This window comes from Caballeronia sp. A2-2 (assembly GCF_057612605.2).
This window is the reverse complement of record NZ_CM172588.1, coordinates 853,534-910,019: the sequence shown is the minus strand read 5'-3', so window position 1 is coordinate 910,019 and position 56,486 is coordinate 853,534. Positions and strand designations below refer to the sequence as shown.

Here is a 56,486-nt window from a genome sequence, read left to right as displayed (position 1 = left end):
CAAGTCTCTATCAGCACTACGGACCCGACGCGGGCGGCGCGATCCTCAAGGGCGTGCGCAAGACCAACGCCGAACTGGTCGCGTCGATGGGCGTGATGACCACCAAGCTGCAAACCGGCGAACGTCCGCTCGATTTCTTCACCAACACGACGGCCGCGACGGGACTCATCACGCAGGGCGTTCCGGTTGAAGTGAAGGTGCCTGCATCGGGCGCGGTGGCGCAGTTCAACGCGGTGGCAATCAGCAAGACCGCGCCGCATCCGAATGCATCGAAGCTGTTCGTGGACTATGCATTAAGCGCGGAGACGCAGACGCGCCTTGCCGCGGCCGGCGCATATCCGGTGCGCAAGGATGTGGCCGCGCCAAAGGGCTTGCCTGCGCTCACGAACGTGAAGCTGCTCAAGCTCGATCTGCCGCAGGCGCTCAAGGATCGCGAGACGATCCTCAAGTGGTGGTCGGCGAGCACCGGTTTCAATACGCGTTGAGGAGCCACCATGATCGATGAAGTGAATCTGCGCGATGTGTCCGTGGCGAATCTGACGGTGGCGGGCGGTGCGCCCGTCGAACTGATCGAGGCTGCGGCAGCGGCGGGTTTGGGCAAGGCCGGTCTGCTGCTGCGCACGGCGACGCCCAAGCCGCTCGCGCATGAAATCATCGGCAAGCCGGAGGTCGTGCGTGAGATCAAGGCCGCGTGCAGCGCCAACGCGGTGAGCGTGTTCGATGTCGAAGCGTTCATCCTTTCGCCCGCCGCCGATATCGATGCCTATCGCGAAGCGCTCGCGACCGGCGCGGAACTCGGCGCGACGCATATCTCGGCGGTCGGCACGGAATTGCTCACCAACGATACCTTTCTCGGCGCGCAGGAACGCGTCGACCTGTTCGGCAAGCTGTGCGATGCAGCGGCGGAATACGGCCTGCATGTGGGCGTCGAATTCATGCTGTATCGCGATGTGCGCACGCTCGGCGAAACGCTGGCGCTCTTGAAGGCGGCCGGACGCTCGAATGCGGGCGTGATTCTCGATGTGCTGCATTTTCATCGCAGCGGCGCGAAGCCGGAGGAACTCGATAGCGTGCCTGCGGAGCGCATCGCTTATGTGCAGTTGTGCGATGCCATCGAACACAGTCCGCCGCTCGATGGTTTGGCCAACGAAGCAAGGACCGCACGTTTGCATCTTGGCGATGGCGTGATTCCGCTCGATGCGATTCTCGACCGTTTGCCTTCCCAAGTTCAGCTCGTTATCGAAACGCCGGTCAAGGCCGATGCCGGTCTCACCGATAAAGAGAAAGTGGCGCGCTCGGCCTCGGCCGCACAGCGCTTTTTCGAACGACGTTCGCGCAAATAGAAAACCAACATGACCACTCGACCCTCATTCGAACGACGCGTCGCCCTCGTCACGGGCGCGGCATCGGGCATCGGATATGCCTGCACGGAACGGCTGATGTCGGAAGGCGCGACGGTCGTGCTGTGGGACATCGACCAGAAACGGCTCATGGCATGTCAGGAGCGCTTGGGCGAGCGTGCCATCGCGCAGCGTGTCGATGTGACGAACGAGAACGAAGTACGCGCCGCGTTGGAAACGGCGGTGGCCCGCGCGGGCAAGCTCGATATCGTGGTGAATAGCGCGGGCATCGTCGGGTCGAGTGCTTCGGTGTGGGACATGCCGCTCGATGACTGGAACAAGGTGATCTTGCTGAATCTCACGGCGACGTTCCTTGTCTGCAAGGCGGCGGTGCCTTACCTGCTGGCGAATGGTTACGGGCGTATCGTGAACATGGCGTCGATTGCGGGAAAAGAAGGCAACGCGAACCAGTCGGCGTATTCTGCTTCGAAGGCCGGTGTGATCGGACTGACGAAATCGCTCGGCAAGGAACTGGCGCAGCGCAATATCACCGTGAATGCGATTGCACCTGCATCCGTGCAAAGCGAATTGCTTGCGCAAATGCCGCCCGAACAAATGAAGATGCTGCAAGCCAAAATCCCGATGGGCCGCCCCGGCACCGTGCTGGAAATCGCCGCGCTGATCCGCTGGCTATGCAGCGAAGAAAGCTCGTTCTCCACGGGCGCGGTGTTCGATGCATCGGGCGGACGCGCGACTTATTGACGTTATCGACTCCATGACAATTCCGACTCAACTCGATTGCGATTTGCTGGTCATCGGCTCGGGCGCGGCGGGGCTTTCTGCCGCCGTGACCGCTGCGTGGCATGGACTGAAGGTGGTCGTCGTCGAGAAAGACGCCGTGTTCGGCGGCGCGACCGCGTGGTCGGGCGGCTGGATGTGGGCGCCGGGCAATCCGCTGGCAAAACGCGCGGGCATTATCGAAGATCCGCAGCAACCGCGCACGTATCTGAAGAACGAACTCGGGCATCGTTACGATCCCGAACGTGTCGATGCGTTTCTCGATAACTGCGGGCACATGGTCGGTTTTTTCCACGAGAACACGGCACTCAAGTTCGTCGATGGCAATCAGATTCCCGATGTGCACGGGCATGTAGAAGGTGCGGCGACGCAAGGGCATCAGGTGATCGCCGCGCCTTATGATGCGCGCGACATCGGCCCGCTCAATCGACGCCTGCGCAAGACCATGCGCGAAACCTCGTTCATGGGCATGCCGATCATGGCGGGCGCGGATTTGATGGCATTCCTGAGCATGACGCGCTCGTTCAAGTCGTTCCTGCATGTGACGAAGCGCTTGGCGCTGCATCTGCGCGATCTGGCGTTTCATGGCCGCGCGATGCATCTGGTGAACGGCGTCGCGCTCGTCGGACGGCTGGCGAAGTCCGCGCAGGATCTCGGCGTGACGCTGATGGAATCCGCGCCCGCGAAGCGTCTGATTATCGAGGATGGCGTGGTGCGCGGCGCGGTCGTGATGACAGTCGTCGGCGAAGTGCCGATTCGCGCGGCGAAAGGCGTGGTGCTGGCTGCGGGCGGTTTTCCGAACGACATGGCGCGTCGCAAGCAACACTTTCCGCGCACGCCGACAGGACGTGAGCATCTCGCGCTGCCGCCTTTAAGCTGTTCGGGCGATGGCATCGGGCTCGGTGAATCGGCGGGCGGTGTGCTCGTGACGGATCTCGCTTCGCCTGCCGCGTGGGCGCCGGTGTCGCGCGTGACGCACTCCGATGGCAGCGTGGGGCATTTTCCGCACATCATCGACCGGGGCAAGCCGGGCGTGATCGGCGTGCTGTCCACGGGCAAGCGCTTCGTCAACGAGGCCGATGGTTATTACGATTACACCGCCGCGATGGTGGCGGGCGCGCCGGACGGCGAGGAAGTGGCGTCGTGGTTGATCTGCGATCACCGCTTTTTGCGGCGTTACGGTTTGGGTTATGTGCGGCCGTTTCCGGTGCCGATCGGGCGCTCGCTGCGCACGGGTTATCTGGTGCGTGGATTTTCGCTGGAAGAACTGGCGGCGCGATGTGGGATTGATGCGACTGCGCTTGTTTTGACGGTCAAGGCATTCAACGAAGGCGCGAGACGCGGCGAAGATCCTGAGTTCGGGCGCGGTTCGACGCCGTATAACCGAAAGATGGGCGATCCGTTGCATCGGGGGCCGAATCCTTGCGTTGCGCCTATTGAGCAAGGGCCGTTTTATGCGGTGAAGGTGTTTCCGGGTAGTTTCGGCACGTTTGCTGGGCTTAAGACGAATGGTTCCGCGCAAGTGCTCGATTGTGAGGGTCGAACGATTGCAGGGTTGTACGCGGCTGGCACCGACATGGCTAGTGTGATGGGTGGGTTTTATCCTTCGGGTGGGATCAATTTGGGTCCGGCGATGACCTTCGGTTATATCGCGGCGCGGCATGTGGCGAATGTGCAGCAGTATGAGGACGCGGCGCAGGCTGGTCTGGCTTTGCCGTCGTTGGATTTGAAATTGGTGTCGTTGGCGAGGTGATTTTTTTGTGCAAAGGGCTGCTGTTGTTTGTGTCTTTATTGCAGTAGCCGCCTCCCCGGCGGGGGGGTAACTTTCTTTGCTGCTGCAAAGAAAGTCACCAAAGAAAGCAGCTTTTACCCCTCCGCACGCTGGCTGGAAAGGGTTGGTCTGGATTAAGCGATGCAGTGGCCGCAATAGGGCTTGCCACGCTTAACGAGCCGCTTAGGCAACCTAGCGATTGCGCGCTCGAATTCTTTAGCGTTAGTGGACCGCGTTCATTCATTCGGCCATGCGCTGCGCGCGCCGAGAGCTTTAGAACGGAATCCCGCAGCGTATCAGCGCCCAGTTACATCACACCGTATCGCACCTCTCCCATTCGGCCGTACCTTGGTAAGCACTTTTGGGCGAAGCGCGCACACCAACGCGCGTCACCTTTTAGTCGGAGCACTAACCAAGGTAGGGCCGAATAGCAATCTTGCGGGGAAGCATGATGTGGCTGGGCGCTGATAGGCTGCGGGATTCCGTTCTTACGTTCTCGGCGCGCGAAGCGCATGGCCGAAAGCATGAGCGCGGTCCACTAAGCGTTGGTGATTCGAGTGCGAAATCGCTAGGTTGCCTAAGCGTTTGTTATGCGTGGCAAGTCCTATTGCGGCCACTGTATGGTTAAACCAGACCACCCTTTCCCGCCATCGTGCATGGGGTAAAAAGCTGCTTTCTTTGGTGACTTTCTTTGCAGCAGCAAAGAAAGTTACCCCCCCGCCGGGGAGGCGGCTACTGAATAAACAACACAAACAAGACAAGCCCCTTGCACGACAAACCGGCAACACATCACCCAACGCACGAAAAACAAACCTCAAACCCTAACCCGAACCTCCCGAATACCAACAACAAACTCCGAATCAACAACCGCATCCACGCGCGCAGCAAACTTCGCAATACGCCAACCAAACACAATCGCCGGCCCGAGCGTAGTCCCCGGCCCCGGATACGTCCCACGAAAGATCGACGCAAGATCGTTCCCGCACGCGAACAGGCCGGGAATCGGCAGGCCTGCGCCGTCAAGCACTTGACCATCGGCATTGCCGGCAAGACCTGCGCTGCAAGCAAGATCGGCAGGCCAGACGGTCACCGCGTAATACGGTCCTGCGCCAATGGGCCGAACGCATGGATTCGGCTTCTGCAAGGCGTCGCCGTTGAAGCGGTTCATCGGGCTGGCACCGCGATGAAACTGCGGATCTTCGCCGCGCACCGCATCGCGGTTATACGTGGCGACGGTGCGTTCGAGGCCATCGGCATCGACCTTGAGCTTGCGCGCGAGTTCGGCCAGCGTATCGCCCTTGATGAGATAGCCCGCCTTCTCGAAACTCGCGATACGCGCACTCGAACGTGACCGCATCACGAGGCCAAGACCGTAGTCGCGAAGGAACGCTGCATCCACGATCAAATGCGCGGGCACGCTCGCGGGATCACGCAACATGCCCATCACGAAATCATGATACGAGTCCGATTCATTGACGAAGCGCTCGCCGCGTGCATTCACCGCGATCAAACCCGGCTTCGCGCGATCGAGCAGGATATGCGGCCACAGGCCATCGGGCTTGCCGTTTCGGCGCAGGATGGAGCAGGGCATCCACAGCCCGGGGCTTTCGCAACCGTTATCGAGCTTTGCGTTGAGTTCGACGGCGCTTTTCACGCCATCGCCGGTATGCGTGTCGGGCGAGAGCGACAAAGGTTGCGCGCCCGCCGGAAACAGCTTCTCGCGCAGCACCGGATTGCGCGTGATGCCGCCCGTCGCCAGCACCACGCCACGCCGCGCACCAATGCGCTTCTTGCCCGTCGATGCCTGCACCACCGCGCCCGTCACCTTACCGTTTTCGCGCACGAGTTCGACGAGCGGCGTCTCGAATCGCACTTCGATGTTCTTCTTCCGCAAGCTATAGAACAAACGCGCAGCCAGCGCATTGCCCATGACAAGCTGCGTGCCGCGCCGGTAACGCATGCGGTCGAGCGCATAGCGACCGACCACGGACACCGTGCGCGTGAAATTTTTCTTCGATGCAAACGGTTCGAGCAAGGCATCGAGGTCCGTGCGCGCGACCATCATGCCGCCCAGACCCATGAACTCGGGACGCGGCGGCCGCACGCGCGCGAAGTCGTTGCCGAGCAGGCGTCCGTCGAACGCGACGGGCGCGAGTGCGCGGCCACCGAACGCCGCGCCCGGTCCGCTCACATAGTCGGGATGCGCCGCCGCCGCGACGAATCGCACGTCGCTGATACGCTCCAGTTCGTCGATGGCTTCTGGCCCGCTCGACAGAAACGCTTCGCGCGATTCATCGCCGCCACGGTCGCCGACCACCGATGCGAGGAAGCGGCGCGCATCGTCGATACTGTCCGGCACGCCCGCGCGCACGCTGTGGCTCGTGCCGGGCACCCACGTCGTGCCGCCCGATGTCGACGTGATGCCGCCGACCGCCGCCGTCTTTTCGCAGACGAGCACCTTCAACCCTTCGTGATGCGCGACGAGTGCCGCCGTCATGCCGCCCGCGCCCGCGCCGAACACGAGCAGATCGACTTCTTCATCCCATGGCGATTGATTGAGGTCGAGTGCGTTCATGCCTTCGTCGTCTCCGATGCAGAAGTATCCAGCGCGACCGGCGCTTTGGATGCCGCCGCACGATGCACGGCAAACGTGGTCGCGAGCGTGCGCGTGGCGTCCTCGCCGGAACACACGGGTTCTTCCTTGCCCGCGATCACAGCCGCGAAATGCCGCAACTGTTCGTGATACGGGTCCGCGCGATGCGGCGTGCTTTGCTCCACCGTCAGCGGATCGTGCCAGCCTTTGCCGCTGCGGTATTCCCAGACATCGAGCAATGGCAAGGTGAGCGAAGCATCCGTGCCGCTCAGAAAATGCGTGTTGACGTGCTGACGCGGATAATGCGCCGCCTCGCCCGCCGCCAGATCCCAGTTCCAGGGCGATGCCGCGCAATCCGAGACCGTCAGCGTGCCGAGCGCGCCGTTCGCGAAACGCAGCAACACGGCGGCCGTGTCTTCCACTTCGAAACCGCGCACCGCGTTCGATGTCACCGCTTGCACCTCGGTCACTTCGCCGAGCAGGAAACGCATGATGTCGATATCGTGGATCAGGTTGATGAGCACCGGACCGCCGCCTTTCTCGCGCCGCCACGCCATGTCGAAATAGCCGTCGGGCTTGTAGAAGGTGGCGAGCGCCGTCGCCGCGACCGGCTTGCCAAGCCTTCCCGAATTCACGATTTCGCGAGCACGCCTGAGGATCGGATTGTGCCGCCGATGATGCCCGACCATGAGCGGCACCTTCGCGTTCTTCGCCGCGCGCGTAAGTTGCTCGGCCTGCTCGACGGTATCGGCAATCGGCTTTTCCATCAGTACGGCCACGCCGCGTTCGATGCACGCCAGCCCGACCTGAAGATGCGTCGCGTTCGGCGTGGCGACGATCGCGCCTTGCGGCTTGGTTTCATCGAGCATGGCGGTGTAGTCGGCGAACCAGCGCAGACCTTCCGCACGCGCGAAGGCTTCCGCTGCCGGCGATGGATCGGCCACCGCCACGATCTGGCAATCGGGATGCAACCGCGCCCGCTCGACATGCATGCGCCCGATCGCGCCCGCACCGATGAGGCCAAGTGTCGTCCTGCTCATTCCTTTGTCTCCTTTTCTCTTACTCGCTATGCTCGAATGCGTTTTCGGAATAGTATTCCAATATCAAAGTTTGTTCCAGAGAAAAGAGAAACGGTGATGTGGAGCGATGCTGTCCGCGCTACCATCGAAAAGAGGAGACAACGATGATCGTCAGCAATCAGCAGGAAGTGACCGACGCCGTGCTCGCCGAACTGAGCCGCGCGCCCGATGCGCGTTTCCGCGAAATCATGACGGCGGCGGTGCGCCATCTGCACGGTTTCGCGCGCGATGCCCGGCTGTCCGAAGCGGAGTTTCATCAGGCATGCGCGGTGGTCGCGAAGCTCGGCCAATTGACGACCGAATCGCATAATGAAGTCGTGTTGATCGCCGGATCGCTCGGGCTTTCCGCGCTCGTCTGCCTGCTCAACAACGGCGATCACGGCCAGACCGACACCACCGCGAACCTCATGGGCCCGTTCTGGCGGATGAATTCTCCGCGCACGGAGAACGGCGCGAGCATCGTGCGTTCGCCGACGCCCGGCGCGCCGATCTTCGTGAACGCCTGGGTGCGCGATACGCGCGGCCGTCCGGTAGAAGGCGCGGAAGTGGACGTGTGGCACACCTCCGCCGATGGCTACTACGAAAATCAGGACCCTTGCCAAGCGGAAATGAACCTGCGCGGCAAGTTCACGACGGATGCGCAAGGGCATATCGCGTTCCGAAGCGTGAAGCCTGCGGGCTATCCCATTCCGTTGTCCGGTCCGGTCGGCGCGTTGCTGCGCGCGCAGGGGCGGCACAACATGCGGCCGGCGCATATCCATTTCATGATCTACAAGCCGGGCTTCAAGACGCAGTTTTCGCAGGTCTATTCGAGCGACGATCCTTATCTCGATACCGATGTCCAATTCGGCGTGACGCGCGCGCTGGTCGGGCAATACGTGCTGCATGATGGCGAGCGCGCACCGGCGGCGGATGTCGAAGGGCCGTGGTATTCGCTCGATCATCACTTCGTGATCGAGGCGGGCGAGGCGAAGCTGCCGAAGCCGCCGATCACCGGCAAGACGAGCGGCGCGCGGCCCGAACAGGCCGTGCTCGAACGCACTCAACCTTAGGAAAAGACATGCCCATCGTTCATATTTCCCTCGTCGAAGGACGCGACGACGCCGCCGTGAAAGCGTGCGTCAAGGCCGTGGCGCGCACCATTCATGAGACGCTCGGCGCGCCGCTCGAAACCATTCGCGTGTATGCGACTTCGGTGCCTGCTGCGCATTGGGCGGTTGGCGAGCGCACGAAGGACGAGATTCCTTCGACTCCGTCCAAGAGCTGATGCGATGACGACGACACCGTTGTTCGGCTGGTGTGCGCCGCTGCAAAACGCGGGTTTCATCCACGATGCGGGGCTGGATTACATCGAAGCTCAGATCGTCCCGATGCGTCTCGAAGACGATGCCGCTTTCGCTCACGCAAAATCTCAGGTGCGGGACTTGCCTTTGCCCGCGCTCGCCTTCAGTTATCTCTTTCCGCATGATGCGCGGCTCGTCGGGCCGGAGAAGGATGAGCGGCGCAATCGTGCGTATTTCGATCGTGTGGTTGAGCTATTGGAATTGGCGCAGGCGCGCGTGGTCGTGCTCGGAAGCGGATGGACGCGCAATATTCCGGAAGGTTGGACGAAGGATCAAGCCGAAGACGAATTCCTCACCGCGCTCGGATGGTGCGCCGATGCGCTCGAAGGCACCGGTACGACGCTCGTGATCGAACCGCTGAACCGCAAGGAATCGTCTTTGGTCAACAGCGTGGGAGAGGGCGCGCGGCTCGCACAGACGTTGAATCGCGCGGAAGTGCGCGGGCTGGCGGATTTCTATCACATGGATGAGGAAGCCGAGCCGCTCGACGAACTGCGTGCGCATCATAAGTGGCTGGCGCATATTCATCTGGCGGATACGGGGCGGCTTAATCCGGGCACCGGCGTGTATGACTATTCGACTTTTTTTGGGCATCTCAAGGGATGCGGTTATGCGGGCTTGCTGAGTGGCGAGTGCGGTTTCAAGGGCGAGCCGGTTGCATCGATACGTGAGAGTTTGGCGTTTTTGAGGCAGGCTTGGAACGAAGTGTAATCAAGCGGTGAAAACCAATTTCATTCGCCGTGGTCGTAGGGAAGGTGAAGCCGGTTCCGGCTTATGTCTGACCTATTCGGAGGTGTGATGCAATTCGATAATCAGCGGTTGCCCGGTAATGGCGGGAACTTGCAGGCGAATCCTCCCGGTGTTTTGGTGAAGATTCTGGCGGTGTTGATCGGGGGTGCGGTGCTGGTGGGGGCGTTTGTTGTTTCGTTGTTTATGTTGGCTGTGGTGTTGGTGGTGGCGGTGTTGTTTGGGGGGTATGTTTGGTGGAAGACGCGTGAGTTTCGCAGGCAACTTCGTGAGCGGGCGGGTGAGCGGGTGCCTGAGGGCGAGGTCATCGAGGATGTTGAGTTCAACGACATCAGTAAGCGTTAGTTCGGTGTATTTTTTGGGTGTTGGACTTGTCGTGCAAGGGGATGCTGGTTTTTGGGGTTTTATTGCAGTAGCCGCCTCCCCGGCGGGGGGATCACTTTCTTTGCTGCTGCAAAGAAAGTAATCAAAGAAAGCAGCTTTTTCAACCAGACAGTGCTGGTTGAAAGGGCAATGGGATTAATGGTCGCTCTTGGTGACAATAGTTTCCCGCCTCGGAGGCCTGCCCGGCCTGTACGGGACTTGGTACGCAAAGATTTCGCACCTCTATCCGTCAAGCAAAGTGGTCCGCAGTCATCCGCGCGGCGTGTTCGGCGCTCACGCGCCTTCGCCGTAGGGGTCTGCACGTGAACCCGGCAGATCGCCGAGACTCACGACTCATCGAATGTTCTCGCTTCAATGCTATTCGGCCCTACGGTGTTTAGCGCTTTTTTACTGCCGATCTCACAGCAATGGTAAGGCCAGAGAAAGCGTCATTGCTTTAATCACTGACCAACGGTGTTTGGCGTTTCGTGACTGTCGACCTCAAAGTAACGGTAGGGCCGAATAGCATTCAAGCGAGGAGATTCGATGAGTCGTGAGTCTTGGCGATCTGCCGGGTTCACGAGCAGACCCCTACGGCGAAGGCGCGTGAGCGCCAAACACGCCGCGCGGATGACTGCGGACCACTTCGTTTAACCAAGAGAGGTGCGAAATCTTTGCGTACCAAGCCCCGTGCAGGCCGGGCAGGCCTCCGAGGCGGGTGACTATTGTCACCAAGAGCGACCATTAATCCACTTGCCCTTTCAAGCGGCAGTGTCTGGTTGAGAAAGCTGCTTTCTTTGATTACTTTCTTTGCAGCAGCAAAGAAAGTGATCCCCCCGCCGGGGAGGCGGCTACTGCAATAAACGCACAAAAACCAGCAGCCCTTTGCACGATGAAACAACCAAATCAAACATCACCACCCCAAAGATCATCCACCGCACGAATCGCCAGCAAATAACCATTCGCGCCCGCGCCACAAATCACCGCAGTCGCCGCAACCGAAATAGTCGAATGACGATACTCCTCCGTACGCCGATGAATATTCGTGATATGCAATTCCACCACCGTCCGACGAATGAGTTTGACCGCATCAAGCACCGGAATACGCCCGAACGAAAACCCCGCCGGATTGATAATGAGCGCCGCATCCTGCAAGAACGCTTCCTGAATCCAATCGATCAATTGACTTTCGCTGTTGGTCTGCCGAAACACGCACTCGAACTTGAGCGTCTCAGCAAGCGCCAGGCAATTGTCTTCGATGCTCTTAAGCGTGGTATGCCCATAAATATGCGGCTCCCGCAGCCCCAGCATGTTCAGGTTCGAACCATTAAGTATGTAGAGTTTGCGCGTCATGGTATCAATGATGAATGCTGCGTTCCAGGGCCGTGCCTTTCGTCTCAGACGACACGGCGATCATAAGAAACGAGAGCAGATTAAGCGACCCGCAGACCGCGACAATGGCCCACGGCGAACCGTGAAACGCATTGAGCAGCGCCACTGCGACAATCGGCATCGGGCCACCGGTGAGCAGGTTTGCACCCGAGTATGACAGCGCCGAACCCGTATATCGCGCTTCCGTCGGAAAGGATTCGGCGAACCACACGGGCTGAATGCCGCTCTGAAATTGCGTGAAGCCAAGGAACGCGCCCATCACGGCCATCGTCATGCCGACCGAGTGTTGATTGAGGATCGGGAAGTAGATCAGGCAGCAGGTCAGCGTGCAAAAGGAACCGATCAGCAACGCGCGTTTTCGTCCGATGCGATCGCTCAGATAACCGCCCGCCAATGCGCCCGCGATGGCGCAGACATTGGCCGTCATCAACAGCATGAAGCCCGTCTGTTTCGGCACGCCGAGGTTCTTCGTCAGATAGCTCAGCGAGAACACCACGATCAGATAAAACAGCGCCGCCGGACCGCAAAAGAACAGCGTCAAACGCAGCGCGGTACGCCAATGAAACTTCAGCACGATGCCAAGCGGATTGGCCGCACGCGCGCGTTCGCCATTCTTCTTGAGCGCCTCGAAAGCCGGCGTCTCGCTCACCTTCATGCGAATGTAGATGCCCAGCAACACGAGCACGAAGCTCGCGAGAAATGGCACGCGCCATCCCCACGACTCGAACTCATCGGCGGATAGCAAGCTCGCCAATGAAAACAGCGCGAGATTCGCGAGAATCTGACTGAGCGGCGAACAGATGCCAAGCAGCCCTGAATACAGCCCGCGCTTCGCACTGGATGCATGTTCCACCGCCATCAATTGCGCACCCGTCGATTCGCCGCCGAGCGCGAAACCCTGCACGATGCGCAGCGTCACCAGCAGCACCGGCGCGAAGATGCCGACTTGCTGATACGTGGGCAGCAGCCCCATGAGAAACGATGTCGCGCCCATCACCGAGACGGTGACAAGCATGAGCTTGCGGCGGCCCCAGCGGTCGCCAAGCATGCCGCAGATCACAGCACCCAGCGGACGCGCGGCCAGCCCCGCCCAGAAGCTCGCCAACGACGCGAGCAATGAAGCGGTCGGATCGAGCGAAGGAAAAAACAGCTTCGGAAAAATGGTGGCGGCGACCACGCCGTACAGCGCGAAGTCGAACCATTCGAGCGCGGTTCCAACCGTTGCGCCCGCCACGGCGCGACGCGCCATCAAGTGCGTTTGCGCGGTCTGTTCGCCCGCCGCGATATCTGAGTCAGCAAGAACCGGCATGTGTCTCCCCAATGTTCGGTAGGGTTTTTGCGTTCATGTCTTTGCATGAACAGATGCTATTGTTTGCGCTGCGAAAGAGGAGCGTTCCGGGCCGGAACTGCATTTCACATCATAAAAAGCGCGCGATATGTCTTTAAAGAGTGGCCTGAAAATTCTGGATTTTCTGGCGTCGCATGGCGAAGGCGCGGGTCTTGTTGCGATTGCGGATGCGTTGAGTCTGCCGCGCAGCACGTGTCATCGGCTGCTGGCTGATCTCGTCGAAAGCGGCTACGTGCGGCAACTCGTCGAGCACAGCCGCTATATCCTGACGATGCGCATGACATCGAACGGGCTGGAGTTTCTGAGCCTGACGGGCATCGCGGATATCGCGCAGCCGATCATCGAACGCGTCGCGGCGCAGACGGGCGAACTGGCGCGGCTGTCGCTCGTCGATGGCGATGCGATCATCTGGGTCGGCAAGGCGGACGGTCAGCGCACCGGCTTTCGCTACGATCCCGACATGGGTCAGGCCGCGCGTCTTTCCTGCACCTCGACCGGACATGCATGGCTCATGACGATGACCGATGAAGAAGCCGTCGCGCTCGTGCTGAAACAAGGCTTCGGACAACCGAACGAATTCGGTCCCAATGCACCGACGACATTGAAAGCGCTCTTAGGCTTTCTGCACGCAGCCCGCGTGCGCGGCTACGCGATGATCGACGAAGTGTTCGCCCCGCGCATGTCCGCCGTGGCCGCGCCCGTGGTGAGCGGTTCGCGTTGCGTCGGCGTAATTAGTCTGGCGGGTTTGCGCGTGCGGCTCACGGCGGGAAAGATTCACGAATATTCCGGACTGCTGCGCGAAGCGGCCAACGAACTCGCGCAGTTGAGCAATCTGGCTGGCTTTCCATCCCGCCCGCCACTCGGCAAGGGATGATCCTTTACTCTATTCGAAACAACTCACAAGGAGAACAACATGCTCAAGAACCTCGACCCGCTACTCAACGCCGATATCCTGCACGCGCTTTGCGCAATGGGTCACGGCGATGAAGTGGTTATCTGCGATGCAAACTTTCCCGCTGATTCCGTTGCCCGCCAGACCGTGCTCGGCCACGCGCTGCGTCTCGATGGCGTGAACGCGCCGCGCGCCGTACGCGCCATTCTTTCGGTGATGCCGCTCGATACCTTCGTCGACGATCCCGCGCAACGCATGGAAGTAGTCGGCGATGCAAACGCATTGCCCGCCGTGCAACGCGAAGCGCAGCGCGAAGTGGATGACGCCGAAGGCCGCGCCACGCTGTTCGCGCCCGTCGAACGCTTTGCCTTCTACGAACGCGCGAAACAGGCCTATTGCGTGATCGCGACAGGCGAGCAACGCGGTTACGGCTGCTTCATCTTCAAGAAGGGCGTGCAGCTTGCACCGGACGCACCGGAAAAGGGTTAAGCGCGATTGCATAGCCGCGCGCTATGTCCTGCATGAGCAAATGATTTTTTGACCGCGTTTATGGCCGGTTAGCGTACGGGCATCGAGTATTTTCACGCTGACCGGCATGACAGGAATCGTCTTCACCGATAAAGCCGCGCAACACTACGCGCAAGCCATTCGCACCGTCGCGCCCGAGATTCCGCTCTGGTCCCTCGACGACGCGCAAGCCGCTGACGCGGACGTCGCGATAAGCTGGCTGCCTCCGCGCGGCGCATACGGCGCGCTGCCGAAGCTGCGGCTCATTCACAGCATCGGTGCGGGCGTGAATCACATCATCTCGGAGACGAGCGGCGCGCACGTGCCGGTGTGCCGTATCGTTGATCCTGAACAGGCGCGCATCATGGCGCAATACGTTCTGTGGGGCGTGCTGCATTTTCATCGCGGGTTCGACCGGCTGATGCAGCAGCAACACGAGCAACGCTGGCTCAAGTTCGAGCATCCGCCTGCCGATCGAACGACGGTCGGCATCATGGGCATGGGCGTGATGGGGCAGACGGTGGCGCGTTCCATCGCGCAACTCGGGTTTAATGTGCACGGATGGTCGCGCACAGGCCGCGAGTTCGAAGGCATCCGCGTGTATGGCGAAGACGAGCTGGACCGTTTTCTCGACGGTCTGGACATGCTGATCTGTCTCTTGCCGCTAACCAACGCCACGCACGGCATTCTTTCGACGAAGCTGTTTGCGCGCATGAATCGCGGTGCGAGGCTCATTCATGTGGGTCGCGGCGATCATCTCGTCACGCACGATCTTCACGCCGCGCTCGACGACGGCCAGCTCGGCGGCGCATTGATCGATGTGTTTCCGCTCGAACCCTTGCCGTCCACCGATCCGCTCTGGACCCACGACAAGGTCATCGTCACACCGCATATCGCCGCGATCTCCAGCAGCGAGACCGTGGCCGAGCAGATTCTCTCGAACGTGCGTTCCTTGCGCGATGGCGCGCGGCTCAACAACGTGATCGAGCGCGAACGCGGCTATTAAGCCTCGAAGTGCAGACGGCGAATATAGTTCTCGCAGAACGACACGAAACGATTCACCACTTGCCGCGGCTTCATCTTTTTCGATTGCGCGATGCCGAGCGTCGTCGCGTTGAGCGTGTCCTTGAAGCGCTTGATGACGAAGTCCTCGCCATCCACGGTGCGGCTCGATTTAAGCGGGAAATTGAGGATGCTGTAGCCGAGACCATTCGCCACCATGCCGCGCACGACTTCCGGTTGCGACGAACGAAACGCAGGCACAGGACGTTCGCCCACCGCATCGAACAGGGCTGCGAAGTATTCGCGGCTGTGCGGCAGATCGAGCATCACGTAAGGCTCATTTTGCAAGTCGGCGAGCGACACGCGGCGCGCACGCGCAAGCCGATGCGTCTTCGGCAAGATCACATAAGGCGGCAGCGACAAGAGCGGCGTGAAGCCGATGTCTTCGGTCAGATCGAGGCTATACGTGAGCACGATATCGAGCGAGCCGTCCTGCAATCGGCTCATCAATCCATCCTGATGCGCTTCGACCGTGCGAAACGAAATGCCCGCATGCTCGCCTGTAAAGCGGCTGATCAGTCCCGGCATGAGCGGCGGCGCGAGCGACGTGAGACAACCCAGCGCGATGGAACCCGTCATGCCGCCATCCAGTTCCTTCGCGGATGTCTGCAATTCCTCCGCGATTTTCAGCAGATTGCGCGCTTGCCCGAGCAGATCGCGCCCGGCCTGCGTCAGCGACAAACCGCTCGCATGATGCCGGATAAAAAGCTGGACGCCGAAGTTGCCTTCGAGGTCCGTCATCGCGGTCGATACAGAGGGCTGCGAAATATGTAGCCGACGCGCGGCCGCGGTGAACGAGAGCATTTCCGCCGTCACCACGAAGTACCGCAGTTGCCGCAATGAGTAATGCAGCGATTGCATCTCCATGCTGGTATACCTATGAGCTTTTAGCTGCGCAGAATCTTGTGATATTTGCGGTCGTAGTAGATCAGCACGCCGGGATGTGCGTTGCTCGTGATTTCATCGACTTCGCAGATGAGAATGTCATGTGTACCTACCGCCGTGCGCGACACCACGCGGCAATCGATCGACGCACTCGCATCCGCCAGATGGGGCGGTGCGCCATCGCGATCGATCCATACGCCATGTGCAAAGCGCGCTTCCATCGTGCCTTTCTTCGAGAAGCCCGCTGACACGTCATGCTGATCCGCACTCAGCGTATTGATGCAGATGCGCCCGTTCGCCGTCACCGCGTCATACGCCGACGAACTCCGGTTGATGCACACCAGCACGCTCGGCGGCGTATCCGTCACGCTGCACACAGCCGATGCAGTGAAGCCCGCGCGTCCGCCGGGACCGTCGGTGGTGATGACGTGCACGGCGGCGCCGAGTTGCGCCATCGCATCGCGAAAGGTCTGTAGCGTGACGTCGGTGGCGTTCATGTCAGTCAGCATACGAAGGGTCTTCCTTGTCCAGCACGCGCTTCATCTCCTCGAAATGCGCGATGGAAAAGTCCGTGATGCCTTCCCAGTCGCGCGCGGTTTTTTCCGCGACTTCGGCGGACAGCACGTTGAGTTGCCGGCCCGTCGAATACGCGATGCTCAGAATCTGGCAGGCGCGCTCCAGCGTGTACATGTCGTCGAACGCTTCGCCGATAGAAGACGCTGTCACCATCACGCCATGATTGCCCATCATGAGGCGCGACTTGTCGCCGAGCGCGGCTACGAGTCGTGCGCCTTCGGCGGCCGTATCGGCCATGCCACCGAATTCCTTGTCGAGCGCGACGCGGTTCCAATAGCGCGCCGTGTTCTGCTCGATCGGCTTGATCTCGGGATCGGCGAGACACGCAATGGCAGTCGCATAAACCGGATGCAGATGCAGCGCTACGCGAATATGCGGCGCACGCCGATGAATCTGCCCGTGAATGGCCCAGGCGGTGGCATCGATATCGTTGCGGCCTGCGAGGTCTTCACCTTCGTCGGCATCGAGTAAAAGCAGATCGCTCGCGCGGATGCGGGAAAAATGCACCCACTTGGGGTTCATCAAAAACTTGCGGCCATCGGGCGAGACTGCCGCGCTGAAGTGATTGGCCACGGCCTCGTGCATGCCCAGTTTGGCGAAGCATCGAAACGCGGCTGCGAGATCGACGCGAAGCTGGTGCTCATCCATGTCAAAAACTCTCTTACGTTGATGTGTTGAAAACGCCTGCAATAAACGAATGCACGTTCACGCGGACGCCGCGCCCTTGCCGCGCGGATGCACGGCCTGAAGCACGAGAAACAGCAAAGTCACCACGCACAGCACTACGGTCGAAGCGGCGGCGAGCGTGGGCGTCACTTGCAGCAAGATATCGTTCCACAGTTGCTTCGGCAAAGTCGTCTTGATGCCGCCGCCGATGAACAACGCAACCGTCAGTTCTTCGAACGAAGTCAGAAAGCCGATCACGAAGCCTGCGATCAAGCCATTCTTTACCGAAGGCAAGGTGATGCGCCGGAGCACTTGCAAGCGGTTCGCACCCAGCGTACCCGCTGCGTGATCCAGCGCCCAATCGTGGCCGCGAAACGTCGTCAGCAAAATAACGAACACGATCGGCATGGCAATCACCACATGCCCGATGATGATGCCGAGGTTCGTCGCGACCAGTCCCATGCGCGCGCAGAGATAGAACAACGCGATGGCGGTCACGATGCTCGGCACGATCATCGGCAAGAGGAACAGCAGGAATAATGCGCCCGTTGCGCGCGATTTAGAACGCGCGATGCCAAGCGCCGCGAGCGTGGCGATCACCGCCGTGAAGAATGCCGCAACAAGGCCAATGCCGAACGAACGCAGCGTCGCGCCGATCCACAGCGACGAGGTGAAATACGCATCGAACCAGCGCAGGCTGAAGCCCTTCGGGGGAAACGAGAGGAACGTGTCGGCGGTGAAGGCCATCGGCACGATGGCGACGATGGGAAACAGCAGCACGGCAATCAGCACGCACGAATAAATCGCCAGCGGACTCACACGCACCGCGCGCCGCACATGACGGTCCCACGGCACGATCACGCGCGAACACGCCAGTCCCAGACCGTTGACGAGTGCATTGCCCATCCGCCGCATATGACGATGATGCGCGGGCTTCACGGCATCGCGATCATCGACCAGCGAGGCCATGCCGAACACGAGGTTATAAAGAAAGCAACTGACGAGCGCCGACAGCACCAGCACCACGGCAAGCGCGCTGCCCAACTGCCAGTTCTGCAACTCGTTGATCTGCACGATGATCAGTTGTCCGAGCATCATCTCGCGAGGCGAACCGAGCAGCGTCGGCGTGATGAAAAACCCCAGCGCGCCGATGAAAACGAGCAGGCCCGCCGCCGCGACACCGCGCATCGACGAGACGAAGAAGATGCGCCAGAACACTTGCGCGCGGTCGCCGCCGAGTGTGGACGCAGCCAGCGACGTGCGGCGGTCGATCTGGTTCATCACGGGCAACAGCGTGACGACTGCGAGCGGCAAGAGCGTGTGCGCCATCGCGAAGATCACGGCAGAGCGGTTGAACAACAACCGGTCGCCGCCCGCGATATGCAGCATGCCCATGACATCCGCGACGATGCCGTTTCTTCCCAGCAGCACGAGCCACGCGAAGTTCTTGACGAGCGTGCTGGTCCAGAACGCGAGCAGCACAAGCAGCGCCACCGCCTGTTGCGTGCGTTTGGACAAACCCGACAGCCAGTAGGCGAGGGGATAGCCGAGCAAGAGGCAATACGCCGTGGTTTGCAGCGCGATGGAGAACGTCGTCAGCAACACGCGCTGATACACGCTCGGGCCGAAGAAACGCGCGAACGCGGAAAACGACAGCGTGCCGGTGCCGTTCTGCATCACCGAAAGAGCGAGTAATCGCAGCGATGGCACGATCAGGAACGCGAGCAGGAACACCACACCGGGCGCGGCGAGCCACAACGGACCGAACTTGAAACGTGTGCGCGGCGTGACGAGCGCGCCCGCGCTTGCGGTGGTCGTGTTCATCGCGTGTTCTGCGCGTGACGATTGGCCGGACGCGACAGGCCGAGATTCTCGCGCAACGTATGGCCGCTGTATTCGCTGCGATAACGGCCACGGCGTTGCAGTTCCGGCACGACGTGCGAAACGAAATCCGACATATCGTTCGGCAATACATGGAAGGCGAGCATGAAGCCATCGGCGGCGCGCGTGTCGATCCATTCTTCCATGTGATCCGCGATGCTCTGCGGCGTGCCGCACAACGTTACCTTGCCGCGTTCATAGCTCGTATAAAGCTGGCGCAACGTGAGCTTTTGTTCGCGGATCATCGTCGCGATCTGATTGAAGTACGCCTGATGAAAATTGGCCTTCTGCGGAATCAGATGCTCGGGAATGGGTTCATCGAGCGGCAGGTTCGATACATCGAGTTCGAGGTCCGCGCCCAGACGCATGCGGCCTACATCGGGATGAATCAGGCTTTGCAGTTCGGCGTACTTGTCCTGCGCTTCCGCTTCGCTGCCGCCCACGACTACTGAGAGGCCCGCGAGAATTTTCATGTCGTCGGGCGAGCGGCCGAACGCAGGCATGCGGGCTTTGACATCGGCATAGAAGCGCTGAGATTTTTCGAGCGTCGGGTCCGAAGAAAACACCACTTCCGCCGTTTCCGCCGCGAATGACTTGCCATCTTCCGACGAACCGGCCTGGATCACCACAGGCCGTCCTTGCGGCGTGCGTTCGATATTCAGCGCGCCATACACCGTGAAATACTTTCCCTGATGATCCGTGACATGCATTTTCTCCGGCTCGAAAACCTTGCACGCTTCCTTGTCGTTGACGAAGGCATCGTCGTCCCATGTATCCCACAGCTTCGACACGACGTCGAAAAATTCGCGTGCGCGCGCATAACGCTGATCGTGCGGCGGCAACTTGTCGAGACCGAAGTTGCGCGCGGCGAAGTCGTTCGCGGACGTGACCACGTTCCAGCCCGCGCGTCCATGCGAAATATGATCGAGCGATGCAAACAGCCGCGCGATGTTGTACGGCTCGTAAAAGCTCGTCGACGCCGTCGCGCCCAGCCCGATATGCCGCGTCGCGCCGGCCAGCGCCGAGAGCAGCGTGATCGGCTCGAAGCAATTCATGAAGTGCGGATAGCGCGCATACACGTTGAGCTTTTCGGTGCGCGCGGCGGGCGTATCCGCGATGAAGAACAGATCCATCAGGCCGGATTCCGCGAGTTGCGCGAGATCGCGGTAATAGTCGATGTTCGTCGTGGCACCGCGTGGCGCGGTGGACTTGAGCCACGATGCCGGATGCGATCCCGTCGCGTGCACCAGCACGCCGAGCGCCATGTGTCGGTCAGCCATGATCGTGGCTTCTCCTTAGAGTGATCGAGAAAGCATTAAGCATTAAGCATTAAGCATTACGCATTACGCATTACGCATTACGCATTACGCATTACGCATTACGCATTAAGCATTACGCATTAAGCAGCCATTCCTGGAACTTCTCGTTCGCGGAATCGAAGTTCTTGCCCCACCACACGTTGTCGCGGCGCTGCAGGCGTTCGAGATTCTTCGGATAGGTCGGCAGCAGTTCGGCGCGTTGTGCGTCGATGAACTTGTAGGCGTCGCTGTTGCTCGGACCGTTCGCAATGAGGCTCGAATACTGCGCCTGACGCTCCGCGCGCATGCAGAAGCGCACGAACTGTTGCGCCTGCTTGAGCTTCGTCGTGCCGACCGGAATCGACCAGCCATCGACGTTGTAGGTGCCTTCCCAGACGATCTTCACCGGCGCGCCCGATGTGATCGCAGCGAGTGCGCGGGCGTTCCATGTATCGGACAGATCGACTTCTCCGCTTTGCAGCAGTTGCGTGTTCTGCGCCCCGTTCGCCCACCACACGTTGATGTTCTTGCGAATCTTGTCGAGCGACTTGAGCGCGCGGTCGACATCGATCGGATAGAGGTCTTTCGGCGCGACGCCATCCGCGAGCAGCGCGTTTTCAAAGAGACCGATGGGCGAGCGATACAACCCACGCCGGCCGGGAAATTTCGCGGTGTCCCAGTAATCGTGCCAACCGGTCGGCTGCGCCTTGGCGAAACGGTCTGTGCGATACGCCATCACCACGCCGTAGATCGAGAAGCCGAACCAGTTGTTCGTGAGCATGCCGGGCAGGATGCCTTTTGCATCGCTCGAAGCAATGTCGAGCGGCGCGAGATAGTTCTTCTGATCGGTCAGGCGGATGGCGTTGTCGGGCGTGATCATCGCCACGTCCCAGATATGCGAGCCGGAATCGACCGAGAGCTTGAACTGTGTCACCGGGTCCGACTCGTGCGCCACATTGACGATACGGATGCCCGTTTCCTTTTCGAACGGATCATAGAATGCGGTCCGCATGACGGGGCCGAGCGCGCCGCCGTTATCGGCCACCGTCAGTTGATCGGCCGCGTTGGCACGTTGCGTCCAGATGGTCGGGAAGCCGAGCGCGATGCCCGCAGCGCCCGCGGTCTTGATGAACTCTCTGCGGCCTGGCTTGTTGCTTGAACTCACGCTCGTTTCTCCGGTGATGGGGTGTGGATTTAGTGATCGAGAAGCAGGGAATGTTCGGGCAGCCAACGAAGGGAAACGGCATCGCCCAATGAACGCGGCGTGGTGCCTGCGGCCTGTCGCACGGTCAGCACCGTGCCGCTTTGCAATTCCACGAGCAAGCGCGTTTCCGAGCCGCCATAAATGCGTTCCACGATGCGTCCGCGCACGAAGCCCTCGCGTCCGTCGTCGATGCGAATGTGTTCGGGCCGCACGATCAGCATTGCCTCGGGTGCGCTCGCCGCGTTGGTCGCGGCATCGGCGGGAAGGGGGATGAAACCGTCGGCGGTAGCGAGCATTCCGTCGCGTCCCGGCTTGCCTCGCAGCTTGTTCGATACGCCGATGAAGTCCGCCACGAACGCGCTGCGCGGCGTTTCGTAGATGGCTTGCGGCGTGCCGATCTGTTCGATGCGTCCGCCGTTCATGAGGCACACGCGGTCGGACAGCGCGAGCGCTTCTTCCTGATCGTGCGTGACGAAGATGATCGTCGCGCCTGTTTCGCGATGGATGCGCTTGATCTCCATCTGCATGTTTTCGCGCAGTTTGCGGTCGAGCGCGGACAGCGATTCGTCCATCAACAGCAAGGAGGGCTGATAAACGAGCGCGCGCGCCAGTGCCACGCGTTGCTGCTGACCGCCGGACAATTCGCGCGGGAAGCGTTCGCCGAAGGTGGCGAGGCGCACCATTTCGAGCGCATGCATCACGCGGCGTTTGACTTCGCCGGACGGCACGCGGCGCATCTGAAGCGGAAAGGCGATGTTTTCGAATACGGTCAAATGGCCGAACAGCGCGTAGTTTTGAAAGACCACGCCGATATCGCGTTCATGCACCAGTGCGCGCGTGCGGTCTTTCGAATCGATAAAGAGCTTGCCCGCTGTTGGCTCGACCAGCCCGCAGATGATTTGCAGCAGCGTGGTCTTGCCCGAACCGGACGGCCCGAGCAGCGTGAGCAGTTCGCCGTTTCTGACCGAAAGGTCCATCGGATGCAGCGCGACGGTCTCGCCGTAATGTTTCGACAAGCCTTCCGTGCGCATCTTGATGGCGGATGCGGGCGTGGACGCGCCCGGCATGACATCGGCGACACATGCCAGCTTATTCATGATGGATCTTTCCTGGAGCGAGGGTTGCGATCCGCGTGATGTGCCCTGTGTTTGGCAAGCCGCGGACTGCGGAAAGTCTTTTGCTTCAGACCGTTGATGCAATCTAACAAGTCAAATTAGAGGGAAAAATATTGTTTTCCCATGCACTGGATAGGCTTGACCTATGCGGCGCGATTCTTTTAGATCTGGAACAATGCTTGTTTTGCTTTTTGGTCTCTTGTTCACTTCTATAGGGAAAAATTCATGACTGATCGCAGCGCGCCGACTGACGTCGAGATTCATCCGCTTATCGCGGGACGGTGGAGTCCGCGGGCCTATGCTACTCAGCCTGTGGATCATGCGGCGGTGCTTTCTTTGCTCGAAGCGGCGCGGTGGGCGCCTTCTGCTTATAACGTGCAGCCTTGGCGTTTTGTTGTCTTTGAGAAGGGCGTGGATCAGGGTGCGTTTGATCGTGCGTTTGCTACGCTGGTGCCGTTTAATCAAGGGTGGAATGTTAATGCGCAGGTGTTGATTGCGGTTGTCGCGGATACGCTGACTTCGAAGGGGACTGAGAACGGTACTGCTAGTTATGATGCTGGCGCGGCTGGCATGTCGTTGTTATTGCAGGCGCATTCGATGGGGCTGGCGGCTCATTCCATGAGTGGGTTTGATGGGCCTGTGTTTCGTGAGCTGTTTGGTATTTCGGAGCGCTTCAAGGTGCTTGCGATGATCTCGGTTGCGCATCATGGGGATGTGGCCGGGTTGCCGGATGGGCTTGCGGAGAGAGAAGGTGCGCCGCGGGCGCGGTTGGCGGTGGGGGAGATTGCTTCTTTTGGTGGGTGGGATTTGGGGTGAGGTTTGTTTCGTGGAAGGGGCTGCTGGTTTTTGTGCTTTTTATTCAGTAGCCGCCTCCCCGGCGGGGGGATCACTTTCTTTGCTGCTGCAAAGAAAGTGATCAAAGAAAGCAGCTTTCGCAACCAGACACTGCAGCTTGAAAGGGCAAGTGGATTAATGGTCGCTCTTGGTGACAATAGTTGGCCGCCTCGGAGGCCTGCCCGGCCTGCACGGGGCTTGGTACGCAAAGATTTCGCACCTCTAGCGGTCAAGCAAAGTGGTCCGCAGTCATCCGCGCGGCGTTCTTGGCGCTCACGCGCCTTCGCCGTAGGGGTCTGCGAGGGAATCCGGCAGATCGCCAAGACTCACGACTCATCGAATGTTCTCGCTTCAATGCTATTTGGCCCTACGGTGTTTAGCGCTTCTTTACTGACGATCTCGCAGCAATGGTGAGGTTAGAGAAAGCGTCATTGCTTTAATCACTGACCAACGGTGTTGGGCGTTTCGTGACTGTCGACCTCAAAGTAACGGTAGGGCCGAATAGCATTCAAGCAAGGAGATTTGATGAGTCGTGAGCCTCGGCGATCTGCCGGGTTCACGTGCAGACCCCTACGGCGAAGGCGCGTGAGCGCCAAGAACGCCGCGCGGATGACTGCGGACCACGTCGTTTTACCAAGAGAGGTGCGTACTCGTTGCGTACCAAGCCCCGTGCAGGCCGGGCAGGCCTCCGAGGCCGAAAACTATTGTCACCAAGATCAAGCATTAATCCACTTGCCCTTTCAAGCTGCAGTGTCTGGTTGAAAAAGCTGCTTTCTTTGATTACTTTCTTTGCAGCAGCAAAGAAAGTGATCCCCCCGCCGGGGAGGCGGCTACTGCAATAAAAGCCCAAAAAGCAGCAGCCCCTCGCACGAACAACCCGCAAAGTAATCGCGACGTCACTCAAAACCGGGTGGATTCGGCCTTGAATTCTCGCTCACCTAACAACTCGAAGCTCAACACTATCCCACCTCCGCAACTCGATAGCATGCTGCATCATCCCAAGCGTAAGCGGCTCCGGTGCCCCATGATCGACCACACCCCAAACCCGCAACAGCCATTTCGTGAAAAACGGAATCCTGATCCCTCGCCACGGAAAGTATCGATTGAAATCGAAGTCACCACGATCAATAGAAAAAAGCTCGAAGAATTCAGCAATTAAATCCGCCGCTGCTTCGGGCGCCATCTGAAGATCCTCGTCGATACGATCGGTGAGCAAGAGCGGCTGATGCTTCGACTTGTAACCGTGCCTGAGAACAAGCGCTTCGAGATCAGCCGAGAGTGCCAACGGTTGCGTCATTGATTCGATCCTCAGGCCGAACGAGTGCGTTATAGCGGAGTATGACCTTCATCTCGATGGTGACGAGGTCGTAAGCCGTAATCGGAGCCGCGATCCACGGCACCCATCTGCCGACAAACGCGCCAAGGTGCATCACATATCTGACGCGAATGGAAAAGAACCCGACGAGAGTAGGGAGCCGCCGATTAACCCTGATGTCCAACAATTCACGGCAGATCACGGAGGCGAGCGACGTGCCGGGGATTGCACCGCCCGGCTTTGTACGCGTGCTCAGAATCGGGGCGCCAAGAACCATCGCGAACACGCTGACGACGTCGGCAGTACCGAAGTGTTCACAGATGACTTCAACAACGACACATAGGTATAGCTCGTCTGCGCTCAGATTGTGCAGATCACCATAACTATAGCGAGTGAGAGGCACCTCTCTATCACTGACAAGGTTCTCGTAACTCATCTATTGCCGCTTTGACGGAATTGGCGAAGATCGATTACGCCTGTCACGGCGCCTTGGGAACTTCCGGTTTTACTCTGCGGGAAATACTCCAGTTTCATCGACGCGAAAGAAAGGCTGACCGTCTCGATGGCCATATTTCCGCCGCTTGCAGGAGCCACCTTGGTAATAACCACATCGTTCATGGTTATCCGAAAATACTCGAACGGCATCCCGCCCGCCTTGCGTAAGGTTAGGGTAGCCCGAGGAATATGGCTGGCGTGATAGCAATAAACCGCGAGATTGGGCGAAGCGCGGTCAATGGCGTGCAGGAACGTGAGATCGCTAACCGCGGCTTTGGATGCGCCGCCGCCGGAGCCCGATAGAAAAGCAGCGTCTTGGTGAATGTTCCAATTCCATGCGCTGGCCTGAATAGCGCCAGCATGATCCGCGTCCTGCGATTCGCCGTCGATTCCCTCGATGCGTATGAAAATGTCGTCCGACATGATTCTCTCTTCATGCAAAGGCCTGCTTTTATGCAGGCGATAACGAATGTCGAAACGGGGCATACCCCGAGTCGGCATCAGGTTATCGCACAAGCAGCAGCGCAAGAAAGCGAGAAAGTCCTAAACAATGTTGCCCCGCCTTACGCACCTATCTATTGCATCAGACGGGAAGCAGCCAATCAACCCCTCCTAGTCGCCAACTCCGCCCCTTGCCTCAACGCCTCCAACATACTCCCTTCATCCGCGATCCCTTTCCCTGCGATATCAAACGCCGTCCCATGATCCACAGAAGTACGAATGACTTCCAACCCAACGGTAACATTCACCCCAGCCTCAAGCCCCAAAACCTTAACCGGCCCATGCCCCTGATCGTGATACATCGCAACGACGAGATCAAAATCCCCACGCCCCGCGCGATAAAACAGCGTATCCGCAGGCAAAGGCCCGGTCACATCCAACCCACGCTCCTGCAATAACTTAACCGCAGGAATGATCTTCTCCTCTTCCTCACCATACCCAAACAACCCATTCTCCCCCGCATGCGGATTGATCCCGCAAACACCGATACGCGGCTTGGCAATCCCCGCCTTCACGAGCGTCGCATTACCGCGTTCGATCGTCCGCTGCACCAAACCCGGCTCGATCTTGCGAATGGCATCGATGATGCCGATATGCGTCGTCACATGAATCACGCGCAATTGCGGCGCGACGAGCATCATTGACACTTCATCCACGCCGGTGAGATGCGCGAGCATTTCCGTATGACCAGGGAACTTGTGCCCGCCCGCGTGCAGCGCTTCCTTGTTGAGCGGCGCGGTGCAAATGGCATCGATCTGATGCGCCTGCGCCAGTTCCACCGCACGCGCGATATATTGATACGCTGCATCGCCCGCCACGGGCGAGAGCTGGCCGAAGGGCAAATCATCGGGAATGAGTTCAAGGTCGATGCAATCGATCGTGCCCGGCTCATAACGCGCCTGCGATGCATCCTCGATACGCCGCACCGTCGCCTTCGCGCCGACGAGTTCGATCGCGCGCTCCAGCCGCTTCGCATCGCCGATAACGAGCGGACGGCATTGTTGGTACACCGTATCATGCGCCAGACTCTTGACGATGACTTCCGGGCCGACGCCGCTTGCGTCGCCCATCGTGATGCCGATAACAGGAAGGTAGTTGCTCATGATGTCGTGTTCAGAATAAGAAGATTCAGCGGGCGACGCTCACGTGAACGCCGCGCAAATGTTGGTAAGCGCCCAGCAGCGCATGCTCGCTGCCAAACGCACCGGCCTTGGTGACGATGGAAGGGCCGCGTCCCGATGCAGGCCGCCCGAGCGCCACGCCCGCTTCGATTTCGCGCACGAGTTCGAGTCCGCCGACGCCCGCCGCCGCGAGCATCGCGCGAGCGGTTTCGCCGCCGGTCGCGATCAAGCCGGAGAGGGCGTCGAAGTGTGGCGCGACGAGCAAAGCCAGTGCAGCGGATAAGCGCGCGCCTTCGGCAGGATCGAAAGCATCGTCGCGGCCAATGCGCAGAATCGCGTCTTCGTCGTTCAGCACGCATGCCGCGATGCGCTCACGCCAGACGCGCCATTCGTCATGCCGCTCGGCATCGCGCAAGACCGCAGGCGGCACGATCAGTTCGATCACGCCGGCCGTGTCGCGCAACATCGCGCACTGGCGCTCGGAAATGGCGGACAGACTGCCGACAAGCGCCAGCACCGGGCCGCGCAATGCTTCGGCATCCTGTGCTTCGTGCGGCGCGAGACCGGCATCGAACAAATCGGGCAGGGCGGCCAGTTCGCGCGCCAAACCACCCGAACCGACCCAGAAAAACCGCTCGTCGATGTCGGCCGTCACGCGCGCCAACATGGCGAGATCATCGCTGGTTTCGGCATCGACGATGATCGCATCGATGCCATCCGCCGCCGCCGACGCGACCATCGCCGCGATACGCAGCGGATCATCGCGCAAGGCTGCAAGCGTGACATGCGTGGTGCGCAGACCCGCAGCTTCGAGCATCGCGCGCAGCGACGCATTCTGGCCTTCGTTCTCCAGCTTCCACGTTTCGGTATCTTCCAGCGGCACGCCGCGCACGATCACGCGGCCATCGCGCACCGTGCGGCCCGTCGCCGGAAACGCGGGCGCGACAATCGCCGGTCCCGCGAGCGCGGCAAGCGCCGCCGTTTCCGCCGTCCAGTTGCCGCGCAAGGTGGAATCGATCTTCTTGTACAAGCGACGTCCCGGCGCGCGCATCGCCTGCCAGACGGCGGCTGTCCGTGCGCCAGCTTCGGCGGGCGGCGCGCGGCGCGTGTCGGTGTCAGCGGCGATCACGGTGGCGTTTTGCACGGGCGCGTTTGCATCGAGCGATACGATGGTCCGGCGGCCCGTCGCCGCGAACGCAATGGCGCTGTCGGCAGCGCCCGAGAGATCATCCGCGACAATCAGCAGGCTCGACGCCTTCATCGCGTGGCCTCCGCTGCGCCGCGATTCGCCCGATTGGCTTCGCGCGCATTCACGCGTTTGGCGACGGAAGCCGTCAGCACCGGCGAGACGATCGCCGTCACCACCACGCACGCCGCGACCAACAACGTCGCCGACTTCGCCGCTTCGGCATAAACCGGATTCGCCGCCGCGATCAACGCAGGCACCGCCGCCGCATTGCCCGCCGTATTGGCAGCCGCCGCACCCGCGACACCCGTGCCGCCCGTCAGACGATCCGCGATATACAGCGGAATGCCCGTCACGATCACCACCGCCAAACCGAGCCCGATGCCGAGCAATCCAGCCTGCCAGACTTTGTGCAGATCGAGCCCGGCGCCGAGCGCCAGCGCGAAGAACGGAATCATCACCGGCACGGCGCGGCCGAGGAACTCGCGCATCTCACGGTCGAGGTTGCCGAGCAGCATGCCGACCGCCAGCGGCAGGATGCTGCCGACGAGCGTCGGCCACGGAAACGCCGACAGACCCGCCACGCCGAGCGTCACCATGGTCAGGAACGGCCCGGATTCGAGCGACATGATGGTGTACGCGCCGACATCTTCCGAGCGGCCGTATTGACCCATCAGCGCCATGTAGAGGCCGCCGTTCGTGTCGTTCATCGCGGCGATGACGGCGAGCGTCGAAAGCCCCGCGAACAGGCCCGAACTCACCGGCTGCTCACCCAAAAAATGCCCGAGCACGATGCCCGCGATGATCGCCGTGCCGATCTTGGTGGCGAACAGCGCGCCGCCTTTCTTCAGCAAATAAGGCGTGGCCTTCACGTCGATGCTCGCGCCCATGCAGACATAGAACACCGCAAGAATCGGCAGCGAGCCGGTGAACAGCGCGTTGGTGAACGAGCCGAAGAACTTCGGCATGTTCGGCAGGAACGTGGCGACGAGCGAGCCGATCAGGAGCGGCACGATCATCATGCCGCCGGGTACGCGTTCGACGGCGCGCTTGATATGAATCTGGGCCATGCAAGTCTCCAGGTGGATTTGCGCGATTTGGTCTATGAATGATCGATTCGATCAGAATGCAGTGTAATCTTTTGATCGAACGCGCGCAATTATGGGCGTGTACGCGTAAACACTGATCAATTCGGGCGAAAACGATTGCTTGAATGATCAAATCGATCAAAAATTTCCGCACGCCGTTTTCATTGGATGCCAGCATCCACCGCGCCCGCTTGGGTACACTCCCGCATCCAAAAAAAGAAAGGAACCGCATGAAAGTCGAGAAACGCCGCGAAGCCATGCTCAAGGCCGTGCTCTCCGGCATGAATGACGTGGCCGCGCTGTGCGAGCACTTCGGCATGTCGGAAGCCACGGTGCGGCGCGATCTGCGCGCGCTGGCGGACGAGCGGCGCATCGTGCGGACTTATGGCGGCGCGGCGTCGGTGGGCGTGCATGAACCGGAGGAATCGCTGGAGACGCGGCGGGCGAGTTTCCGGGAGCAGAAGGAAGCCATCGCGCGTGCGGCGGCATTGCATATTCACGACGGCGACACCATCTTTCTCGATGGCGGCACGACCACCGCCGCGCTCGCGCGCTGTCTCGCCGGACGCGATGCCGTCCACGTCTTCACCAACAACCTGCTCGCGGTGAGCGTGCTCGCGCCAACGGATGTGCGCGTGACGCTGATCGGCGGCGACGTGCGGCCTTCGAGCATGAGCATGCTCGGACCCATCGCGCAGTCCACGTTGTCGCGAGTGAGTTTCGATAAGGCGTTTCTCGGCGCGGATGGCGTCGTCGCGGATCGCGGCTTGTGCGAAGCGACCGCCGAGCAGGCGTATCTCAAGGAGTGCATCTCGGCGCAGGCGGCGCACGTGTTCGTGCTGGCGACATCGAACAAGCTGGAACACGCGAGTCAGCAGCACTGGACGCCGCTGCCGCGCGACTGGACGCTCATCACGGATTCGCTGGCGGATGCTTCGGTGCTCGAACCATTCCGCGAACGCGGCAATGTCACGGTGGAATGCGCGCCCGCGTGACGGCATCGTTTCGATGAATCACGTATCCTGAGCGGCGCAAGTAGCGGTGTTTTCTTCCCCCTCAAGGAGCGAACGATGCCAACGATGCAGGCAGTGCAGGTTGCGAAAGCGGGCGGTCCACTGGAACTCGTCGAGCGCGATATTCCCGAGCCGCCCGACGGACACGTTCTCATCAAGGTGCAGGCGTGCGGCATTTGTCATAGCGATTCGCTGACGGTCGAAGGGCAGTGGCCGGGGCTTCAGTTTCCGCGCGTGCCGGGTCATGAAATCGCGGGCGTGATCGAGAAAGCGGGCGCGGGCGTGGAGGGCTGGGAAGTGGGGCAACGGATCGGCGTGGGCTGGCATGGCGGGCATTGCGGCCACTGCGATCATTGCCGTCACGGCGACTTCGTGCTTTGCAAGAACGCGCTGGTGCCGGGCATCAGCTATGACGGCGGTTACGCGGAGTACATGGTCGCGCCGCAGGAAGCGCTGGCGCGCATGCCCGACGATCTTTCCGATGTGGATGCCGCGCCGCTCCTCTGCGCGGGCATCACGACCTTCAATGCATTGCGCAACAGCGGCGCGCGCGGCGGCGAGGTGGTGGCGATTCTCGGCATCGGCGGATTGGGGCATCTGGGCGTGCAGTTCGCGCGGCAGATGGGCTTCAACACCGTGGCGATTGCGCGCGGTCAGGATAAAGCGCCGCTCGCGAAGCAACTCGGCGCGCATCACTATATCGACAGCGAAGCGCAGAACGTGGCGGAAGCCTTGCAGGCGCTTGGCGGCGCGCGCGTGATTCTGGCGACGGCCACTAGTGGCAAGGCAATGAACGCGGCCATCGGCGGGCTCGGGTTGAACGGCAAAATGATAATGGTCGGCATCTCCGACGAACCCGTCGAAGTGCCGATCACGCAATTCATCATGGGCCGAAATTCGGTGCAGGGCTGGCCGTCCGGCACGGCGGCGGATTCGCAGGAAACGCTCGCGTTCAGCGCGTTGTCCGGCGTCAAGCCGATGACCGAGGAATATCCGCTCGATCGCGCGCCCGAGGCTTATGAACGCATGATGAGCGGCAAGGCGCGCTTCAGAGTGGTGCTCACGCCGGGCAGCAAATAGCCTTAGATCAAGCACCGACCGATTTCGCGAGCGCGACGGCATCCGTGCCGGCGTAGATGCGCATGGGGCTCGCGGGATCGGTCGCGGCGCGATACACGCCTTCGGCCACTTGCGAGCCGAGCGTGATATCGCCGCCTTTTTCCCACTCGGCGAAGATCTTGTCCACCATCGGTTGATACGGTTCGGGAAAACCGGCCTGCATGCGCGTGCGGGCGTTATCGCCGAAACGCGTTTGCGGCGCGCGTCCCGGCAATACGATGCGCACGCGTACATCGAAAGGTTCGAGTTCCAGCGCAAGCACTTCCGTGAACGCGTTGACGGCTGTCTTGCTCGCCGTGTAGACGGACAGCAAATTCAGCGGCCTCAATGTCACCGTCGATGTCACGTTGACGATCACGCCCTCGCGTCGCTCGCGGAATTGCGGCAGCACGGCCTGAATCATCGCCATGGTGCCGAACGTGTTGGTTTCGAAGATATCGCGCACGGTGTTCATCGGCGTGCCTTCGAGCGCGTTCAGAAAGCCGATGCCCGCGTTGTTCACCAGCACGTCGATGGGTCCGGCTTCCGCCACGGCGCGCTGGATGCTCGCGGCATCCGTCACATCGAGCGCGATCACGCGCAGACGCTCGGAACGCGGCAAGACGTCCGCGTTCGGCGTGCGCATGGTGGCGATCACGTTCCAGTCGCGCTCCAGAAAGTATTGCGCGGTGTCCAGCCCGAAGCCCGACGAACAGCCGGTGATGAGTACGGTTTTCATGATGTTTTCGAGGAAGGTTGCGGTACATTCACGATAGGCTCCGTCATCCGGACTGGCTACAATCGAGCGTCCGGTTTTCATTCGAGGGAGTCCGGCCTTGACCGATCCTTTAGCGGAAGTCGTCGCGCTGCTTCAACCCGTCGCGACTTTCTCCAAGCTCGTGAGCGGCGCGGGCCGCTGGCGCGTGCGGCGCGACGAACAATCGCAGCCGTTCTATTGCGTGATTCTCGATGGCGCGTGCCGCGTGGTCGCGAATGGCCAGCCGCCGCTCATTTATCGGACCGATGACTTCGTGCTGATTCCCGAGGTCGTCGAATTCGAAGTGACGGGCGTCGATCCACCCGACGCCAACGCGCCGGATACCGTGCCCGTCGAAATTCCCGGCACGGGTTTCCGCCTCGGCACGCCGGATGCGCCGCCCGACGTGCAAATGCTCGTCGGCCATTGCGTGTTCGGTTCGCCCGATGCCGCGCTGCTCGTCTCGCTGTTGCCGAGGTTGATCCACGTCAGCGGCGAGCCGCGCCTGTCCACGCTCGTCAAACTCGTGCGGGAAGAGTCGCGCGATGCCCGGCCCGCACGCGATGTCGTGCTCGCGCGTCTGCTCGAAGTGCTGCTGATCGAAGCGCTGCGTTCCACGGGCACGGAGGCATCGCCCGGACTCGTGCGCGGCCTCGCCGATGCGCGTCTGTCACTCGCGCTGCGCCGCATGCACGAAAGCCCGGAGAAGCCGTGGACGGTCGCGGAACTCGCGAAGGAAGCGGCCTTGTCGCGCTCGACTTTCTTCGAACGATTCAGCCGCGCGGTCGGCGTCGCGCCGATGGAATATCTGCTCTCGTGGCGCATGGCGCTGGCGAAGAATCTGCTGCGCCGAAAGCAGGGCAGCGTGGCGACGGTGGCCGAACGCGTGGGTTATGGCTCGGCGAGCGCGTTCAGCGTGGCCTTCACGCGGCATGTGGGACTTGCGCCGACGCAATACGCACTCGAACCATCGGAGTAGAGTCGAAAAATCATGGACCAGAAGACGATCACCGAAGACCCGCTCGGCGCGTATCTCAAGGACCGGCGCGCCAAACTCGACCCTGCCGCGCTCGGCCTGACGCCGGGAAGGAGGCGCACGCCCGGCTTGCGGCGCGAGGAAGTGGCATCGCGCGCGAACATCAGTCCGGCGTGGTACACATGGCTCGAACAAGGGCGCGGCGGCGCGCCTTCGGAAGACGTACTGGACCGCATCGCGCAGGCGCTTTTGTTGAGCGGTGTCGAGCGCGAGCATCTTTTTCTGCTGGCGTTCGGTCGTCCGCCAGAAGTGCACTATCAAAAGAGCGAAGGGGTGACGCCGCGTCTGCAACGCGTGCTGGATGCGTTAAATCCGAGTCCTGCGATCATCCGCACGGCGACGTGGGACGTGATCGCGTGGAATCGCGCCGCGACGATCATGCTGACCGATTACGGCGCGTTGGCACCGGAGCAACGTAACATCCTGCGTCTCATGTTTCTCGATCCGCGCGCGCGTGCTGTTCAGTACGACTGGGAAAGCGTCGCGCGTTTTGTCGTGGGTGCGTTTCGTATTGACGTGGCGCGTGCGGGCGCTACATCGGTGGTGAGCACGCTGGTCGAAGAACTATGCCGCCTTAGCCCCGAGTTCGACGCGATGTGGCGCGATCAAAACGTGCAAGCGCCGTTCGAAGCGGTGAAGCATATCAAGCATCCCGTGCTCGGGCCGTTTGCGTTCGAGCATTCGGCCTTCGCGGTGGACGGGCGACAGGATCTCTGCATGATCGTGTACAACCCGGCCACACCCGAAGACACGGCGAAGATGGAAGCGTTGCTCTCTCTTTGAGCGAAATCAGAAACGATGCCGCATGCCGACCGTCGCCACCACCTGATTTGCCGTCGATGAAGCGCCGCCCGCCGTGTTGATGAACGCGACATAGTTCGCGCCGATCGCGTGCTGATACATGCCTTCCGCGTACACGTCCGTGCGTTTGGAGAGCGAGTACACCGCCTGTACGTTCACCTGATTGAATTTCGGATCGGTGCCGAAGGTGCGGCTGTTGGCGGCGTGACCATCGGTATAGGTATCTGCCACGCCAAGGCTGATCGCGGGCGTCAACGCATACTTCGCGTTAAGTTCGTAGTTATAGAAGCTCATTGCGCCGTTGATCGAACCGAACGAGGTCGAGCCTTCGTACACGCTGCGCGTGAACACGAAACCGACGAGCGCCGGACCGTAAGCGTAGTTCGCGCCCGCACCGAAGATCCATTCGCGCGATGCACCCACCACGAAGCCGCCCGAGCCGTTCGCGGTGGATTCCGCGACATCGATCGCGCCCGCCGTGTTCGTGCTGTTCGATCCATTGATCTGCAAATAGCCAACGGCCGCGTTGAACGGGCCGTAGCTGTAGCTGCCGCCCGCGCTATAGGCACGGTTCATCGCGAAATCCGTGGTGTTCGAGAACGCGTACAACGCGCCGAACTTGAAGCCTGCAAACGTGGGGCTCGCGTACTTGACCGCGTTGCTCATGCGCACGGAGTGGTTCAGGTTGTCGTTATCGAACGGATGCGCGAAGCCGGTATCGCCGAAGGTGCCTGCGGTGGCCGACAGCGGTGCAACGTAGTCCACCAGCGAATCGTACTGACGCCCCAGCGTGACCGCGCCGTAATTCGTCGATGCAATGCCGACATACGCTTGCCGCCCGAACTCGCGACCGTCCTGTCCGAGCTTGCCGCTCTGCACGTTGAAGCCGTTCTCCAACACGAAGATGGCCTTCAGCCCGCCGCCCAGATCTTCCGAGCCGCGAAAGCCGAAGCGGCTGCCGTTGATGTTGCCGCTCGTCGCTTGAAAGAGCGGGCCGGACGTGCCGCTCTTGGAGACGTTGTTCGTGTACATCAGGCCTGCATCGATGATGCCGTACAGCGTGACGGAACTCTGAGCGTGCGCGCTTGCCGCGACGAGAAATGCGGACAGCGCCAGGGCGATTCGTGTTTGCTTCATGCCTGACCTCCGTAGATGGTGGATGGGGTGCAGGCAGAGTAATGGGCTGTCGATGCTTCGTTGATGGCGGAATCAATAAATCGCGCCGGGTGTTGCGTTTGACGCGATGCACACAAGTCAATCGATGACTTGTCGCGTGTTCGCCATAATCGGCGCATAGGGTCTAGGGTTAGGCGAAGCGCGTACCTTTCAACTTGTTTAATCCGACATAAAAATCATGCTTTGCGCAGGGCACGCACGCGTTCATCGAGTCTTTCATCGTCGATGCCCACGGGTTCCACATGCGCCGTGACATCCGATGCCTGAAACAGATGCGCCACCGCTTTTTCCGCGCGATCCGCTATTTCATGGCCTTGCGTGACGGTGAGACCGCCATCGACTTCCAGATGAAACTCCACGAACACGCGATCGCCGCCATTGCGCGTGCGAATGTCATGCACAGCCTTTACGCCGGGACATTCGGTGACGGTCGTTTCAATGCGCGTGCGTTCCGACTCGTCCAGTTCTTCATCGAGCAATTGGACGAGCGCCTCCGCCGCCATGCCGCGCGCATTCCATAGCATGTAGAGCGAAATGGCCAGCGCGCCGAATGCATCCGCGCGAGTCCAGCCGAGATAGTGATCGAGCAGCAGCGCCACGAGCACGGCGATATTCACGGCGACATCGGTCACGTAATGCGCACGGTCGGCGGCGATGGCGGTCGATCCCGTACGCGCCACCACAACCGTTTGCATGGCGACCAGCCCGCCCGCCGCCAGCGTGCTGACCACGATCACGCCAATGCCGAAACCCGTTTGATTCAGCGGTTGCGGATCGAACAGACGCTGCACCGATTCGAAGCCCAGTCCTATCGCTGCCGCACCGAGCAGCATCGCTTGCACGAAGGCCGCGACGGCTTCGGCCTTGCCATGTCCATAACGATGCCCGCTGTCCTCGGGACGCGCGGCATAGCGCACGCCCGCGAAGGTCACGGACGAGGCAATCACATCGACCAGACCATCGGCTGCGGACGTGAGCAAGGAGATGGAGCCGGTCGTGAACCACGCCCATACCTTGACGACCACCAGCGTCAACGCGACCGCCAACGCGACGATTGAAGCGAAACGGCGCAGCGCTTCGCCGGACATGCGCTCTGACATGAAACGACTCCGTAAATGAAGCGTCTATTGTCGCAGGACAAATCCACTGCGCGTTCATGAAACCATGTTTCGTCGAACATAGAGTCAATGTCGTGCGGGCGATTGGGCGCGCGGCGGCACGGGGATATCGTTGTCTCACATCGAACGAGTCCACGGAGACACCATCATGGCGACCCCCACCGTCGCGCCGCTGACGTTTCAGCGCACGCCCAACCTGCCGCGCAACTGCACTTTCGACCCGCATGACTGGTTCATTCTGAGTCAGTACTGGCATCCTGTTGCGTTTGCATCCGAGATCGCGGACAAGCCGTTTCATGCGACCTTGCTCGATGAATCGCTCGTGCTGTTTCGCTCGAACGGCGCACTGGTTGCCGCGCGCGATGTCTGTCCGCATCGCGGCGCGCCGCTGTCGCAAGGTTGGGTGGAGAACGGGCAGATCGTGTGTCCTTATCACGGTCTCGCTTACGGTGCGGACGGCAAGTGCAAGCATATTCCTTCGCAGGAAGGCGGGCCGATTCCCGACCGGCTGCATTTGACGACTTACGCGGTGCAGGAAGCGTATGGACTGGTGTGGGTATCGCTCGGCGGCGGCACGCAGCCTCTGCCCGATTTTCCGTTCTGGAACAGCGAAGGCTTTCAGCAGATTCTGCCGCCGTCCATCGATATCAAGGCATCGGCGGGAAGGCAGACGGAAGGCTTCATCGATGTCGCGCATTTCGCGTGGATTCATCATCATAGTTTCGCGGAACGAACGAATCCTGTCGTGCCGACTTACACAGTCGAGCGGCGCGGCACCGGTCTGCGCGCGGAGTACGTGAGCACCGTCAGCAATTTTCCGAAGTCCATGCAGGCGCGCGCGCCGGAAGGCTTTCTGTGGCGACGTATTTTCGATGTGGACGTGCCTTTCTTCGCGCGTCTCACGGTGCATTTTCCGGAAGGCGGGCGGCTCGGCATTCTGAATGCAGCAAGCCCGGTGTCTGCGCGTCTCACGCGTTTGTTCGTGCCGATTGCGCGCAATTTCGATCAGGATTTGCCGCTGGAAGATGTGTATGCGTTCAACCGGCAAGTGTTCGAGGAAGACCGCGCCATCGTCGAATTGCAATGCCCGGAAGACTTGCCGATCGACCGTGCCGCCGAAGCGCCGATTCTCGCCGATCGTTCGTCGGGTGCGTACCGGCGCGCGCTCGCGGAAATTGGGCTTGGTCAGGCTTATGTACGCTGAACGCGACGCTCAGGAGAAGCGAATCATGAAAATCTGGGAATGCGTGATCTGTGGCTTTCGCTACGACGAAACGCAAGGTCTGCCCGAAGCGGGCATCGCGGCGGGCACGCGCTGGGAAGACGTGCCCGACGACTGGTTGTGCCCCGACTGCGGCACCGGCAAGCAGGACTTCGAAATGCAGGTGGTGTCGGCATGAGCACGATCATCGTGGGAACGGGACTCGCGGGCTATACGGTCGCGCGGGAATTGCGCAAGCTCGATGCGGATGTGCCTATCACGCTCATCAGTGAGGATGACGGAGCATTTTATTCGAAGCCCACGCTGTCGAACGCGCTTGCCATGAAGAAGACGCCGCGTGAACTGATCACGTTCGATGCCGACGCCATGCGCACGCAGTTGAACGCGGAGATCGTGGTTCACGCGACGGTCGAGCGTATCGCGCCGCAAGCGCGTGAGGTCATCGTGAACGGCGTGGCGCGGCGTTACGACAATCTCGTGCTCGCGTTGGGCGCGGATGCACGCCGCATTCCCCTTGCAGGCGATGCCGCTGAAGACGTGCTGTCGGTCAATTGCCTCGGCGACTACGCGCGGTTTCACGAGCGTTTGCAGGGTGTGAAAACGGTGGCGCTGCTCGGTGCGGGTCTCATCGGCTGCGAGTTTGCCAACGATCTCGCGCTCGCGGGTTATGAAGTGACGCTGATCGATCCCGCGACTACGCCGCTATCGCGCCTGTTGCCGCAACAGGCAGGTCATGCGTTCGCGCAGGCGCTCGGCAGGCATGGCATTAGTTTGCGGCTCGGGTCGTCGGTGAAGGCCGTCAAGCGTGCGCAAAAGGGCTATACGCTCGATCTTTCGAATGGCGATGTGCTTCACGCGGATGTCGTGCTATCCGCAATCGGTCTTGCGCCGCGAGTCGAACTCGCGGCGCGCGCGGGGCTCGCAATCGAAGGCGGCATTCGCACGGACGCGTGGCTGCGCACGAGCATCGAGCATATTTATGCATTGGGCGATTGCGCGGCCATCGAAGGCAAGGTGCAGCCTTACGTGCTTCCGATCATGCATGCTGCCCGCGCGTTGGCTCGCACTCTCGCGGGCGAACCCACACGCGTGCAGTTTCCGGTGATGCCGATCACGGTCAAGGTGCCTGCTTCGCCGACCGTCATCGTGCCGCCTGGCGAGGACGGTATGTGGCGTTTTTCACAAGCAACCGACGACGCACTTCAGGCCCTGTGCGAACACACGGAAGATGGCCGCGCGCTGGGCTTCGCATTGCTAGGCCCGGCAACGCAAGGCAAGGCCGCGCTCATCAAGGCGATGGCGTCCGGTTCTTTCCAACACGACTGATCGATCAGGATTCCGTACAACGAACATAACGACGCAGCTTGCAATCTGACCGACCGGCGTCGCGTTCGAGGGCGGCGCACGGAACCTGTCGCTCTGAGGTCCGTCCGATGAACGTTTGCGCGCCGCGTGCTGCATGCACGCGGCGCTTTTTTCATGCCACGCGTGCCGTGACCGACGACTGATCCGCCAGCGTGCGCGCGACGTTCGTCACCAGCTTGCGCAGCCAGCGCGTCGCGGTGCTGCGATGCGTGCGTTCATGCCAGAGCTGATAGTACGTAAGCGCGGGCGTCGCGCCCGGAATCGGCTCGATGCGCAAGGGCAGCAGCCGCGCATAGTGCGAAGCGAGCGCGCGCGTAGTGGTGAACAGCAGGTCCGAACGCACGAGCACATAAGGCGCCATGCCGAAGTAGGGCAGCGTGGTCGTCACCGTGCGCGCGAGTCCGTTGCGGGCCAGTTCCGTATCGATGGTGCCCCACGCCGTGGTGTTGTACGTCGTCACGGCGAGATGCCCGGCTTCTTCATAAGCATCGCGCGTGAGCGTGCCCGGTGCGATCGGATGCGCCGCACGCATCAGACAGACGAGTTCGTCCTGACACAAGGGCTGAAGATGCAGATGCGCGGGCGGCGTGCGCCAGTTGCCGATCACGAGATCGAGCAGCCCGGTTTCGAGGCCACTTTCGTAGCCGCCTTCGATCATCATGAGATGCTTGAATTCGAGTCTTGCTTGCGGCGCGGCCTGATGGAACGCATCGATCACGGCGGGCACGAAGAACACATCGAGATAATCCGGCGAGCCGATGCGAAACGTCCGCGTGCTCGATGCCGGATCGAACGCGGTATTCGGATGCAGGATCGCGTCGATGCTGGCGAGCGCCTGCGCGGCGGGCTCGATCAGCGTCAACGCGTGACTGGTCGGCACCATGCGGCTGCCGCTGCGCACGAGCAAGGGGTCGCCCGTGATCTCGCGCAATCTGCGCAACGCGATGCTCACCGTGGGTTGCGATTGCCCGAGCAATCGTGCTGCGCCCGATACGCTGGATTCTGTGAGCAGCGTGTGCAAAACGCGAATCATGTGGGAGTCGATGCTTTCCCTGGACATCGTGGGGCCTGCTTTTTGATGGGGTTTTGTGTGGCCGATGCTCGGCGGGCGATGTTTTTTGGTTTTGTGGGCCTTGGGGGTGTGTGTTCGAAATATACGGTTGGGTATGGCGGTGGTCAATGGAGGGGTTGTACGCGTGGGCGTGGGGAGGCTTGTTGCATAAGGCTCATGAATGCTGGTTTATGTTGGAAATGGCGGGGGCCTTATATTTAGGTAGCAGCGCTTGGGTTTTTTTGGGTGTTCTTTCGTGCAAGGGGCTTGTCTTGTTTGTGTTGTTTATTCAGTAGCCGCCTCCCCGGCGGGGGGGTAACTTTCTTTGCTGCTGCAAAGAAAGTCACCAAAGAAAGCAGCTTTTTACCCCATGCACGATGGCTGGAAAGGGTTGGTCTGGATTAACGATACAGTGGCCGCAATAGGACTTGCCACGCATGACGAGTCGCTTAGGCAACCTTGCGATTTCACGCTCGAAGAATCAACACTAAGTGGATCGCAGTCATTCATTCGGCCATGCGCTACGCGCGCCGAGAACGTAAGAACGGAATCCCGCAGCGTATGAGCGCCCAGCCTCATCAAACCACATCGCACCCGCCCCATTGGGCCCTACCTTGGTAAGCGCTTCTGGGCAAAGCGCACACACCAACGCAAGTCACCTTTTAGTCGGAGCACTAACCAAGGTAGGACCGAATAGCAATCTTGCGGGGAAGCGTGATGTGGCTGGGCGCTGATAGGCTGCGGGATTCCGTTCTGAAGTTCTCGGCGCGCGCAGCGCATGGCCGAAGGAATGAATGCGGGCCACTAAGAGAAGATTTTTCGAGCGCGTGATCGCGAGGTTGCCTAAGCGGAGAGTTATGCGTGGCAAGCCCTATAGCGGCCACTGTATCGTTAATTCAGACCACCCTTTCCAGCCAGCGTGCGGAGGGGTAAAAAGCTGCTTTCTTTGGTGACTTTCTTTGCAGCAGCAAAGAAAGTTACCCCCCGCCGGGGAGGCGGCTACTGCATAAAAAGCCCAAACAAGAGCAGCCTTTGCACGACATATAAACACCAACACTCGGCAAAAAAAAAGAAACCTACGGGACAGCAAAAAGACGAAGCCCCGGCTTGAATGAATCGACCGGGGCTTGCGTGTGCTGCGAGACATGCTGCGTGATACATCATGCGAACTTCGTGCTACACCTACGGAAACATCCATCAAAAAACCATCCTTCCGATACTCGATACGACTTTCCAAAAATGCCTTCAATCCACATCGAACAACGCGCTGCCTGCTGCTTCACAACCACAACCATCCAATCGATACACGCTGCATGACAGTAAAGAGTGAGCGGTAAGCCGTCTTGCTCAGCGTGTATCCGTTCTACTTGCTGTAGCGCTTTGTTCTGCACCACGGAAACCAGTTTAGCGGCATCGTCGCGAGTTTCATCGCTTGAAAAAGGAGGGAAATGGGCGTCTTCCCGAGGCTTTGACGGCACTTCAAAATGGCCGCGCTGCGCCGTACAGTCCGCGGGTGCGCCGTGTGCTACGTTCTCGTACGCGCCCGACATCACGTATAAGAACCCGAACGAATGAAGCCCGCTCCAGATTCAGAAAGCCGCCGTTTGTCCGTGCTGGCCGGATACGAAGTGCTCGACACACCACGTGAACAAACCTTCGACGAAATCGTCGCGCTCGCGGCCACGCTGTGTCAGACGCCAGTGGCCGCGATCAGTCTCGTCACATCGGGGCGTCAGTTTTTCAAGGCCGAAACGGGCCTCAACGTGAGCGGCACGCCCTTGACTCACGCCGATGCCTTGCTCGCCGAAGACTTCCTTCAGATCGACGATACGCGCACCGACCCGCGTTTCGAAAGCAATCCGCTCGTGCAGGGCGACCGGCCCTTGCGCTTCTATGCCGGCGCGTTGCTGAAGACGAACGAGGGCGTGGCCATCGGCATGCTTTGCGTGATGGATCACGAAGCGAGAACCCTCGACGCTCCACAGCAACAAGCGTTGCAGATGCTCGCGCGTCAGGTCATGACCGCGCTCGAAGGACGCAGGCCGTACCGCTCGGCGGAAGCGGAACGCGCCCGTTACGACGCCCTGTTCAACGCGATCGACGATGGCTTCTGCATCATCGAATTCTTCGACGGGCCGCATGGGCCGCTGAGCGACTACGCGCATATCGCGGCCAATCCGGGATACGAGCGGCATACGGGGATCAAGGGCATCGTCGGCAAGACGTTGCGGCAGGTCGATCCCACCGACGCGGATCGCTGGATCGAACTCTATGGCAACGTGCTGCGCACCGGCGTGCCGACGCGTTTCGAGCGCTATTTCCTGACCGCCGGGCGGCATATCGAAGTGTCGGCGTCGCGTATCGAGCCACCTTCGCTACGACAGGTCGCCGTGCTCTTTCGCGACATTTCCGAGCGAAAAAAGGCCGAAGAAGCTGTGCGCGCCAGCGAGGCGCTCGCGCGTGAAAACATCGAACGGGTGCAGCTTGCTTTGGCGGCGGGCGCGATCATCGGCACGTGGTTCTGGGATTTGCCGAACGACCGCTTCACCGTCGATGAAGCCTTCGCGCAGGCGTTCGGTCTCGATCCGGCGCTGGGCCGCGTCGGCTTGAGTCTCGCGCAGGTCGTGGCGACCGTGCATCCCGACGATCAGGAAGGGCTGGCCGCTGCAATAGGCAAGGCCATTCGTTCGGGCGGGCATTACGCGCATCAATACCGCGTGAAGCGCGCGGACGGGCGCTATTACTGGATCGAGGCGAACGGGCGCGTCTATCTCGGCCCGGACGGCACGCCGTTGCGTTTTCCCGGCGTTCTGCTCGATGTCGAGCAGCGCCGGATCGTGGAAGAAGAACGCGATCGCGCGGCGGCGTCGCTGCGCGCGCTCAACGAAACGCTGGAACAGCGCGTGAGCGAGCGCACCGCCGAACTCATGCGCGCCGAAGAGCAACTGCGGCAGGCGCAAAAAATGGAAGCGGTCGGCCAATTGACCGGCGGCCTTGCGCACGACTTCAACAATCTGCTGGCGGGCGTGTCGGGTTCGCTGCAATTGCTGAGCATCCGGCTGAGTCAGGGGCGGCTTGCGGACGTCGATAAATACGTCGTCGCGGCGCAAGGCGCGGTGCGGCGCGCGGCGGCGCTGACACATCGGCTGCTGGCGTTTTCGCGGCGGCAGACGCTCGATCCGCGTCCGACCGACGTCAACGCGCTCGTCAACGGGATGACCGACATGATCCAGCGCACCGTCGGCCCCGGCATTCCCATCGAGGCCGTGGGCGCGACGGGTCTTTGGCCCGCACTGGTCGATGCCGGGCAACTCGAAAACGCGCTGCTGAACCTGTGCATCAACGCCCGCGACGCCATGCCGAACGGCGGGCGCATCACCATCGAAACGGCGAACAAGTGGATCGACCGCAATGCCGCGCAAAGCCACGACATGCCCGAAGGCCAGTTTCTTTCGTTGTGCGTGACGGATACCGGCACGGGCATGACGCCCGATGTCATCGCCAAGGCCTTCGATCCGTTCTTCACGACCAAGCCGATCGGCATGGGCACCGGGCTCGGTCTCTCGATGATCTACGGCTTCGCCAAGCAGTCCGGCGGGCAGGTGCGCATTTACTCGGAGGTCGGGCAGGGCACGACGGTGTGCATCTATTTGCCGCGTTATTACGGCGACGCGCACCCCGATTCCGCCGATCAGACCGATGCCGCGATTTCCGGCACGGAAGCCGGTGAAACCGTGCTCGTCGTCGATGATGAACCGAGCGTGCGCATGCTCATCACCGATGTGCTGGAAGAACTCGGCTACACGGTGATCGAGGCGGCGGACAGTATTTCGGGGCTGAAAGTGCTCCAGTCGAACGTGCGGATCGACCTGCTCATCAGCGATGTCGGCCTGCCGGGCGGCATGAACGGACGCCAGATGGCGGAAGCAGGACGGCAGACGCGTCCGGGCCTCAAGGTGCTGTTCATCACCGGCTATGCGGAAAATTCGGTGATCGGCAACGGGCATCTGTCGCCGGGCATGCAGGTGTTGACCAAGCCGTTCGCGCTCGAAACGCTGGCGGAGAAGGTGCGGCAACTGATTCAGGAATGACGCGCATTGTTCGTTTCGACGTACAGCCCGTGCGGATTGAGAGGGATTATCGGATAAAGCGGCCGGCGCTATCCTGCTGACTGACTCACGAATCAAAGGAGCTTCGATCATGTCAGCCAGCAAGATCGCAATCGTCACCGGCGGCAGCCGCGGGCTCGGCCGCAATACAGTGATCAGTCTCGCCAGAAAGGGCGTGGATTCCATCTTCACGTATCACCGCAACCAGACGGAAGCGGACGAGGTCGTGAAGCTCGTCGCCGCTGCGGGCCGCAAAGCCGTCGCGCTTCAACTCGATACCGGCAATACCACGCAATTCCCGCGTTTCGCCGATGACGTGCGCCGCACGCTCGCCGACTGGGGCGCGGAACGCTTCGACTTTCTCGTGAACAACGCGGGGACGTCGCATCACAACAGCATCGAAAAGACGACGGAAGAAGAACTGGACGGGCTGTACAACGTTCACTTCAAGGGCGTGTTCTTTTTGACGCAAAAGTTGTTGCCGCTTATCAACGATGGCGGGCGGATCGTCAACGTTTCTTCGGGATTGACGCGGATCATCGTGCCGGAGAGCGCCTCCTACGGTTCGATGAAAGGCGCGGTCGAGGTGCTCACCAAGTACCTGGCGAAGGAACTCGCGCCGCGACGCATCGCCGTGAACGTGGTTGCGCCCGGCGCGATTCAGACTGACTTCAGCGGCGGCATGGTGCGCGACAACCCTGAGCTGAACAAACGAATTGCCGACATGACAGCGTTAGGACGTGCGGGCGTGGCCGACGATATCGGGCCGATGATCGCCTCGCTTCTGTCTGAAGATAACCGGTGGATCAACGCGCAGCGGATCGAAGTGTCTGGCGGTCTGGCGATCTGAAAACCGCACGAATGGTCAGTTCCGCTGAGGAATCAACGCGTTGCATTTTTGAGAAAAGGTTGCAGTGCAGCACGAAAAGCGTATAGTTAGGGTTATTACTTAGCTACTAACCCTAGAGCCGATCATGAAGACCACTGCACAACAATCCTTGCTCGTTTCGTTTGGTTCCTGGCTGCGCGCTGCAAAGGCTGCAGTGCGTCGTGAATGGGACCGCGCGTTGCAACTGCATCTGCAGAACTGCGAAATCTTAGTTGAAGCGTATCGCCGTAAGTAAGCTGGACTGAGTTAAATACAAACGCCCCGGAAGCACCATGCTTCCGGGGCGTTTGTCGTTTACCGTCAGATCGCCCAGCCGCCGAGATAAAACGTTGCCAGCGCCAGCGCAATCGCCACCGTCCCCACGTTCAGCTTGCGATACTCACCCGCCACGACACGCCCCACCACCAGCGTGCAGAACCCAAGCATGATGCCCGTCACGATGTTCGCCGACAGCACGATATACACCGCGCAGACGAGGCCGGACATGGTATCGACGGTATCGTCCATGTGCAGCTTGCTCACGTTGCTCAACATCAGCAGGCCGACGTACATCAGCGCGGGTGCGGTCGCATAAGACGGCACGAGGCTCGCGAGCGGCGAGAGGAACATCACCGCGAGGAACAGCAGGCCGACGACGCTCGCCGCCAGTCCCGTTTTCGCGCCCGCCGCCACGCCCACCGACGACTCGATATACGCCGCCGCCGGAGCGCCGCCGAAGCACGCGGAAAAGATCGAGCTGAGCGAATCCGCCGTCAGCGCGCGGCCGCCGTTGACGATACGGCCGTTCGCATCGATCTGACCGGCCTGGCCTGCCACGGCGCGAATCGTGCCGGTGGCGTCGAACACGGCGGTCATCACCAGCGCGAGGACGCTCGGCATCACGGCCATCGACAGCGCGCCCTTGATGTCCATCGCGCCGATCAGCGACGCATGGCCCGGTGCGGAGAGCTTGGGCAACGCGAAGATGCCGTTGAAGTGCACGGCAGGATCGAACGCGAGGCCAATCGCCGACAAACCGATCACCACGAACAGGATGCCGCCCGGCACGCGCCGGCGCTCCAGCCCGAAGATCGCAGCGAGTCCGAGCACCGACATCAGCACCGGAAACGCCGTGATATGGCCGAGCGAAACCGGCATGCCCGGCGCGGGATTCTTCACGATCAGGCCGACGTCGTTGGACGCGATCAGCAGCAAAAACAGCCCGATGCCGATGCCCGTGCCATGCGCCACGCCCGTCGGCAAGTTACGCAAGATCCACGAGCGCACGCCCGTCACGGAGATCGCCGTGAATACGACGCCCATCAGAAACACCGCGCCGAGCGCGATATTCGGCGTGAGGCCCTTGCCGAGCACGAGGCCGAACGCGGTGAACGCCGTCAGCGAAATAGCGCAGCCGATCGCGATCGGCAAACGCGCCCACACGCCCATCAGCAAGGAGCCGAACGCGGTGGTGAGACACACGGCGACGAACACCGCGCTCGTGTCGAAACCGGCCTTGCCGAGCATGCCGGGCACCACGAACACGGAGTAGACCATCGCGAGGAACGTGGTGATGCCCGCCACGATTTCACGCTTCTCCGTGCTGCCTGCGGTTGAAATGCCGAAGTAGCGATCGAGGAAACCGCCGCTGGCGGTCTGAACGGGCGCGTCCTGTTCCGTGGGGGAAATATCGATGTCGATGTCGCCAAGTTGCCGGGCGGAAGATTCCAACATGGAGCTGCTCCTTTATCAGCACGCTGAAACAGGAAGCCGTGCGCCTGCATGCCTTGCATGCGCTTCGGTCCGTCGTCAGGGTCGTCTCGTATGTAGTTCTGGATATTGCCGGGTGGCAGATGTTTTTAGCTGCACTCGGTCAGGACGAAGACTAGGGGAACAGAACGCCAGCACCAATCTCATAAAAAACATGCCGCCCATGCCGAGTGGCTTATATGCTGGGAATCCCGCTTGGGGCGGGGCTTCGCGAAATCTCGAAAACGCCGGACTAGGGCAAATGCCTAGTCCGGCCGAGCGGTCAAAAGCCGACTTCTTTCAAAGTACCGACATCAAGGCTGAATCACGCGCGACACACCGCGTCCGCGCGGATCGGACATGGGTTCGGGCGTGGTGCCATCGATACGAATGGCCTGAATGTCGCCGTTGAAGCCCTGCATCTCGAACTTGTAGCCCTTGGCTTCGAGCGCCTTCACGACATCAGGGTCGAGTTGATGGAACGGCTCCTGAAAGATCGTGTTCGGCGGCAAAAGCTGATGATGGAAACGCGTCGCGCCCACGGCTTCGGGCAGCGGCATGTTGAAGTCGTACACGTTCGAGAGCACCTGAAAGATCGACGTGAAGATGCGCGAGCCGCCCGGCGTGCCGATCACCATCGCCACCTTGTCGTCCTTGGTGATGACGGTCGGCGTCATCGAGGAAAGCGGGCGCTTGCTGGGGGCGATCGCGTTGGCATCGCTGCCGACCACGCCAAACATGTTCGGCACGCCCGGCTTGGAGGCGAAGTCGTCCATCTCGTCATTGAGCACGACGCCCGTGCCTTCCGCGATCACGCCCGAGCCGAAGTAACCGTTGATCGTGTACGTGTTGGAGACGGCGTTGCCCCATTTATCGACCACGGAAAAGTGCGTGGTTTCGGCCTTCTCAGGCATGGAGGTGCCGAGTCCCGGCTGCACGCTCTTGGTGTCCGAAGGCGTCTCAGGATTCACTTCCTGCGCGCGCTTGAGGATGTAGTCGTCGTTGGTCAGTTGTGCGACGGGCACTTTGTAGAAGTCAGGATCGCCGAGATATTGCGCACGGTCGGCGAACACGCGCTTCTCGATTTCCGCGACCAGATGAATGTATTGCGCGGAGTCCAGCGGCACGCCGTCGAACTTGTCCTTGAGATCCGCCTTCATCTTGAGTAACTGAACGAGGCCGACGCCGCCCGAACTCGGCGGCGGCGCGGTAATCACGCGATAGCCGTTCCAGCTCGCGGTGATCGGCTGACGCCACACTGCCTTGTAGTCCTTGAGATCGCGCTTCGTAATGAGACCGTGGCCCTGCATGGCGCGGTCGATCATGTCGGCGGTGTCGCCGTCGTAGAAGCCTTTCGCGCCTTTGTCCGAGATGCGCTGCAAGGTCTTCGCGAGGTCCGGCTGCTTGAACGTTTCACCGGCCTTCATGCTGCCGAAGTAGAGATCGAAGTTGGTCTTGCCGCCGAATTCCTTCGCGGCATCGTCGCGACGCTTGACGAGTTGATCGTCCACCACGAAGCCATCCTGCGCATACTTGATGGCGGGCGCGAGCACCTGCTTCCACTTGAGCTTGCCGAAGCGCTTGTGCGCTTCCCACATGCCCGACACCGTACCCGGCACGCCGACCGCGCGATAGCCGTACAAGCTCATGCCCTTGATGACTTCGCCCTTGTCGTCGAGATACATGTTGCGCGTGGCGGCGAGCGGCGCTTTCTCGCGGTAATCGAGGAAGTAGGGCCGATGATCGACGTAGAGCGTCATGAACCCGCCGCCGCCGATATTGCCCGCTTCAGGATACGTCACCGCAAGCGTGAAGGCGATGGCGACGGCTGCATCGACGGCATTGCCGCCTTGCTTGAAGATTTGCTCGGCGGTGTCGGCGGCGAACTTGTCGGCGACCGCGACGGCCGAGCCTGTCAGCACCGCAGGCTGCGTATCGGACGTCTTCGCATAGGCCGGTGCGGTTTCGATAAAACCGGCGCTCAACAACGCGCTGGTGAGCACGGCATTCACCGCGAGGGCACGAAAACGAGCTTCTTTTTTCAATGACATCTCCAGCTTCCTCCTTGGCTTCTTCGCTTTACATCGAGTTGAGGCTTATACCACGGGCTTCGCGCAAGGTTGCACGAAACGGACCCGCGATACGCGCCTCAGGGCATCTCAGCACTTGCATGGAACGAAATTATGGAGCGAAGTGAGGGGGCGCGTCACGGCATCGCGCGGGCGCGCAGAACCTTCTTTTCGAAACCGCGGCGAGACGCCGGCAGGAGAGACCCATGAACGCGCAAGTCGAAGCCATTCCGAAGGACCGTCGGGGCGTGATTCCGTATATCGCGGTGGCGGGCTGCGCCAGCGCCATCGAGTTCTACACGAAGGTGTTCGGTGCGACCGAGACATTCCGATTGGAGCAGCCGGATGGGCGCATCGGGCACGCGGAGTTGTCGATTGGCGGCGGCGTGATCTACCTGTGCGACGAATTCCCGGATTACGGCACGGTCGGCCCGCTTTCAGTCGGCGGCACCCCCGTGATGCTGCATGTGTACGTGGAAGATGTCGATGCCGTCGCCCAGCGCGCGCTCGATCAGGGCGCGACGATCCTGCGCCCCGTCGAGGATCAGTTTTACGGCGACCGTGGCGGACGGCTGCGCGATCCGTTCGGCCATGAATGGTGGATTGGCACGCACATCGAGGATGTGTCGCCCGAGGAATTGCGCGCGCGCGCCGAACGGCTGTTCGGCGGCGGTTGATTTCCTGACTTATTCGTTCGCGAAGGACACTTCCCTGAACGCTTCGTGCGCGTGGGGTTCGTCCGGTGCGTCGAGCGAATAGGTTTCGACCACGCGCCGCACTGATTGCCTGAACGATGCGACCAGATCCGAGCGAATCCCGCTTCTCGGATACGAGAGCGCGTATTCGTATTCGATGTCCGTATCGAACGGACGCACGACCACGCCATGCGCGCGCCAGACCTTCGCCGCGAACGGCTCGACGATCGACACGCCGAGCCCGCCCGCGACCATCGCGTAGCGGGTGTGCGCGGTGTCCGTGAACACGGTGTAGCGCGGCCTTTCTTCCGTCGATGAAATGAGCGATTGCTCCGCCTCGTACGGCTGACGCGCGTTTGGCAGCCAGCCGATCAACTGCTCGCCGCGCAGGTCGGCGGGGCGCACGATCTTCTTCCTGGCGAGCCGGTGCGTGGCGGGCATCGCGCATAACGCACGTGCCTTGAGCAGCGTTTCCACTTCGATGCCGGCCACCGCCGGAAATGCCTGACTCAACGCAACATCGGCCTTATGGTTCTGAAGCGCGACGAGCACTTCCGGCACTTTCACCGAATCCACCTTGACCGGCACGCCGGGATGACGCGCGGTGAAGTCCGCCAGCACCGGCGGCAGCAGCGTGGTGGCGAGCACCGGCATGCAGGCGACCGTCAACGCGTCGGACGCTTCCTCGCGGATCATCGCCGCGACTTGCTTGAGACGTTCAAGGCCCAGGAAGTTTTCCTCGACGGACTGATAGAAGCGCAAACCCGCGTTGGTCGGATTGAGACGGCCGCCCACGCGGCTGAAAAGGCTGAAGCCGAGATCGGCTTCGAGGTCGGCGATCAACCGGCTGATGGCGGGCTGCGTCACATGTAGTTTGCGCGCGGCGCCGACGCTGGTGCCGGTCATGATGAGGCTGCGAAAAGCCTCGATCTGGCGGAATCGGATCATCGTTTGAACGGCCTAGGATAAAGCCGGAAAAAAGTGTGGCCGCTTTTGGCGGCAAGGACGCAGATCTTATAGGAAACAGGCACTTGCCGCACTTTTGCCAAATTTTATCGCGGACGGTCGGCGGTCGAAGTGTCGGAAATGCACGACTATTCGAAAAATTTAGTCACTATAAGCAGATGTGAGTGGCATCCGGCTTATTGATGCGAAATACTCGCCGCCAGCCTGTAGTCAGATGAAAGCGACTTGAAGCCGTTTGACAAGCGATAGGACTTCGAAATGCGCTCGCTTCACGGTCATGAGTCGTTAGGGTGACTAAAAAGTTTAGCCGGGTCGCGCTAAACGAAGTAGTGCTTTCATCGCAGGCCAATGACTTTGCCGGCCTACGCCGGACGACACGAATAAACAGTCGAGACAAGAGGATTTTTCATGCCGTTCTTTGCCATTCCCCGTCGCCATGTGCTGCTTGCTTGGGTGCTTGCCGCATCGTCCTTGTCCGCGAATGCAGCCGTGATTCCTTCCGGCGTGACGCTTGCCGCCAAGCAGGAACTATTGCGAAACAACGGCTCCGAAGTGGAGACGCTTGACCCGGCGCTGGTCGAAACCGTGGGCGCGGCAAACCTCGCTCGCGATCTGTTCGAAGGCCTGACCGCCGCGAACAACGACGGCACGGTCATGCCGGGCCTCGCCGAGAAATGGGAGCAGAAAGACGCGACCACGTGGATCTTCCATCTGCGCAAGAACGCGCGCTGGACCAATGGCGACCCTGTGACTGCCGCCGATGTCGTGTATGGCTGCCAGCGCTTCGTCGATCCGAAAACGGCGTCGTCGTATGCCAATGTGTTCGGGCCGTTTCTGTTGAACGGCGCGGACATCGTCGCGGGCAAGAAGCCGGTGAGCATGCTGGGCATTCGCGCGATGGATGCTTACACCATCGAAGTCAAGACCGCGAATCCGGTGCCGTTCCTGCCGGAACTCATGTCGAATCCGAACCTCGGGCCAGTGCATCGCGCGACGGTGGAGAAGTACGGACGCGACTGGACCAAGCCCGGCAATATCGTCAGCAACGGCGCGTTCCAGTTGAAGGACTGGCAGGTCAACAACAAGCTCGTCCTGACGAAGAACGCGAATTACTGGGACAAGTCGAACGTGCAACTGACGCAGGTCACCTACCTCCCTATCGAAGATGAAAACACGGACGTCAAGATGTTCCAGTCCGGCGACATCGAGATGACCTATCAGTTGCCGACCGGCACGTATGCCAAGTACGCGAAGCAGTTTCCCGGCGACATCCGCAATTCGCTGATTCTCGGCACGCGTTACTACAGCTTCAACAACCGCGATCCGCTGCTGAAGGACGTGCGCGTGCGGCAGGCGTTGTCCATGGTGATCGACCGCGATCTGCTCGCGCAGCGCGTCACCGCCGATGGCCAGATTCCGCTCTACGACGTGCTGCCCAAGGGCGTGACCGGCGCGGATGTGAGCACGTACGCGTGGGCGTCGTGGCCCATGTCGAAGCGCGTCGAGGAAGCGAAGAAGCTGCTGGATCAGGCGGGCGTGAAGCCGGGCACGAAGCTGCGTTTCGCGACCAACACGAGCGACTACAACAAGAAGATGGCGCTGTTCGTGGCCTCCGAATGGAAGACCAAGCTCGGTCTGGTGATGGACATCGAATCGATGGAATTCAAGGTGCTGCTCAAGAAGCGCCATGACGGCGATTATCAGATCGCGCGCAACGGCTGGGTCGCGGACTATAACGACGCGACCACCTTCCTCACGCTCGTGCAGTGCAAGTCGGACCAGAACGACAACTTCAACTGCAATCCGAAGGCGGATGCGCTCATCAAGGAAGCGAGCCAGACCACGGATCAGGCGAAGCGCACGCAATTGCAGACGCAGGCCGCGAAGCTGATTATGGACGACTATCCCATGCTGCCGCTGCTGCAATACGGTCTGCCGCGTCTGGTGAAGGGTTACGTGGGCGGTTATTCGCTGAAGAATCCGATGGATCACTACGCGAGCAAGGATCTCTACATCGTCAAGCATTGACGCCTGACACGCACGAAAGCACAAGCGAAGGGGAACGCTGATGTGGTCATATGCCTTGCGGCGCGTGCTGTTCACGCTGCCGACGCTGCTGATCGTGATAACGGTCTGCTATCTGTTGCTGCACGCAACGCCGGGCGGGCCGTTCGACGGGGAACGCAAAGTGTCGCCGGAAGTGCTGGCGAACTTGCAGGCCCGTTATCACCTCGGCGAGCCGTTGTGGAAGCAGTATTTGCTTTACCTCGACGGTTTGCTGCATGGCGATCTTGGCGCGTCGTTTCGTTACGCCGACTGGAGCGTGAACGAACTCGTGCTGCGCGCGCTGCCGGTGTCGCTGACCATCGGCGGCGTGTCGATGCTGCTTGCCATCGTGATCGGCGTGGCGCTCGGCATCGCGGCGGCGCTGCGTCGCAACGGCATGATCGACTATCTCGTGATGCTGGTGAGCAACGCGGGCAACACGTTTCCGTCCTTCGTGATCGGGCCGGTGCTGATCCTCGTGTTCGCGATCCTGTTGAAGTGGTTGCCCGCAGGCGGCTGGAACGGCTTTCAGGTGCGCTACATGGTGCTGCCCGTCGCGCTGCTGGTGATGATCAACGTTGCGACCATCGGCCGCGTGACGCGCGCGAGTCTCATCGAGGTGATGAACACGCCGTATATCCGCACGGCGCGCGCGAAGGGGCTGCCGTTGCGCACCATCGTGCTGCGGCACGCGCTGAAACCCACGCTCATTCCGGTCGTATCGGTGCTCGGCTCGCTGGCGATTTCATCGATCACGGCCGCAGTGGTCACGGAGTCCGTGTTCTCGCTGCCGGGCATCGGCAAGCTGATCGTGAACGGCGCGGCCAATCGCGATTACACGCTCGTGCTCGGACTGGTCGTGCTGGTGACGGTCGTGGCCGTGCTGCTGAATTTGCTCGTCGATCTGGCCTATGCGTGGCTGGACCCGAAGATTCGTTATTGAAGGAGGCGCATGATGAAATCCGCATCTCTCGCACCGCTCCTCGAAAAAGCGGCGGTAGGCCGAAGCCCCTGGGCGGACGCGCGCACGCGTTTTCTGCGCAACAAGGCGGCAGTCGTGAGTCTCGTGTTGCTCGTGTTCATCACGCTGGTGTGCATCGTCGGGCCGTGGCTGTTGCCGAATCAGTTCGACTCGTCCGACTGGAACGCCATGAGCGCGCCGCCGACCTTCGCCAACTGGCATCTGTTCGGCACCGACGATTCCGGGCGCGATCTGTTCGTGCGCTGTCTGATCGGCGGTCGCGTCTCGCTCATGATCGGCGCACTCGCCACGCTCACCTCGGTCACGCTCGGCATCGTGTGGGGCGCGGTGGCGGGGTTCGTCGGCGGGCGCATCGACAACGCGATGATGCGCATCGTCGACATGATGTACGCCATTCCGTATCTGCTCATCGCGATCCTCATGGTGACGCTGCTCGGGCGCGAGTTCTATCTCGTCGTCGTCACCATCACGATTTTTTCGTGGATGGACATGGCGCGCGTGGTGCGCGGGCAAACGCTGTCGATCCGCTCGAAGGAATACGTGGAGGCGGCGCGCGCCATCGGCGTGCCGGCGCGGCGGATCATCGCGCGGCATGTGGTGCCGAACCTGCTCGGCATCGTCGCGATTTACACGACCGTGACCGTGCCCGCCGTCATTCTCACGGAGTCCGTGCTGTCGTTCCTCGGCCTCGGCGTGCAGGAACCCATGACGAGCTGGGGCGTGCTGATTCAGGACGGCGTCGGCGTGATGGAAGCGTCGCCGTGGATTCTGCTGTTTCCGGCGGCGCTGCTCTCGATCACGCTCTATTGCATCAACTTTGTCGGCGACGGGCTGCGCGACGCGCTCGATCCGAAGGACAGGTGAGCCATGCCGCTACTCGAAGTCAAGGATCTGCAAGTCGAATTTGCCACGCCCGATGCCACCGTGCGCGCGGTCGGCGGCGTGAGTTTCACGCTGGAAGAAGGGGAGACGCTCGGCATCGTCGGGGAATCCGGGTCGGGCAAGAGCCAGAGCGTGCTCGCCATGCTCGGGCTGCTCGCGGTGAACGGGCGTGCGCGTGGTGAAGCGGTGTATCGCGGCGAAAATCTCATTGGCATGCCGCAAAGGGCGCTTAACCGCATTCGCGGCAATCGTTTGTCGATGATCTTTCAGGACCCGATGAGTTCGCTCAATCCGTATCTCACGATCGAGCGGCAAATGACCGAGGTGCTGGAGCTGCACAAGAACATGACGCGGCGAGCGGCCAAGAAGCGCGCCACCGACATGCTCGAAGCGGTGCGGATTCCGGAGGCGGCGCATCGCATCGGGCAGTATCCGCACGAGTTGTCGGGCGGCATGCGGCAGCGCGTGATGATCGCGATGGCGCTGTTGTGCGAACCCGAAGTGCTGTTCGCCGATGAACCGACCACCGCGCTCGATGTCACCGTGCAGGCGCAAGTGCTGCAATTGCTGCGCGATTTGCAGCGCGACTTCGGCACGTCGATCGTGCTCATCACGCATGATTTGGGCGTGGTCGCGGGCCTGTGCGAAAAAGTCATGGTGATGTACGGCGGCCGCGTGATGGAGCAATGTCCGGCGCAAACGCTGTTCGCGAAGCCGTCGCATCCGTACACCATCGGCTTGCTGCGCGCGTTGCCGAGGCTCGATCACGATGGCGCGGAACTCGCGGGCATTCCGGGCAATCCGCCGAACATGGCGCATCCGCCGGCGGGCTGTCCGTTTCACGAGCGCTGCGCCGATGCGAACGACGAATGCGCCACGCACACGCCGCCGCTCCAAGCGGTCGATACGCATTGGCTGCGCGCGTGCCATCGTCCTGTCGAAGTCATGAAAACGCGTTATGCAGAGGCGAGCCATGTCTGACGCCACGATCCTCTCCGTGCGCGACATGCGCGTGCATTTTCAGGTGAAAAGCAAAACGCGCCTGCCGTGGGGCGCACCGCGCACGCTGAAAGCCGTCGAAGGCGTGAGCTTCGATCTGAAGGCGGGCGAGACGCTCGGCGTGGTCGGCGAATCGGGCTGCGGCAAGTCCACGCTCTCGCGCGCGATCCTCAACCTCATTCCCGCGACGTCCGGTGAAATCGTCTGGATGGGCGCAAATCTTTCGCAGGCGAGCAAGCGCGACTGGCATCGCGTGCGCGGCGATGTGCAGATGATTTTTCAGGACCCGCTCGCCTCGCTCGATCCGCGCATGACGGTCAGGCAGATCATCGCGGAGCCGCTGGAGGAGCATCGGCCGGGCATGAGCCGTCAGGAGATCGACGCCCGCGTGCGCGCGATGATGGCGCGCGTCGGCCTGCGCGAACAGATGATCAACCGCTATCCGCACGAGTTTTCGGGCGGGCAGTGTCAGCGTATCGGCATTGCGCGGGCGCTGATCGTCGAGCCGAAGCTCGTCATCTGCGATGAGCCGGTGTCCGCGCTCGATGTCTCCATCCAGGCGCAGATCGTCAATCTGCTCAGGCAGTTGCAGGTGGAGATGAAGCTGTCGCTGATCTTCATCGCGCACGATCTGGCGGTGGTGCGTCACATCTCCGATCGCGTGATGGTGATGTACCTCGGCCGCGTAATGGAACTCGCGGACAAACACGCGCTGTACGACACGCCGCGTCATCCGTACACGCGCGCGCTGTTGTCGGCGGTGCCGGTGCCGGACCCGTCCGTCGAGCGCGGCAAGGTCGTGCAGATTCTGTCGAGCGATATTCCGAGCCCGATCGATCCGCCTTCAGGGTGCGTGTTCCATACGCGCTGCCCGAACGCGCAGGCGCAATGCGCGCGTGAAGTTCCTGCGTTGCGCGCGCTCGAAGACGGCGCGCTGGCGGCGTGTCTGTTTGCCTGAGACGGGTATGCGCATGACATTGCCGCCATAGCGGAACCGTAGTCACGGCACGCGGCAGTTCAATGCCGCGCGCCGTCCCCACTCGCAGCGAATTCCGAACGCCTCGTTCGCCCCGATCTTCACGAT

At 61.0% G+C, this 56,486-nt stretch carries 52 protein-coding genes (1 of these 52 running past the window's edge); 28 read left to right on the top strand and 24 right to left on the bottom strand.

Features of this window, described 5'->3' with window-relative positions; translation table 11 throughout:
- The 4 genes in view from ACZCWR_RS20505 to ACZCWR_RS20490 are tightly spaced (at most 13 nt apart) and all read left to right on the top strand, a layout consistent with a single transcriptional unit that may run on beyond the window.
- A protein-coding gene (locus ACZCWR_RS20505; RefSeq protein ID WP_487303458.1) for an ABC transporter substrate-binding protein crosses the window boundary here: on the top strand, window positions 1-485 show its final stretch. 586 nt of this gene lie to the left of the window's left edge; 485 of the gene's 1,071 nt are visible here — the last part of the coding sequence; the start codon falls outside the window, past its left edge; the stop codon is at window positions 483-485.
- A 9-nt stretch (window positions 486-494) separates the two neighbouring features.
- Window positions 495-1,343: a sugar phosphate isomerase/epimerase family protein gene (locus ACZCWR_RS20500; RefSeq protein WP_487303457.1), complete on the top strand. Its 849-nt coding sequence runs from the start codon at window positions 495-497 to the stop codon at window positions 1,341-1,343.
- A 9-nt stretch (window positions 1,344-1,352) separates the two neighbouring features.
- Window positions 1,353-2,102 carry an SDR family NAD(P)-dependent oxidoreductase gene (locus ACZCWR_RS20495; protein WP_487303456.1) on the top strand — a complete coding sequence of 250 codons (750 nt, stop codon included), beginning with the start codon at window positions 1,353-1,355 and terminating at the stop codon, window positions 2,100-2,102.
- A 13-nt stretch (window positions 2,103-2,115) separates the two neighbouring features.
- Complete coding sequence (locus ACZCWR_RS20490) at window positions 2,116-3,891, top strand: FAD-dependent oxidoreductase (RefSeq protein ID WP_487303455.1); 1,776 nt, start codon at window positions 2,116-2,118, stop codon at window positions 3,889-3,891.
- Between the two features lie 832 nt (window positions 3,892-4,723).
- Here the strand turns inward: ACZCWR_RS20490 and ACZCWR_RS20485 are convergent.
- Both ACZCWR_RS20485 and ACZCWR_RS20480 read right to left on the bottom strand, forming a co-directional pair.
- On the bottom strand, window positions 4,724-6,484 hold the full coding sequence (locus tag ACZCWR_RS20485; RefSeq protein WP_487303454.1) for an FAD-dependent oxidoreductase: 1,761 nt from the start codon (window positions 6,482-6,484) through the stop codon (window positions 4,724-4,726).
- Entirely contained in the window at window positions 6,481-7,542 is a 1,062-nt protein-coding gene (locus ACZCWR_RS20480) for a Gfo/Idh/MocA family protein (RefSeq protein WP_487303453.1), read from the bottom strand. The genes ACZCWR_RS20485 and ACZCWR_RS20480 overlap by 4 nt, the downstream gene beginning before the upstream one ends.
- A gap of 143 nt (window positions 7,543-7,685) precedes the next feature.
- Between ACZCWR_RS20480 and ACZCWR_RS20475 the strand changes: the two genes are divergently transcribed.
- The 4 genes from ACZCWR_RS20475 (at window position 7,686) to ACZCWR_RS20460 (ending at window position 10,016) form a co-directional block, all read left to right on the top strand.
- Window positions 7,686-8,633 (top strand): dioxygenase family protein, encoded by a 948-nt coding sequence (locus ACZCWR_RS20475; RefSeq protein ID WP_487303452.1) that lies wholly within the window; start codon window positions 7,686-7,688, stop codon window positions 8,631-8,633.
- A gap of 8 nt (window positions 8,634-8,641) precedes the next feature.
- Window positions 8,642-8,848 (top strand): tautomerase family protein, encoded by a 207-nt coding sequence (locus ACZCWR_RS20470; RefSeq protein WP_487303451.1) that lies wholly within the window; start codon window positions 8,642-8,644, stop codon window positions 8,846-8,848.
- A 4-nt stretch (window positions 8,849-8,852) separates the two neighbouring features.
- Window positions 8,853-9,635 (top strand): sugar phosphate isomerase/epimerase family protein, encoded by a 783-nt coding sequence (locus ACZCWR_RS20465; RefSeq protein ID WP_487303450.1) that lies wholly within the window; start codon window positions 8,853-8,855, stop codon window positions 9,633-9,635.
- Between the two features lie 87 nt (window positions 9,636-9,722).
- Window positions 9,723-10,016: a hypothetical protein gene (locus ACZCWR_RS20460; RefSeq protein WP_487303449.1), complete on the top strand. Its 294-nt coding sequence runs from the start codon at window positions 9,723-9,725 to the stop codon at window positions 10,014-10,016.
- 924 nt (window positions 10,017-10,940) lie between these two features.
- On the opposite strand, the gene ACZCWR_RS20455 is transcribed toward ACZCWR_RS20460, so the two are convergent.
- Both ACZCWR_RS20455 and ACZCWR_RS20450 read right to left on the bottom strand, forming a co-directional pair.
- Window positions 10,941-11,387 (bottom strand): type II 3-dehydroquinate dehydratase, encoded by a 447-nt coding sequence (locus ACZCWR_RS20455; protein WP_487303448.1) that lies wholly within the window; start codon window positions 11,385-11,387, stop codon window positions 10,941-10,943.
- A 4-nt stretch (window positions 11,388-11,391) separates the two neighbouring features.
- Window positions 11,392-12,675, bottom strand: a complete 1,284-nt coding sequence (locus tag ACZCWR_RS20450) for an MFS transporter (RefSeq protein ID WP_487304759.1) — start codon at window positions 12,673-12,675, stop codon at window positions 11,392-11,394.
- A gap of 187 nt (window positions 12,676-12,862) precedes the next feature.
- On the opposite strand from ACZCWR_RS20450, the gene ACZCWR_RS20445 reads away from it, so the two are divergent.
- The 3 genes from ACZCWR_RS20445 to ACZCWR_RS20435 all read left to right on the top strand — a co-directional run bounded on the left by ACZCWR_RS20445 (window position 12,863) and on the right by ACZCWR_RS20435 (window position 15,179).
- A complete protein-coding gene (locus ACZCWR_RS20445) occupies window positions 12,863-13,648 on the top strand; it encodes an IclR family transcriptional regulator (protein WP_487303447.1) in 786 nt (261 codons plus the stop codon).
- Between the two features lie 39 nt (window positions 13,649-13,687).
- A complete protein-coding gene (locus ACZCWR_RS20440) occupies window positions 13,688-14,155 on the top strand; it encodes an RbsD/FucU family protein (protein ID WP_487303446.1) in 468 nt (155 codons plus the stop codon).
- Between the two features lie 106 nt (window positions 14,156-14,261).
- Entirely contained in the window at window positions 14,262-15,179 is a 918-nt protein-coding gene (locus tag ACZCWR_RS20435; RefSeq protein WP_487303445.1) for a 2-hydroxyacid dehydrogenase, read from the top strand.
- On the opposite strand, the gene ACZCWR_RS20430 is transcribed toward ACZCWR_RS20435, so the two are convergent.
- From ACZCWR_RS20430 to ACZCWR_RS20400, 7 genes are all read right to left on the bottom strand, one after another.
- Window positions 15,176-16,102, bottom strand: coding sequence for a LysR family transcriptional regulator (locus ACZCWR_RS20430; protein ID WP_487303444.1), 927 nt, complete (start codon window positions 16,100-16,102; stop codon window positions 15,176-15,178). The genes ACZCWR_RS20435 and ACZCWR_RS20430 overlap by 4 nt on opposite strands.
- Before the next feature lie 20 nt (window positions 16,103-16,122).
- Window positions 16,123-16,629 (bottom strand): flavin reductase, encoded by a 507-nt coding sequence (locus tag ACZCWR_RS20425; RefSeq protein WP_487303443.1) that lies wholly within the window; start codon window positions 16,627-16,629, stop codon window positions 16,123-16,125.
- A complete protein-coding gene (locus ACZCWR_RS20420; RefSeq protein WP_487303442.1) occupies window positions 16,619-17,344 on the bottom strand; it encodes a class II aldolase and adducin N-terminal domain-containing protein in 726 nt (241 codons plus the stop codon). Before ACZCWR_RS20420 ends, ACZCWR_RS20425 begins: the two co-directional genes overlap by 11 nt.
- 57 nt (window positions 17,345-17,401) lie before the next feature.
- Complete coding sequence (locus ACZCWR_RS20415; RefSeq protein ID WP_487303441.1) at window positions 17,402-19,186, bottom strand: ABC transporter permease subunit; 1,785 nt, start codon at window positions 19,184-19,186, stop codon at window positions 17,402-17,404.
- Complete coding sequence (locus tag ACZCWR_RS20410; protein WP_487303440.1) at window positions 19,183-20,523, bottom strand: LLM class flavin-dependent oxidoreductase; 1,341 nt, start codon at window positions 20,521-20,523, stop codon at window positions 19,183-19,185. Before ACZCWR_RS20410 ends, ACZCWR_RS20415 begins: the two co-directional genes overlap by 4 nt.
- Window positions 20,524-20,635: 112 nt before the next feature.
- Complete coding sequence (locus tag ACZCWR_RS20405; RefSeq protein ID WP_487303439.1) at window positions 20,636-21,706, bottom strand: extracellular solute-binding protein; 1,071 nt, start codon at window positions 21,704-21,706, stop codon at window positions 20,636-20,638.
- A 29-nt stretch (window positions 21,707-21,735) separates the two neighbouring features.
- Window positions 21,736-22,812: an ABC transporter ATP-binding protein gene (locus ACZCWR_RS20400; RefSeq protein ID WP_487304758.1), complete on the bottom strand. Its 1,077-nt coding sequence runs from the start codon at window positions 22,810-22,812 to the stop codon at window positions 21,736-21,738.
- Between the two features lie 273 nt (window positions 22,813-23,085).
- On the opposite strand from ACZCWR_RS20400, the gene ACZCWR_RS20395 reads away from it, so the two are divergent.
- Entirely contained in the window at window positions 23,086-23,676 is a 591-nt protein-coding gene (locus ACZCWR_RS20395) for a nitroreductase family protein (protein WP_487303438.1), read from the top strand.
- Between the two features lie 952 nt (window positions 23,677-24,628).
- Here ACZCWR_RS20395 and ACZCWR_RS20390 read toward each other — a convergent pair.
- From ACZCWR_RS20390 to ACZCWR_RS20365, 6 genes are all read right to left on the bottom strand, one after another.
- Complete coding sequence (locus ACZCWR_RS20390) at window positions 24,629-24,991, bottom strand: DUF1493 family protein (RefSeq protein WP_487303437.1); 363 nt, start codon at window positions 24,989-24,991, stop codon at window positions 24,629-24,631.
- Window positions 24,963-25,445 carry an STM2901 family protein gene (locus tag ACZCWR_RS20385; protein WP_487303436.1) on the bottom strand — a complete coding sequence of 161 codons (483 nt, stop codon included), beginning with the start codon at window positions 25,443-25,445 and terminating at the stop codon, window positions 24,963-24,965. Before ACZCWR_RS20385 ends, ACZCWR_RS20390 begins: the two co-directional genes overlap by 29 nt.
- Window positions 25,442-25,927 carry an Hcp family type VI secretion system effector gene (locus tag ACZCWR_RS20380; RefSeq protein WP_487303435.1) on the bottom strand — a complete coding sequence of 162 codons (486 nt, stop codon included), beginning with the start codon at window positions 25,925-25,927 and terminating at the stop codon, window positions 25,442-25,444. The genes ACZCWR_RS20385 and ACZCWR_RS20380 overlap by 4 nt, the downstream gene beginning before the upstream one ends.
- Before the next feature lie 179 nt (window positions 25,928-26,106).
- Window positions 26,107-27,108 carry a 4-hydroxythreonine-4-phosphate dehydrogenase PdxA gene (pdxA, locus tag ACZCWR_RS20375; protein WP_487303434.1) on the bottom strand — a complete coding sequence of 334 codons (1,002 nt, stop codon included), beginning with the start codon at window positions 27,106-27,108 and terminating at the stop codon, window positions 26,107-26,109.
- A 25-nt stretch (window positions 27,109-27,133) separates the two neighbouring features.
- Window positions 27,134-28,387 (bottom strand): four-carbon acid sugar kinase family protein, encoded by a 1,254-nt coding sequence (locus tag ACZCWR_RS20370; protein WP_487303433.1) that lies wholly within the window; start codon window positions 28,385-28,387, stop codon window positions 27,134-27,136.
- A complete protein-coding gene (locus tag ACZCWR_RS20365) occupies window positions 28,384-29,382 on the bottom strand; it encodes a 2-keto-3-deoxygluconate permease (protein WP_487303432.1) in 999 nt (332 codons plus the stop codon). The genes ACZCWR_RS20370 and ACZCWR_RS20365 overlap by 4 nt, the downstream gene beginning before the upstream one ends.
- Window positions 29,383-29,630: 248 nt before the next feature.
- On the opposite strand from ACZCWR_RS20365, the gene ACZCWR_RS20360 reads away from it, so the two are divergent.
- Window positions 29,631-30,395 carry a DeoR/GlpR family DNA-binding transcription regulator gene (locus ACZCWR_RS20360; protein WP_487303431.1) on the top strand — a complete coding sequence of 255 codons (765 nt, stop codon included), beginning with the start codon at window positions 29,631-29,633 and terminating at the stop codon, window positions 30,393-30,395.
- A gap of 75 nt (window positions 30,396-30,470) precedes the next feature.
- Entirely contained in the window at window positions 30,471-31,493 is a 1,023-nt protein-coding gene (locus tag ACZCWR_RS20355; protein ID WP_487303430.1) for an alcohol dehydrogenase, read from the top strand.
- Between the two features lie 7 nt (window positions 31,494-31,500).
- On the opposite strand, the gene ACZCWR_RS20350 is transcribed toward ACZCWR_RS20355, so the two are convergent.
- Complete coding sequence (locus ACZCWR_RS20350) at window positions 31,501-32,250, bottom strand: SDR family oxidoreductase (protein ID WP_487303429.1); 750 nt, start codon at window positions 32,248-32,250, stop codon at window positions 31,501-31,503.
- A gap of 97 nt (window positions 32,251-32,347) precedes the next feature.
- Between ACZCWR_RS20350 and ACZCWR_RS20345 the strand changes: the two genes are divergently transcribed.
- Together ACZCWR_RS20345 and ACZCWR_RS20340 are read left to right on the top strand one after the other, a co-directional pair.
- Window positions 32,348-33,247 (top strand): cupin domain-containing protein, encoded by a 900-nt coding sequence (locus ACZCWR_RS20345; protein ID WP_487303428.1) that lies wholly within the window; start codon window positions 32,348-32,350, stop codon window positions 33,245-33,247.
- A 12-nt stretch (window positions 33,248-33,259) separates the two neighbouring features.
- The gene (locus ACZCWR_RS20340) at window positions 33,260-34,087 is read left to right on the top strand and encodes a helix-turn-helix transcriptional regulator (protein ID WP_487303427.1); all 828 of its coding nucleotides are present in this window, start codon (window positions 33,260-33,262) and stop codon (window positions 34,085-34,087) included.
- Between the two features lie 6 nt (window positions 34,088-34,093).
- Here the strand turns inward: ACZCWR_RS20340 and ACZCWR_RS20335 are convergent, their stop codons facing one another.
- Together ACZCWR_RS20335 and ACZCWR_RS20330 are read right to left on the bottom strand one after the other, a co-directional pair.
- Complete coding sequence (locus ACZCWR_RS20335; protein ID WP_487303426.1) at window positions 34,094-35,242, bottom strand: porin; 1,149 nt, start codon at window positions 35,240-35,242, stop codon at window positions 34,094-34,096.
- A gap of 215 nt (window positions 35,243-35,457) precedes the next feature.
- Window positions 35,458-36,381, bottom strand: coding sequence for a cation diffusion facilitator family transporter (locus tag ACZCWR_RS20330; RefSeq protein WP_487303425.1), 924 nt, complete (start codon window positions 36,379-36,381; stop codon window positions 35,458-35,460).
- Between the two features lie 166 nt (window positions 36,382-36,547).
- On the opposite strand from ACZCWR_RS20330, the gene ACZCWR_RS20325 reads away from it, so the two are divergent.
- From ACZCWR_RS20325 to ACZCWR_RS20315, 3 genes are read left to right on the top strand one after another with little or no spacing between them, the layout of a single operon-like run.
- Window positions 36,548-37,603, top strand: coding sequence for a Rieske 2Fe-2S domain-containing protein (locus tag ACZCWR_RS20325; protein ID WP_487303424.1), 1,056 nt, complete (start codon window positions 36,548-36,550; stop codon window positions 37,601-37,603).
- 25 nt (window positions 37,604-37,628) lie between these two features.
- Complete coding sequence (locus ACZCWR_RS20320) at window positions 37,629-37,799, top strand: rubredoxin (RefSeq protein WP_487303423.1); 171 nt, start codon at window positions 37,629-37,631, stop codon at window positions 37,797-37,799.
- Window positions 37,796-38,947, top strand: coding sequence for an NAD(P)/FAD-dependent oxidoreductase (locus ACZCWR_RS20315; RefSeq protein ID WP_487303422.1), 1,152 nt, complete (start codon window positions 37,796-37,798; stop codon window positions 38,945-38,947). Before ACZCWR_RS20320 ends, ACZCWR_RS20315 begins: the two co-directional genes overlap by 4 nt.
- A gap of 151 nt (window positions 38,948-39,098) precedes the next feature.
- On the opposite strand, the gene ACZCWR_RS20310 is transcribed toward ACZCWR_RS20315, so the two are convergent.
- Window positions 39,099-40,019, bottom strand: coding sequence for a LysR family transcriptional regulator (locus ACZCWR_RS20310; RefSeq protein ID WP_487303421.1), 921 nt, complete (start codon window positions 40,017-40,019; stop codon window positions 39,099-39,101).
- Between the two features lie 1,589 nt (window positions 40,020-41,608).
- Here ACZCWR_RS20310 and ACZCWR_RS20305 point away from each other — a divergent pair.
- The 3 genes from ACZCWR_RS20305 (at window position 41,609) to ACZCWR_RS20295 (ending at window position 45,270) form a co-directional block, all read left to right on the top strand.
- Window positions 41,609-44,128: an ATP-binding protein gene (locus ACZCWR_RS20305; protein ID WP_487303420.1), complete on the top strand. Its 2,520-nt coding sequence runs from the start codon at window positions 41,609-41,611 to the stop codon at window positions 44,126-44,128.
- A gap of 109 nt (window positions 44,129-44,237) precedes the next feature.
- Window positions 44,238-44,996 carry an SDR family NAD(P)-dependent oxidoreductase gene (locus tag ACZCWR_RS20300; RefSeq protein ID WP_487303419.1) on the top strand — a complete coding sequence of 253 codons (759 nt, stop codon included), beginning with the start codon at window positions 44,238-44,240 and terminating at the stop codon, window positions 44,994-44,996.
- A gap of 124 nt (window positions 44,997-45,120) precedes the next feature.
- Complete coding sequence (locus ACZCWR_RS20295) at window positions 45,121-45,270, top strand: hypothetical protein (protein ID WP_487303418.1); 150 nt, start codon at window positions 45,121-45,123, stop codon at window positions 45,268-45,270.
- A gap of 65 nt (window positions 45,271-45,335) precedes the next feature.
- Here the strand turns inward: ACZCWR_RS20295 and ACZCWR_RS20290 are convergent, their stop codons facing one another.
- The gene (locus tag ACZCWR_RS20290) at window positions 45,336-46,748 is read right to left on the bottom strand and encodes an NCS2 family permease (RefSeq protein ID WP_487303417.1); all 1,413 of its coding nucleotides are present in this window, start codon (window positions 46,746-46,748) and stop codon (window positions 45,336-45,338) included.
- Window positions 46,749-47,077: 329 nt separating this feature from the next.
- Window positions 47,078-48,814, bottom strand: coding sequence for a gamma-glutamyltransferase (gene ggt, locus ACZCWR_RS20285; protein WP_487303416.1), 1,737 nt, complete (start codon window positions 48,812-48,814; stop codon window positions 47,078-47,080).
- A 224-nt stretch (window positions 48,815-49,038) separates the two neighbouring features.
- Here ggt and ACZCWR_RS20280 point away from each other — a divergent pair, with 224 nt between their 5' ends.
- Window positions 49,039-49,509 carry a VOC family protein gene (locus ACZCWR_RS20280; protein WP_487303415.1) on the top strand — a complete coding sequence of 157 codons (471 nt, stop codon included), beginning with the start codon at window positions 49,039-49,041 and terminating at the stop codon, window positions 49,507-49,509.
- A 9-nt stretch (window positions 49,510-49,518) separates the two neighbouring features.
- On the opposite strand, the gene ACZCWR_RS20275 is transcribed toward ACZCWR_RS20280, so the two are convergent.
- Entirely contained in the window at window positions 49,519-50,475 is a 957-nt protein-coding gene (locus ACZCWR_RS20275; RefSeq protein WP_487303414.1) for a LysR substrate-binding domain-containing protein, read from the bottom strand.
- 426 nt (window positions 50,476-50,901) lie between these two features.
- Between ACZCWR_RS20275 and ACZCWR_RS20270 the strand changes: the two genes are divergently transcribed.
- Genes ACZCWR_RS20270 through oppF form a run of 5 tightly spaced genes read left to right on the top strand, consistent with a single transcriptional unit; the run spans window position 50,902 to window position 56,360 of the window.
- Window positions 50,902-52,521, top strand: coding sequence for a peptide ABC transporter substrate-binding protein (locus ACZCWR_RS20270; protein ID WP_487303413.1), 1,620 nt, complete (start codon window positions 50,902-50,904; stop codon window positions 52,519-52,521).
- 40 nt (window positions 52,522-52,561) lie between these two features.
- Window positions 52,562-53,482, top strand: a complete 921-nt coding sequence (gene oppB, locus ACZCWR_RS20265; RefSeq protein ID WP_487303412.1) for an oligopeptide ABC transporter permease OppB — start codon at window positions 52,562-52,564, stop codon at window positions 53,480-53,482.
- Between the two features lie 9 nt (window positions 53,483-53,491).
- A complete protein-coding gene (locus ACZCWR_RS20260) occupies window positions 53,492-54,385 on the top strand; it encodes an ABC transporter permease subunit (RefSeq protein WP_487303411.1) in 894 nt (297 codons plus the stop codon).
- A 3-nt stretch (window positions 54,386-54,388) separates the two neighbouring features.
- A complete protein-coding gene (locus ACZCWR_RS20255; RefSeq protein WP_487303410.1) occupies window positions 54,389-55,384 on the top strand; it encodes an ABC transporter ATP-binding protein in 996 nt (331 codons plus the stop codon).
- Window positions 55,377-56,360: a murein tripeptide/oligopeptide ABC transporter ATP binding protein OppF gene (gene oppF, locus ACZCWR_RS20250; protein ID WP_487303409.1), complete on the top strand. Its 984-nt coding sequence runs from the start codon at window positions 55,377-55,379 to the stop codon at window positions 56,358-56,360. The genes ACZCWR_RS20255 and oppF overlap by 8 nt, the downstream gene beginning before the upstream one ends.
- Window positions 56,361-56,486 lie beyond the last annotated feature (126 nt).

Coding starts and splice junctions, on each gene's coding strand:
- ACZCWR_RS20500 (WP_487303457.1), top strand. CDS start 495: ATGATCGATGAAGTGAATCTGCGCGATGTGTCCGTGGCGAATCTGACG.
- ACZCWR_RS20495 (WP_487303456.1), top strand. CDS start 1,353: ATGACCACTCGACCCTCATTCGAACGACGCGTCGCCCTCGTCACGGGC.
- ACZCWR_RS20490 (WP_487303455.1), top strand. CDS start 2,116: ATGACAATTCCGACTCAACTCGATTGCGATTTGCTGGTCATCGGCTCG.
- ACZCWR_RS20485 (WP_487303454.1), bottom strand. CDS start 6,484: ATGAACGCACTCGACCTCAATCAATCGCCATGGGATGAAGAAGTCGAT.
- ACZCWR_RS20480 (WP_487303453.1), bottom strand. CDS start 7,542: ATGAGCAGGACGACACTTGGCCTCATCGGTGCGGGCGCGATCGGGCGC.
- ACZCWR_RS20475 (WP_487303452.1), top strand. CDS start 7,686: ATGATCGTCAGCAATCAGCAGGAAGTGACCGACGCCGTGCTCGCCGAA.
- ACZCWR_RS20470 (WP_487303451.1), top strand. CDS start 8,642: ATGCCCATCGTTCATATTTCCCTCGTCGAAGGACGCGACGACGCCGCC.
- ACZCWR_RS20465 (WP_487303450.1), top strand. CDS start 8,853: ATGACGACGACACCGTTGTTCGGCTGGTGTGCGCCGCTGCAAAACGCG.
- ACZCWR_RS20460 (WP_487303449.1), top strand. CDS start 9,723: ATGCAATTCGATAATCAGCGGTTGCCCGGTAATGGCGGGAACTTGCAG.
- ACZCWR_RS20455 (WP_487303448.1), bottom strand. CDS start 11,387: ATGACGCGCAAACTCTACATACTTAATGGTTCGAACCTGAACATGCTG.
- ACZCWR_RS20450 (WP_487304759.1), bottom strand. CDS start 12,675: ATGGCGCGTCGCGCCGTGGCGGGCGCAACGGTTGGAACCGCGCTCGAA.
- ACZCWR_RS20445 (WP_487303447.1), top strand. CDS start 12,863: ATGTCTTTAAAGAGTGGCCTGAAAATTCTGGATTTTCTGGCGTCGCAT.
- ACZCWR_RS20440 (WP_487303446.1), top strand. CDS start 13,688: ATGCTCAAGAACCTCGACCCGCTACTCAACGCCGATATCCTGCACGCG.
- ACZCWR_RS20435 (WP_487303445.1), top strand. CDS start 14,262: ATGACAGGAATCGTCTTCACCGATAAAGCCGCGCAACACTACGCGCAA.
- ACZCWR_RS20430 (WP_487303444.1), bottom strand. CDS start 16,102: ATGGAGATGCAATCGCTGCATTACTCATTGCGGCAACTGCGGTACTTC.
- ACZCWR_RS20425 (WP_487303443.1), bottom strand. CDS start 16,629: ATGCTGACTGACATGAACGCCACCGACGTCACGCTACAGACCTTTCGC.
- ACZCWR_RS20420 (WP_487303442.1), bottom strand. CDS start 17,344: ATGGATGAGCACCAGCTTCGCGTCGATCTCGCAGCCGCGTTTCGATGC.
- ACZCWR_RS20415 (WP_487303441.1), bottom strand. CDS start 19,186: ATGAACACGACCACCGCAAGCGCGGGCGCGCTCGTCACGCCGCGCACA.
- ACZCWR_RS20410 (WP_487303440.1), bottom strand. CDS start 20,523: ATGGCTGACCGACACATGGCGCTCGGCGTGCTGGTGCACGCGACGGGA.
- ACZCWR_RS20400 (WP_487304758.1), bottom strand. CDS start 22,812: ATGCCGGGCGCGTCCACGCCCGCATCCGCCATCAAGATGCGCACGGAA.
- ACZCWR_RS20395 (WP_487303438.1), top strand. CDS start 23,086: ATGACTGATCGCAGCGCGCCGACTGACGTCGAGATTCATCCGCTTATC.
- ACZCWR_RS20390 (WP_487303437.1), bottom strand. CDS start 24,991: ATGACGCAACCGTTGGCACTCTCGGCTGATCTCGAAGCGCTTGTTCTC.
- ACZCWR_RS20385 (WP_487303436.1), bottom strand. CDS start 25,445: ATGAGTTACGAGAACCTTGTCAGTGATAGAGAGGTGCCTCTCACTCGC.
- ACZCWR_RS20380 (WP_487303435.1), bottom strand. CDS start 25,927: ATGTCGGACGACATTTTCATACGCATCGAGGGAATCGACGGCGAATCG.
- pdxA (WP_487303434.1), bottom strand. CDS start 27,108: ATGAGCAACTACCTTCCTGTTATCGGCATCACGATGGGCGACGCAAGC.
- ACZCWR_RS20370 (WP_487303433.1), bottom strand. CDS start 28,387: ATGAAGGCGTCGAGCCTGCTGATTGTCGCGGATGATCTCTCGGGCGCT.
- ACZCWR_RS20365 (WP_487303432.1), bottom strand. CDS start 29,382: ATGGCCCAGATTCATATCAAGCGCGCCGTCGAACGCGTACCCGGCGGC.
- ACZCWR_RS20360 (WP_487303431.1), top strand. CDS start 29,631: ATGAAAGTCGAGAAACGCCGCGAAGCCATGCTCAAGGCCGTGCTCTCC.
- ACZCWR_RS20355 (WP_487303430.1), top strand. CDS start 30,471: ATGCCAACGATGCAGGCAGTGCAGGTTGCGAAAGCGGGCGGTCCACTG.
- ACZCWR_RS20350 (WP_487303429.1), bottom strand. CDS start 32,250: ATGAAAACCGTACTCATCACCGGCTGTTCGTCGGGCTTCGGGCTGGAC.
- ACZCWR_RS20340 (WP_487303427.1), top strand. CDS start 33,260: ATGGACCAGAAGACGATCACCGAAGACCCGCTCGGCGCGTATCTCAAG.
- ACZCWR_RS20335 (WP_487303426.1), bottom strand. CDS start 35,242: ATGAAGCAAACACGAATCGCCCTGGCGCTGTCCGCATTTCTCGTCGCG.
- ACZCWR_RS20330 (WP_487303425.1), bottom strand. CDS start 36,381: ATGTCAGAGCGCATGTCCGGCGAAGCGCTGCGCCGTTTCGCTTCAATC.
- ACZCWR_RS20325 (WP_487303424.1), top strand. CDS start 36,548: ATGGCGACCCCCACCGTCGCGCCGCTGACGTTTCAGCGCACGCCCAAC.
- ACZCWR_RS20320 (WP_487303423.1), top strand. CDS start 37,629: ATGAAAATCTGGGAATGCGTGATCTGTGGCTTTCGCTACGACGAAACG.
- ACZCWR_RS20315 (WP_487303422.1), top strand. CDS start 37,796: ATGAGCACGATCATCGTGGGAACGGGACTCGCGGGCTATACGGTCGCG.
- ACZCWR_RS20310 (WP_487303421.1), bottom strand. CDS start 40,019: ATGATTCGCGTTTTGCACACGCTGCTCACAGAATCCAGCGTATCGGGC.
- ACZCWR_RS20305 (WP_487303420.1), top strand. CDS start 41,609: ATGAAGCCCGCTCCAGATTCAGAAAGCCGCCGTTTGTCCGTGCTGGCC.
- ACZCWR_RS20300 (WP_487303419.1), top strand. CDS start 44,238: ATGTCAGCCAGCAAGATCGCAATCGTCACCGGCGGCAGCCGCGGGCTC.
- ACZCWR_RS20295 (WP_487303418.1), top strand. CDS start 45,121: ATGAAGACCACTGCACAACAATCCTTGCTCGTTTCGTTTGGTTCCTGG.
- ACZCWR_RS20290 (WP_487303417.1), bottom strand. CDS start 46,748: ATGTTGGAATCTTCCGCCCGGCAACTTGGCGACATCGACATCGATATT.
- ggt (WP_487303416.1), bottom strand. CDS start 48,814: ATGTCATTGAAAAAAGAAGCTCGTTTTCGTGCCCTCGCGGTGAATGCC.
- ACZCWR_RS20280 (WP_487303415.1), top strand. CDS start 49,039: ATGAACGCGCAAGTCGAAGCCATTCCGAAGGACCGTCGGGGCGTGATT.
- ACZCWR_RS20275 (WP_487303414.1), bottom strand. CDS start 50,475: ATGATCCGATTCCGCCAGATCGAGGCTTTTCGCAGCCTCATCATGACC.
- ACZCWR_RS20270 (WP_487303413.1), top strand. CDS start 50,902: ATGCCGTTCTTTGCCATTCCCCGTCGCCATGTGCTGCTTGCTTGGGTG.
- oppB (WP_487303412.1), top strand. CDS start 52,562: ATGTGGTCATATGCCTTGCGGCGCGTGCTGTTCACGCTGCCGACGCTG.
- ACZCWR_RS20260 (WP_487303411.1), top strand. CDS start 53,492: ATGATGAAATCCGCATCTCTCGCACCGCTCCTCGAAAAAGCGGCGGTA.
- ACZCWR_RS20255 (WP_487303410.1), top strand. CDS start 54,389: ATGCCGCTACTCGAAGTCAAGGATCTGCAAGTCGAATTTGCCACGCCC.
- oppF (WP_487303409.1), top strand. CDS start 55,377: ATGTCTGACGCCACGATCCTCTCCGTGCGCGACATGCGCGTGCATTTT.